The organism is Methylophilus sp. 3sh_L, assembly GCF_046766015.1.
Classification (GTDB): domain Bacteria; phylum Pseudomonadota; class Gammaproteobacteria; order Burkholderiales; family Methylophilaceae; genus Methylophilus.
Genome location: NZ_JBKOUF010000001.1, coordinates 112590 through 170260 on the forward strand (window position 1 = coordinate 112590; position 57671 = coordinate 170260).

Annotated in this window: 50 protein-coding genes and 2 riboswitches (1 of these 52 only partly in view); of the genes, 24 read left to right on the forward strand and 26 right to left on the reverse strand. The window is 51.0% G+C overall.

All coding sequences use genetic code 11. The features are described from left to right. Window positions 1-315 precede the first annotated feature (315 nt). Window positions 316-1323: a S1 family peptidase gene (locus tag ACIDF8_RS00530; RefSeq protein WP_412008703.1), complete on the forward strand. Its 1008-nt coding sequence runs from the start codon at window positions 316-318 to the stop codon at window positions 1321-1323. A 125-nt stretch (window positions 1324-1448) separates the two neighbouring features. Here the strand turns inward: ACIDF8_RS00530 and ACIDF8_RS00535 are convergent, their stop codons facing one another. Continuing rightward, window positions 1449-1598, reverse strand: a complete 150-nt coding sequence (locus ACIDF8_RS00535; protein ID WP_194749138.1) for a hypothetical protein — start codon at window positions 1596-1598, stop codon at window positions 1449-1451. A 226-nt stretch (window positions 1599-1824) separates the two neighbouring features. After that, window positions 1825-1907, forward strand: a riboswitch (S-adenosyl-L-homocysteine riboswitch). Between the two features lie 93 nt (window positions 1908-2000). Between ACIDF8_RS00535 and ahcY the strand changes: the two genes are divergently transcribed. The 3 genes from ahcY to metF all read left to right on the forward strand — a co-directional run bounded on the left by ahcY (window position 2001) and on the right by metF (window position 4745). Then, complete coding sequence (ahcY, locus tag ACIDF8_RS00540; protein WP_412008704.1) at window positions 2001-3410, forward strand: adenosylhomocysteinase; 1410 nt, start codon at window positions 2001-2003, stop codon at window positions 3408-3410. Window positions 3411-3496: 86 nt separating this feature from the next. Next, window positions 3497-3847, forward strand: a complete 351-nt coding sequence (locus tag ACIDF8_RS00545) for a phage holin family protein (protein WP_412008705.1) — start codon at window positions 3497-3499, stop codon at window positions 3845-3847. Between the two features lie 70 nt (window positions 3848-3917). After that, complete coding sequence (gene metF / locus ACIDF8_RS00550) at window positions 3918-4745, forward strand: methylenetetrahydrofolate reductase [NAD(P)H] (RefSeq protein WP_412008706.1); 828 nt, start codon at window positions 3918-3920, stop codon at window positions 4743-4745. 69 nt (window positions 4746-4814) lie between these two features. On the opposite strand, the gene ACIDF8_RS00555 is transcribed toward metF, so the two are convergent. The 3 genes from ACIDF8_RS00555 to ACIDF8_RS00565 form a co-directional block, all read right to left on the reverse strand. After that, window positions 4815-5282, reverse strand: coding sequence for a DUF494 family protein (locus ACIDF8_RS00555; RefSeq protein ID WP_412008707.1), 468 nt, complete (start codon window positions 5280-5282; stop codon window positions 4815-4817). Window positions 5283-5347: 65 nt separating this feature from the next. Continuing rightward, window positions 5348-6460 carry a DNA-processing protein DprA gene (gene dprA / locus ACIDF8_RS00560; protein WP_412008708.1) on the reverse strand — a complete coding sequence of 371 codons (1113 nt, stop codon included), beginning with the start codon at window positions 6458-6460 and terminating at the stop codon, window positions 5348-5350. A gap of 11 nt (window positions 6461-6471) precedes the next feature. Then, on the reverse strand, window positions 6472-7509 hold the full coding sequence (locus ACIDF8_RS00565; RefSeq protein WP_412008709.1) for a LysM peptidoglycan-binding domain-containing protein: 1038 nt from the start codon (window positions 7507-7509) through the stop codon (window positions 6472-6474). Window positions 7510-7676: 167 nt separating this feature from the next. Here ACIDF8_RS00565 and def point away from each other — a divergent pair, with 167 nt between their 5' ends. From def to ACIDF8_RS00600, 7 genes are all read left to right on the forward strand, one after another. Next, the gene (def, locus tag ACIDF8_RS00570) at window positions 7677-8192 is read left to right on the forward strand and encodes a peptide deformylase (protein ID WP_412008710.1); all 516 of its coding nucleotides are present in this window, start codon (window positions 7677-7679) and stop codon (window positions 8190-8192) included. A 14-nt stretch (window positions 8193-8206) separates the two neighbouring features. Beyond that, window positions 8207-9127, forward strand: coding sequence for a methionyl-tRNA formyltransferase (gene fmt, locus ACIDF8_RS00575; RefSeq protein WP_412008711.1), 921 nt, complete (start codon window positions 8207-8209; stop codon window positions 9125-9127). Window positions 9128-9211: 84 nt separating this feature from the next. Continuing rightward, a complete protein-coding gene (htpX, locus tag ACIDF8_RS00580) occupies window positions 9212-10081 on the forward strand; it encodes a zinc metalloprotease HtpX (protein WP_412008712.1) in 870 nt (289 codons plus the stop codon). Between the two features lie 117 nt (window positions 10082-10198). Further along, complete coding sequence (gene rsmB / locus ACIDF8_RS00585; protein WP_412008713.1) at window positions 10199-11488, forward strand: 16S rRNA (cytosine(967)-C(5))-methyltransferase RsmB; 1290 nt, start codon at window positions 10199-10201, stop codon at window positions 11486-11488. Continuing rightward, complete coding sequence (locus ACIDF8_RS00590) at window positions 11466-12041, forward strand: DUF4390 domain-containing protein (RefSeq protein ID WP_412008714.1); 576 nt, start codon at window positions 11466-11468, stop codon at window positions 12039-12041. The genes rsmB and ACIDF8_RS00590 overlap by 23 nt, the downstream gene beginning before the upstream one ends. 4 nt (window positions 12042-12045) lie before the next feature. Then, window positions 12046-14208, forward strand: coding sequence for a sensor histidine kinase (locus ACIDF8_RS00595; RefSeq protein ID WP_412008715.1), 2163 nt, complete (start codon window positions 12046-12048; stop codon window positions 14206-14208). A gap of 9 nt (window positions 14209-14217) precedes the next feature. Then, complete coding sequence (locus tag ACIDF8_RS00600) at window positions 14218-15480, forward strand: sigma-54-dependent transcriptional regulator (protein WP_412008716.1); 1263 nt, start codon at window positions 14218-14220, stop codon at window positions 15478-15480. Window positions 15481-15524: 44 nt separating this feature from the next. Here the strand turns inward: ACIDF8_RS00600 and ACIDF8_RS00605 are convergent, their stop codons facing one another. Further along, window positions 15525-15905: a DoxX family membrane protein gene (locus ACIDF8_RS00605; RefSeq protein WP_412008717.1), complete on the reverse strand. Its 381-nt coding sequence runs from the start codon at window positions 15903-15905 to the stop codon at window positions 15525-15527. An 84-nt stretch (window positions 15906-15989) separates the two neighbouring features. Between ACIDF8_RS00605 and ACIDF8_RS00610 the strand changes: the two genes are divergently transcribed. From ACIDF8_RS00610 to ACIDF8_RS00620, 3 genes are all read left to right on the forward strand, one after another. Next, window positions 15990-16430, forward strand: a complete 441-nt coding sequence (locus ACIDF8_RS00610; protein WP_412008718.1) for a GNAT family N-acetyltransferase — start codon at window positions 15990-15992, stop codon at window positions 16428-16430. Between the two features lie 47 nt (window positions 16431-16477). Next, a complete protein-coding gene (fae, locus tag ACIDF8_RS00615; RefSeq protein WP_412008719.1) occupies window positions 16478-17020 on the forward strand; it encodes a formaldehyde-activating enzyme in 543 nt (180 codons plus the stop codon). Window positions 17021-17104: 84 nt separating this feature from the next. Next, on the forward strand, window positions 17105-17506 hold the full coding sequence (locus ACIDF8_RS00620) for an RDD family protein (RefSeq protein ID WP_412008720.1): 402 nt from the start codon (window positions 17105-17107) through the stop codon (window positions 17504-17506). Between the two features lie 34 nt (window positions 17507-17540). On the opposite strand, the gene lptG is transcribed toward ACIDF8_RS00620, so the two are convergent. Together lptG and lptF are read right to left on the reverse strand one after the other, a co-directional pair. Then, window positions 17541-18635, reverse strand: coding sequence for an LPS export ABC transporter permease LptG (gene lptG / locus ACIDF8_RS00625; protein WP_412008721.1), 1095 nt, complete (start codon window positions 18633-18635; stop codon window positions 17541-17543). Window positions 18636-18638: 3 nt separating this feature from the next. Then, window positions 18639-19742 carry an LPS export ABC transporter permease LptF gene (gene lptF, locus ACIDF8_RS00630; RefSeq protein ID WP_412008722.1) on the reverse strand — a complete coding sequence of 368 codons (1104 nt, stop codon included), beginning with the start codon at window positions 19740-19742 and terminating at the stop codon, window positions 18639-18641. Between the two features lie 88 nt (window positions 19743-19830). On the opposite strand from lptF, the gene ACIDF8_RS00635 reads away from it, so the two are divergent. The 3 genes from ACIDF8_RS00635 to ACIDF8_RS00645 are packed head-to-tail and all read left to right on the forward strand — an operon-like array spanning window position 19831 to window position 22712. Next, the gene (locus ACIDF8_RS00635; RefSeq protein WP_412008723.1) at window positions 19831-21312 is read left to right on the forward strand and encodes a leucyl aminopeptidase; all 1482 of its coding nucleotides are present in this window, start codon (window positions 19831-19833) and stop codon (window positions 21310-21312) included. 5 nt (window positions 21313-21317) lie between these two features. Beyond that, window positions 21318-21746 (forward strand): DNA polymerase III subunit chi, encoded by a 429-nt coding sequence (locus tag ACIDF8_RS00640; protein WP_412008724.1) that lies wholly within the window; start codon window positions 21318-21320, stop codon window positions 21744-21746. 12 nt (window positions 21747-21758) lie between these two features. Next, window positions 21759-22712: a hypothetical protein gene (locus ACIDF8_RS00645; protein WP_412008725.1), complete on the forward strand. Its 954-nt coding sequence runs from the start codon at window positions 21759-21761 to the stop codon at window positions 22710-22712. Here the strand turns inward: ACIDF8_RS00645 and xth are convergent. After that, window positions 22709-23485 carry an exodeoxyribonuclease III gene (gene xth / locus ACIDF8_RS00650; protein ID WP_412008726.1) on the reverse strand — a complete coding sequence of 259 codons (777 nt, stop codon included), beginning with the start codon at window positions 23483-23485 and terminating at the stop codon, window positions 22709-22711. The two genes, ACIDF8_RS00645 and xth, sit on opposite strands and share 4 nt — an antisense overlap. A 275-nt stretch (window positions 23486-23760) precedes the next feature. Between xth and ACIDF8_RS00655 the strand changes: the two genes are divergently transcribed. Beyond that, on the forward strand, window positions 23761-27453 hold the full coding sequence (locus ACIDF8_RS00655; protein ID WP_412008727.1) for an EAL domain-containing protein: 3693 nt from the start codon (window positions 23761-23763) through the stop codon (window positions 27451-27453). A gap of 164 nt (window positions 27454-27617) precedes the next feature. On the opposite strand, the gene ACIDF8_RS00660 is transcribed toward ACIDF8_RS00655, so the two are convergent. After that, window positions 27618-28502: a TorF family putative porin gene (locus tag ACIDF8_RS00660; protein ID WP_412008728.1), complete on the reverse strand. Its 885-nt coding sequence runs from the start codon at window positions 28500-28502 to the stop codon at window positions 27618-27620. Between the two features lie 385 nt (window positions 28503-28887). Here ACIDF8_RS00660 and ACIDF8_RS00665 point away from each other — a divergent pair, with 385 nt between their 5' ends. Beyond that, window positions 28888-29874 carry a helix-turn-helix domain-containing protein gene (locus tag ACIDF8_RS00665; protein WP_412008729.1) on the forward strand — a complete coding sequence of 329 codons (987 nt, stop codon included), beginning with the start codon at window positions 28888-28890 and terminating at the stop codon, window positions 29872-29874. Window positions 29875-29889: 15 nt separating this feature from the next. On the opposite strand, the gene eutC is transcribed toward ACIDF8_RS00665, so the two are convergent. From eutC to ACIDF8_RS00730, 13 genes are all read right to left on the reverse strand, one after another. Beyond that, window positions 29890-30690, reverse strand: coding sequence for an ethanolamine ammonia-lyase subunit EutC (gene eutC, locus ACIDF8_RS00670; RefSeq protein WP_412008730.1), 801 nt, complete (start codon window positions 30688-30690; stop codon window positions 29890-29892). A gap of 1 nt (window position 30691) precedes the next feature. After that, the gene (locus ACIDF8_RS00675) at window positions 30692-32089 is read right to left on the reverse strand and encodes an ethanolamine ammonia-lyase subunit EutB (RefSeq protein ID WP_412008731.1); all 1398 of its coding nucleotides are present in this window, start codon (window positions 32087-32089) and stop codon (window positions 30692-30694) included. A gap of 65 nt (window positions 32090-32154) precedes the next feature. Continuing rightward, window positions 32155-33501 (reverse strand): ethanolamine permease, encoded by a 1347-nt coding sequence (eat, locus tag ACIDF8_RS00680; RefSeq protein WP_412008732.1) that lies wholly within the window; start codon window positions 33499-33501, stop codon window positions 32155-32157. A 295-nt stretch (window positions 33502-33796) separates the two neighbouring features. Continuing rightward, on the reverse strand, window positions 33797-34114 hold the full coding sequence (locus ACIDF8_RS00685) for a DMT family transporter (protein WP_412008733.1): 318 nt from the start codon (window positions 34112-34114) through the stop codon (window positions 33797-33799). Window positions 34115-34273: 159 nt separating this feature from the next. After that, window positions 34274-35179 carry a TorF family putative porin gene (locus ACIDF8_RS00690; RefSeq protein WP_412008734.1) on the reverse strand — a complete coding sequence of 302 codons (906 nt, stop codon included), beginning with the start codon at window positions 35177-35179 and terminating at the stop codon, window positions 34274-34276. Window positions 35180-35296: 117 nt separating this feature from the next. Continuing rightward, on the reverse strand, window positions 35297-37099 hold the full coding sequence (gene atzF / locus ACIDF8_RS00695; protein ID WP_412008735.1) for an allophanate hydrolase: 1803 nt from the start codon (window positions 37097-37099) through the stop codon (window positions 35297-35299). Window positions 37100-37110: 11 nt separating this feature from the next. Beyond that, window positions 37111-40710 (reverse strand): urea carboxylase, encoded by a 3600-nt coding sequence (uca, locus tag ACIDF8_RS00700; RefSeq protein WP_412008736.1) that lies wholly within the window; start codon window positions 40708-40710, stop codon window positions 37111-37113. Between the two features lie 211 nt (window positions 40711-40921). Next, window positions 40922-41557 (reverse strand): urea amidolyase associated protein UAAP2, encoded by a 636-nt coding sequence (locus ACIDF8_RS00705; protein ID WP_412008737.1) that lies wholly within the window; start codon window positions 41555-41557, stop codon window positions 40922-40924. Window positions 41558-41570: 13 nt separating this feature from the next. Further along, on the reverse strand, window positions 41571-42299 hold the full coding sequence (locus ACIDF8_RS00710; RefSeq protein ID WP_412008738.1) for an urea amidolyase associated protein UAAP1: 729 nt from the start codon (window positions 42297-42299) through the stop codon (window positions 41571-41573). A gap of 11 nt (window positions 42300-42310) precedes the next feature. After that, window positions 42311-43093 carry an ABC transporter ATP-binding protein gene (locus tag ACIDF8_RS00715; protein ID WP_412008739.1) on the reverse strand — a complete coding sequence of 261 codons (783 nt, stop codon included), beginning with the start codon at window positions 43091-43093 and terminating at the stop codon, window positions 42311-42313. Continuing rightward, a complete protein-coding gene (locus ACIDF8_RS00720) occupies window positions 43090-43905 on the reverse strand; it encodes an ABC transporter permease (protein ID WP_412008740.1) in 816 nt (271 codons plus the stop codon). The genes ACIDF8_RS00715 and ACIDF8_RS00720 overlap by 4 nt, the downstream gene beginning before the upstream one ends. Window positions 43906-43916: 11 nt before the next feature. Further along, on the reverse strand, window positions 43917-44978 hold the full coding sequence (locus tag ACIDF8_RS00725) for a putative urea ABC transporter substrate-binding protein (RefSeq protein ID WP_412008741.1): 1062 nt from the start codon (window positions 44976-44978) through the stop codon (window positions 43917-43919). Window positions 44979-45035: 57 nt separating this feature from the next. After that, a riboswitch (guanidine-I (ykkC/yxkD leader) is annotated at window positions 45036-45133 on the reverse strand. Window positions 45134-45530: 397 nt separating this feature from the next. Beyond that, complete coding sequence (locus tag ACIDF8_RS00730; protein ID WP_412008742.1) at window positions 45531-46112, reverse strand: superoxide dismutase; 582 nt, start codon at window positions 46110-46112, stop codon at window positions 45531-45533. Window positions 46113-46553: 441 nt separating this feature from the next. On the opposite strand from ACIDF8_RS00730, the gene ACIDF8_RS00735 reads away from it, so the two are divergent. The 3 genes from ACIDF8_RS00735 to ACIDF8_RS00745 are packed head-to-tail and all read left to right on the forward strand — an operon-like array spanning window position 46554 to window position 50549. Then, entirely contained in the window at window positions 46554-48335 is a 1782-nt protein-coding gene (locus ACIDF8_RS00735) for an EAL domain-containing protein (RefSeq protein ID WP_412008743.1), read from the forward strand. Next, window positions 48322-48762 (forward strand): GAF domain-containing protein, encoded by a 441-nt coding sequence (locus ACIDF8_RS00740; RefSeq protein WP_412008744.1) that lies wholly within the window; start codon window positions 48322-48324, stop codon window positions 48760-48762. The genes ACIDF8_RS00735 and ACIDF8_RS00740 overlap by 14 nt, the downstream gene beginning before the upstream one ends. Before the next feature lie 11 nt (window positions 48763-48773). After that, window positions 48774-50549 (forward strand): diguanylate cyclase, encoded by a 1776-nt coding sequence (locus ACIDF8_RS00745; RefSeq protein ID WP_412008745.1) that lies wholly within the window; start codon window positions 48774-48776, stop codon window positions 50547-50549. A 70-nt stretch (window positions 50550-50619) separates the two neighbouring features. On the opposite strand, the gene xerC is transcribed toward ACIDF8_RS00745, so the two are convergent. The 3 genes from xerC to dapF form a co-directional block, all read right to left on the reverse strand. After that, window positions 50620-51501 carry a tyrosine recombinase XerC gene (gene xerC / locus ACIDF8_RS00750; RefSeq protein ID WP_412008746.1) on the reverse strand — a complete coding sequence of 294 codons (882 nt, stop codon included), beginning with the start codon at window positions 51499-51501 and terminating at the stop codon, window positions 50620-50622. Between the two features lie 200 nt (window positions 51502-51701). Beyond that, on the reverse strand, window positions 51702-52355 hold the full coding sequence (locus ACIDF8_RS00755) for a DUF484 family protein (protein ID WP_412008747.1): 654 nt from the start codon (window positions 52353-52355) through the stop codon (window positions 51702-51704). A 33-nt stretch (window positions 52356-52388) separates the two neighbouring features. Continuing rightward, window positions 52389-53219 (reverse strand): diaminopimelate epimerase, encoded by an 831-nt coding sequence (dapF, locus tag ACIDF8_RS00760; RefSeq protein ID WP_412008748.1) that lies wholly within the window; start codon window positions 53217-53219, stop codon window positions 52389-52391. A gap of 164 nt (window positions 53220-53383) precedes the next feature. Here dapF and metK point away from each other — a divergent pair, with 164 nt between their 5' ends. Together metK and ACIDF8_RS00770 are read left to right on the forward strand one after the other, a co-directional pair. Then, window positions 53384-54547, forward strand: coding sequence for a methionine adenosyltransferase (gene metK / locus ACIDF8_RS00765; protein ID WP_412008749.1), 1164 nt, complete (start codon window positions 53384-53386; stop codon window positions 54545-54547). A gap of 115 nt (window positions 54548-54662) precedes the next feature. Then, window positions 54663-55916, forward strand: coding sequence for an HD-GYP domain-containing protein (locus ACIDF8_RS00770; protein WP_412008750.1), 1254 nt, complete (start codon window positions 54663-54665; stop codon window positions 55914-55916). Between the two features lie 49 nt (window positions 55917-55965). On the opposite strand, the gene topA is transcribed toward ACIDF8_RS00770, so the two are convergent. After that, a protein-coding gene (gene topA, locus ACIDF8_RS00775) for a type I DNA topoisomerase (protein WP_412008751.1) crosses the window boundary here: on the reverse strand, window positions 55966-57671 show its 3' portion. The gene runs 847 nt beyond the window's last position; 1706 of the gene's 2553 nt are visible here — the last part of the coding sequence; its start codon lies beyond the right edge, outside the window — the gene reads right to left on this strand; it ends in the stop codon at window positions 55966-55968.

Below are 57671 nucleotides of genomic sequence, written 5' to 3' on the forward strand. Positions count from 1 at the left end.
TGCGTGCACCGTTTTTGTGCACTGATTTTGTGCGCCGGTTTGGCTTTGTACTGACTGGCGCCCGTCTCAGGGCCAGCGTTATTTAAGATGATATACCCGATTGAGGGTGGTTTTATATTTTTATCCCATTGATTTTAATTAACATTTTATTCTTTTGTTGATCGCAATTTTATTGTGGTCACGCTTTGCTTTGCGCACATGTTCTGGCTTTTTCTGGTTGGAATACGTTTTGCTATCTATGACTTAAGAAGCTTTCCAAAACGTATTACGGGTAGTGCAATCCTTGTGGCCTACCTTCGCAGATTGGAGCAAGACATGACAAAATGGTTAATTGGATGTTTGTTAGGTTGCCTGGTAATGCCTGTATTGGCGGAACCTTCTGCAGAGCTCATGCAGGCGTTAAACAGCCGTGTGCTGCGTGTACAAGTGGGCTTGAAAAACGGGCAATACGGACTCGGTTCTGGCGTCGTCGTCGCTGAAAACCAGGTGGTCACCAACTGTCATGTCGTGGCAAATGCCACCAGTATCAGCGTGGTTAGTGGCGGCGCGGCTTATCATGCCGTTGGCGTCAAACCAGATTGGAAGCATGATGTATGCATGCTGCAAATGGAAGACTTGCCCATTGGCCCGGTCAGCATGAAGTCCAGCCGCGAGCTCAAATACGAGCAAGCCGTATTCAATATCGGTTATCCCAGTTTTGTCGCCGCACCGGTAAGCAGTCAAGGGGTGGTCAAGGGTTTGTTTACCATGGATGACTCTGTGATTGTGCGCGCCACCAGCAGTTTTAGGCAGGGTGCCAGCGGTGGTGGCCTGTTTGATGAGACGGGTGCGCTGGTGGGTTTGATCACACTCAAGAGTCCTGGCAAAGATGCCTACTACTATTACATGTCCATCGACTGGGTCAAGGCCTTGATTGAGCAACCAGCGGGCCCCATCGTGGTGAAAAGCGAGTTGCCTTTCTGGGGTAAACCTGCGACAGAATGGCCTTATTTCATGAAAGTGGTCTTCCCTTACCTGCACAAAGACTGGAGCGGCCTGAAAGTGATTGCCGAGCAATGGACCACACAAGAGCCTCACAACACTGAAGCCTGGTTTTACCTGGCAGCCGCTGAGTATGAAACCAAAGACTTAACCATGGCTGAGCAACATTTACATCGCGTGGTCAGCATGAACGACCAGCATAGCCAAGCCTTTTACTACCTCGGCTTGATTGCAGAGTCTAACGGTAAACATATTGAGGCACTGGCCAATGTGAATACACTGACCCAGTTGGATGCCGAAAAGGCAGAAGAGCTTAAAGTGGCAATGAAAAGCCTGCCTTAGGCAGGTAGTTCTCGCCCATCTTAATCACCTTCAACAAAAAAGCGCCAGGAATGGCGCTTTTGGTTTTTAGCAACGTCAGAGCCGCTGACAACATTGATGCTGGCTAATTTAATCGCTACTGATGCTTATGCAACCGCCAGATCGAGTTCTTCGACATGGTAGTAGTGTTCATCATCCCACAGGGTAAAATCTTGTGCGGTATACATGGCTTCCTGAAAATGATGAAAGGTTGCGATGCAATGGTTTTCTTCATCCATCACTTGATACATTGTCATACGAACCACCTTTCTATGCGAAATAGGATTATTTGAGAACGTGATGTCATCATCGCATAGCCAGATGAAGCTGATTTTACAGAGTAACCACATCTAATCGGTTCAATTTAATGAATCAGTTTCAACCCCTGGTTTAGCTGAATATCTGCACTTGTTTTTGCCTGCTATTCTGCAGATGCACAAGATTAGTTTTTTGTAAAATGCCTGGGTTGGCGTATAATTCGCAACTTCTGAGGAACGCTGCGAGAGTCATCCGACTCCCAGGCTCAGAGCATTTGCTGCAAAGCATCTCAACGGCGTTCACTTTTCACTGTGCGAGCACGGAAAAAAGGTGAACAAAGTTGCCACCGGTTCTTATCGAACTTTTCCTGCTCAGTTTTCATTTTTTTAAGGATTTGAAACATGAATACTGTAGCTGATATCAAAGATTACGTTGTTGCTGATATGTCACTGGCTGACTGGGGTCGCAAAGAGATTGCGATTGCCGAGACTGAAATGCCTGGCTTGATGGCAATTCGTGAGGAATATGCTGCTCAACAACCGCTCAAAGGCGCCCGTATCACCGGTTCCTTGCATATGACGATTCAGACCGCTGTGCTGATTGAAACCCTGAAGGACTTGGGTGCTGAAGTACGCTGGGCTTCCTGTAATATTTTTTCTACCCAAGACCATGCGGCAGCAGCGATTGCAGCCACCGGGACTGCCGTGTTCGCCGTCAAAGGCGAAACGCTGGAAGACTATTGGGATTACACTCACCGCATTTTTGAGTGGACTGACGGTGGCTACTCCAACATGATCCTGGATGATGGCGGCGATGCCACTTTGCTGCTGCATTTGGGTAGCCGTGCAGAAAAAGATCTGTCTGTGGTTGCCAACCCGACTTCAGAAGAAGAAATCTGCTTGTTTAATGCCATCAAGGCCAAACTGAAAACAGATCCGACCTGGTACTCCGTACGTTTGGCCGCGATTAAAGGCGTAACTGAAGAAACCACCACTGGTGTCCACCGTTTGTACCAAATGCACAAAGAAGGCAAATTGGCTTTCCCTGCTATTAACGTCAATGATTCTGTGACCAAGTCCAAGTTTGACAACTTATATGGCTGCCGTGAATCATTGGTAGACGGCATCAAACGCGCGACCGACGTGATGATTGCCGGCAAAATCGCCGTGGTCGCCGGTTACGGTGACGTGGGTAAGGGCTCTGCACAAGCATTGCGTGCCTTGTCTGCCCAAGTGTGGGTGACTGAAATTGACCCGATTTGTGCCTTGCAGGCCGCCATGGAAGGCTACCGCGTGGTGACCATGGATTACGCCGCTGAGCATGCGGATATTTTTGTCACGGCGACTGGTAACTACCATGTGATTACGCATGAACACATGGCCAAAATGAAAGACCAGGCCATCGTGTGTAACATCGGCCACTTCGACAATGAGATTGATGTTGCCAGCATCGAAAAATACCAGTGGGAAGAGATCAAACCACAAGTGGATCATGTGATTTTCCCTGACGGCAAACGTATCATCCTGCTGGCAAAAGGCCGCCTGGTCAACCTGGGTTGCGGTACTGGCCACCCAAGCTATGTGATGAGCTCCAGCTTTGCTAACCAGACCATTGCGCAGATTGAATTGTTTACCCAGACCGGCAAGTATCCAGTCGGTGTATACACACTGCCTAAACATCTGGATGAAAAAGTGGCGATTTTGCAGCTGAAGAAACTCAATGCACAATTGACGACCTTGACCGATGCACAAGCAGCCTATATTGGCGTGAGCAAAACGGGTCCATTTAAGCCAGACCATTACAGATACTAAGCGGTGATTACCTCTGAAACTCCCGCCAGATGTCCTGGCAGGAGTTTCGGTGTACACTCTCCTCACAACCATCCTGAGGAGTGAGCATGTTTAAGTTGCTGGTAGTCTGGGTTTTGAATGCTGTGGCGCTGATGGCAGTGACCTACCTGGTGCCAGGTATTCATGTGGCGAATTTTAAGGCGGCATTGGTGGCTGCCTTGGTCATTGGCCTGGTCAATGTGCTGATCAAGCCTTTGCTGGTCCTCCTCACCTTACCCATCACCTTGCTAACGTTGGGTCTGTTTATACTGGTCATTAACGGATTACTGTTTTGGGCAGTCGGCAATTATCTACAAGGCTTTTCGGTGAGCTCGATACTGATTGGCGTGATTGGTGCGCTGGCCTACAGCGTGATCTCCGGTGTGCTGAGTGCCATTGTGGTGGATGGTAAAGATTAAGCCACCACTGTGCCTGTAAGCCCTTACTGCGTCCGGTCGTCGCGAACAGAATAGATTAAAGATAAAACAAGTGAACAATCATATTTCTTACAGTTTTGAATTCTTTCCGCCCAAAACGGCGGAAGGCATGGCTAACCTGCGCAATGTACGCAAAGAGTTGGCGGCATTTTCCCCAGAATTTTTCTCAGTGACCTTTGGTGCCGGGGGCTCCACCCGTGACCGTACCATGGAGAGCGTGCTCGAAATCCAGGCCGAAGGCCATGGGGCAGCGCCGCATATTTCCTGTATTTCTTCCAGCAAAGAAGAAATCCGTGAGTTACTACATGCCTATCAAGCCAAAGGTATCAAGCGCCTGGTCACTTTGCGCGGGGATATTCCTTCAGGCGAGGTCAGTGCAGGCGACTTTAAATATGCCAATGAGCTAGTAAGTTTTATCCGCGCCGAGACAGGCGACTGGTTTCATCTGGAGGTTGCGGCTTACCCTGAGTTTCATCCGGAAGCCGGCTCGGCACAAAAAGACCTGGAAAGTTTCAAGCGTAAAATTGATGCGGGCGCAGATTCGGCCATTACACAGTATTTTTACAATGTGGATGCCTATTTCAGGTTTGTTGAGGCTGCGCAAAAGCTCGGCGTCACTGCACCGATTATTCCCGGCATTATGCCGATTTATAACTATACCCAACTGGCGCGTTTCTCTAGTGTGTGTGGGGCTGAGATTCCACGCTGGTTGCGCATGCGCCTGGAAGCGTATGGAGATGATATCGCTTCATTGCGCGCATTTGGGGTGGATGTCGTCACCGATATCTGTGCCAAGCTGATTGCGGCAGGGGTGGATAAAATGCACTTTTACACGCTGAATCAGGCAGGCATTATTGGGCAGATTATCCGGCAACTGTAGTTTTAGCAGTTCTAGTAAATAAAAAAGCGCGGTCTGAGTCAGCCGCGCTTTTTTGTACCTATGGGCGTTTTATTGCAGGGATAAGCCTTGTGGGTTAAACAAGGCATCTTCAACAAACAGGTAATCCTGTTTGCGTGTTTCATCCCACAGCACCATCATGGTGATCCAGCGGATGTCTTCCATGCTCAGGGTTTCTTGGGGCAAGACCATGGCACGGTCAATAATCAGGTCGCGTTCATAAGCGGTAATAATGTCGCTTCTTTGTAGCAAGCCTAAAAAATTCAGGCTATCGTCACTGATCTTGGTGCGCTCCATCTCGCAAAATACGCGAATGGCAAAGGGATCCTGCTGGTATTGCGGTTGTTGCACCGAGCGGCGCAAGTCTTTGACCCAGCCGACCGCGTGCAAAATATCCTGGTGGTTGAATCCGGCTTGGGATAACTCGTAAGCCATGATGGTTTCGTCTGTTTCTTTCAGCTCAAACGCATCATGTTTGTCCCAATAATTTTGATAAATAAATATCAGCACTTCCAACATGTCTAAATTCTCCTCAAACACACTGCTTTTAGGACAGCGTTGTTGGGGTGCGTCTAAGCCAGGCGTTAAACCAATCTTTGGAATTGGCCGTTGGCGAGATGGCTGACCACACCTTCTAATTCAAGTAGTGTTAGCATGGTGGAAACTTGCTCAGGCGTCAACCCGGCACGGGCGGCGATGAGCTCTGCAAAGATGGGGTCAAACCCCATGCAAGCCAGGACAGGACTGGCTTCGGCGGGTAGATTAGTCCAATCGGGTAGTGACCCGTTCGGGCTAATCGAAAATGCGGGGTGAGGTAGCCGGACATGCTTTAATTCGCTGACAATGTCTTCGGTCGACTCCACCAGTTTTGCCCCTTGTTTGATCAGCGCATGACAGCCTTTGGAGACCGGAGAGTGGATTGAGCCGGGAATGGCGAACACTTCCCGGCCTTGCTCGATCGCTTGCCGGGCGGTGATCAATGATCCGCTATCAATATTGGCTTCCACCACCAGACAACCTTCAGATAAGCCACTGATAATGCGGTTACGCCTGGGGAAGTTATGCGTCAAGGATGGTGTGCCTAAGGGATATTCCGACAGTAGCAAGCCATATTGCACAATCTGGTGGGCCAGGCCTTTGTGCCGGGCCGGGTAGACAATGTCTAATCCAGTGCCGACCACGGCAATGGTCGCACCATCGGCTTTGAGTGCGCCCCTGTGGGCCGCGCCGTCTATCCCTAATGCCAGTCCGCTCACTACTGCAAATCCGGCGCGACACAAACTTTCGGCAAATTGTTCTGCGGTGGATTCGCCTTGCGGCGTGGCATGGCGGCTGCCGACAATGGCCAGGCCAGGCCGCTTGAGCATTTGCAGGTTGCCTTTGGCATACAGCACGGGCGGTGGCTGGTCTATGCTCAGCAGGCGTTGCGGATAGTAGGCATCTGCCAGCGTGATTAGGTGATTATCCGTCTGAGAGAGCCAGTCCAGCGTCTTGGCGATGTGCGGGTCTTCCGGTGCTTTCTGGATCCCCTCCGCAACTGATTTGCTGACCAACTCGCACAAGCTGCTATAAGACGCAGCCAGAATCGCCTGCGGGGTTTTAAACTGCAGCAAGAGTTGGCAATAGGTGACGCTGCCAAGGCCTTCAACCAGGCTTAGGGCAATCCAGGCGGCACTTTCTTCAGGATCTGTGACCATCAGCGCGGAGTTCAGGGAGTACGCACCACGTCTTCTACATGGATCGGTTGCGAGGCTTGCATCACCAGCGCGTATGACAGCTTGGGAAAGGTTTTGAATACCATCACCAGGCCCACAGGCTCATCTGGCAGCTGAATCGTCACCGGATGTTTAGGGTCTGCGGATTCGGGGTCTATCATGCTGGTGCCTTTGCGTAGCACTGAAAGCACATGGCCGCGTTCCAGGCCTTGCGCTTCGCCACGATTGAGTACGACCACGCGGCCATAGCCGGTTTCATTAATCCCTTCACTGACGCGCGCAATCTGGCCATCAATCAGGCGGTCGGGCGCATGCGGGACATAAGGCGGACTGAGTTCATCGGCTAGCGCAATCAATTTGTCTTTGATGGCAATTTCTTCTTTGGCTTGGCTCACCGTCAAGGTGGCAGGTTGGCCTGCACGCAACAGTTTGGCTTCTCCCAGGTAATGGGCTTCCGTGCCCAGCAGCTCACCATTTTCCGGATTCTTGATTGCTTCCCCTTCGCGGTAGATGGCCCAGGCGTTGCGTGGGGATTCTGGCAGGCCCTGCACGTAAATACGTGTCCCTGGGCTTAGAATCTCGCGTTCCTCTTGGGCCGCAATAATCCTGGGGGCCGACTTGAGTTCGTCCGGTGCAATCAGCATGGGTTTGGTCAAAAAAGGCTGGATAATATTGGGTTGTATGGCTGGAATGGCATCGCCCTTAATCGGCGTGACGATCATGCCTGGCTCCAGCGTGACGGACTCTCGGACCAGTTTAAGCACCGGTTTGCCGCTACTGGTGTCAAGCACAATGACATCCCCTGGGTAAATCCAGTGCGGATTTTTAATGTTGGACCGGTTCAATTGCCAAATTTGTGGCCATTGCCATGGATTCTTAAGAAACTTGGCCGAAATATCCCACAAGGTATCGCCTTTGACGACAACATGCCGGTCAGGATGCTGCGGCCGCAATTGAATTTCTTCTGCCTGTAGCAATAAGCTGCTACAAGCCAGCGCAAGCGAGGTTATAATTTGAACAATTTTGGTCATGTGGCGTCTCTGTTTTATGCGACACAAAGGGATAGGCTGTACCCGCGCACAGCCACTGCGCAATATCAAGCAATCTAGCATGGCTTTAAAGTTCTGATCAAGGTGAAAAAGCAGGCGTTTTGCCCTGTTTTTGCACAAACCTATTTGAATGGAAAGATTTGTAGAGCATGGCACTACTTCCAATTTTGCAATATCCGGATCCACGCCTGCATACGGTGGCAAAACCGGTGCAAGTATTTGATGAGGCATTACAGCAACTGGTCAGCGATATGGCTGAGACCATGTATGACGCGCCTGGCATCGGCCTGGCAGCCACCCAGGTTGACCAGCATATCCAGTTGATTGTGATTGACCTGAGCAAGGAAAAAGACGATTTGTTGGTCTTGATCAATCCTAAAATCATTGCCCAGTCGGGTAGCCAGGATTACGAAGAGGGCTGCTTGTCCGTGCCGGGGGTATACGAAAGTGTTACCCGCGCTGAATTCATTACCGTAGAAGCACAAGATGTGCATGGCAAAACATTCAGGTTGGATGCCGATGGCCTGCTGAGCGTTTGCATTCAGCATGAGATGGATCATTTGCTGGGCAAAGTGTTTGTAGAGTATCTATCTACACTGAAGCGTAACCGCATCCGCACCAGAATGGTTAAGCACGCGCGCGAAATCGAGCGCAACAGTTATTAAGTCAGGAAGTTTGCATGCGTATCATTTATGCCGGGACCCCGGAGTTTGCTGTACCGGCCTTGCAAGGACTCATAGACGCGGGTCATGAAATTGTCATGGTGTTGACGCAACCAGACCGTCCCGCTGGGCGTGGTATGCAATTAAAAGCGAGTCCGGTGAAGCAACTGGCCTTGCAACACAAGTTGCGTGTTTTTCAGCCTGAAAGCCTGAAGCCAGCAGACGTGCAGGCCGAGCTGGCTGCCGTCCACGCAGACGTGCTGATCGTTGCCGCTTATGGGTTGATTATCCCGACGGCGGTGTTGAATCTGCCTGCGCTAGGCTGTTACAACATTCATGGCTCCTTGTTGCCACGCTGGCGCGGTGCTGCGCCTATCCATAGAGCGATCCTTGCCGGGGATGCCGAGACTGGCGTCACCATTATGGAAGTCGTGCCCAAGCTGGATGCTGGCAATATGATCAGTAAGTGGTCAGTGGCGATTACTGAGAAAGATACCACGCAGACCTTGCACGACGCGATCAGCCGCGAGGGTGCGTGTTTGATGGTGGAGGCTATGCAGACCCTGCAAAGGACTGGCCGCCTGGCTTCTGAAGTTCAGGACGAGTCGCTGGTGACTTATGCACACAAGCTGGAAAAAGCCGAGTCTGCCATTGATTGGACACAGTCCGCGCAGCAGCTGTCACGCCAGGTACGTGCCTTTAATCCTTTCCCGGTGGCCACTGCCAAGTTTAATGACCAGATTTGCAAACTATGGTTTGCCCAGGCGGTGTCAGGTAAAGGTGAGCCAGGCGTCGTGGTGCAGACGCACCCACTGCAAGTCGCCTGTGGTGACGGTGCCTTGGAGCTGCATGAGTTACAAATGCCTGGCGGCAAACGCCAAACGGCTCAGCAGTTTGTGCAGGGCCAGCATGTGCAAGTCGGCGACCGTTTTTTCTAATCCATCTTATGCAGGCATTGAAAAATGCCTGTCATCCCCGCATATTAAAGTCGACGTTATTCACCGTATTGTTAAGGAGTCACTATGTTAGGCAACTGGACCAAAACCTTTGTGTTGATGGCCGCGATTACCGCCCTGTTTGTTGCGGTGGGCGGTGCGCTGGGTGGCCAGGGCGGCATGTTAATGGCGCTGTTGCTGGCAGGCGGCATGAACTTTTATGCGTATTGGTTTAGCGACCAAGCAGTGCTGAAAATGTATGGCGCCGTGGAGATCAATGCTGAAAATAATTTTGGTAATGGGCAGTTCCGCAACTATTACAACATGGTCAAGGAGCTTGCCGAGCGGGCGCAACTGCCCATGCCGCGTGTGTTTGTGATCAATGAAAGCCAGCCTAACGCCTTTGCAACTGGTCGCAACCCTGAAAATGCGGCTGTGGCAGCCACCACCGGCATCATGCAGATTTTGAGTGAGCGCGAATTGCGTGGGGTGATGGCACATGAGCTGGCGCATGTGAAACACCGCGACACCCTGATTTCTACCATTTCTGCCACCGTGGCCGGGGCGATTTCATCGATTGCGCAATTTGGCCTGATGTTTGGCGGGCATCGAGAGGGCGAAGACCGGCCCAACCCCATCATTGGTATCCTGATCATGGTGCTGGCGCCGTTAGCTGCGTCACTGATCCAGATGGCGATTTCACGGTCGCGCGAATACGAAGCAGACCGTATGGGCGCTGAGATTAGCCGCGATCCGAAAGCGCTGGCTGCCGCACTGGAAAAAATTCACAATTATGCGCACCAGATTCCGAATATGACCGCCGAGCAACATCCTGAGACCGGGCAGATGATGATTATTAACCCTTTGTCAGGGGCAGATTTGGCTGGATTGTTCAGCACACATCCGCAGACGGAGGAGCGCATTCGCCGCTTGCTGGCCCTGGCGAACCTGTACTAAGCGCAATTTCACGTGCAGACAAGGCTTTCGTAAGAAAGCCTTTTTTATTATGTGGGTTTGACTGTGTATTGGCGGCGCATCAAGTAAAATAATCTTTTTTTAAACCAGAGTATTGTTTTGCACATTGCCCAGCTCATAGCCGCATCTGCGGTGGCCGAAGTGTTGGCCGGACATAACCTGACTGTCTCCATGCCCAAGGCCTTGCGCAAGGTGAAGGCTGCAACGCCACAGCAGCAGGCGGCCGCGCAGGATTACAGTTACCTCACCCTACGCAGGTACGCCGAAGCCGCCGCTTATTTGCAGGCATTAACGGCCAAACCGGTGACAGATGCACGCGTCCATGCGCTGTTATTGGTGGCCTTGTCGCAGTTGCTGCATGGTAGCGAAGATGACTTCACCGTGGTCAACCAGGCGGTGGAAGCGGCGGGCAAGACCGGCCAGCGCTGGGCAAAGGGCCTAGTGAACGCCGTCTTGCGTAATTTCTTGCGGCAACGGACAACTTTGCAAGCGCAAGTCGGACAGTCCGAAACGGTGCTATACAACTATCCGCAATGGTGGATTGATACGCTTAAGCAGCAATATCCCGATCATTGGCAGGCGATACTACAGGTGGGTAACAGCCATCCGCCCATGACGTTGCGCATTAACCTGCGCAAGACCGATGTTGACAGTTACATGCAGATACTCGCTGACAATGGTATTGCGGCGCAAGCGCTGGGAGGCACGGCAATTCAGTTACAGCAACCCTTGCCGGTTCACAAGCTGCCGCATTTTGAGCAAGGCTGGCTCAGTGTGCAGGATGCAGGCGCGCAGTGGGCCGCCCCTTTGCTAGATGTGCAAACCGGCATGCGTGTGCTGGATGCTTGCAGCGCCCCCGGAGGTAAAACCTGCCATCTGCTAGAAGCCAGTGACATCCACTTGCTGGCACTCGATGTAGAGGCTGAGCGTCTGCGCCGGGTGCAAGATAACCTGCAGCGACTGGGCTTACAGGCCCGGATTCAAGCCGGTGATGCCGCTCAGTCTGACTGGTTTGATGGCCAGTTATTTGACCGCATTCTGGCAGATGTGCCCTGTAGTGCTTCGGGCATTGTGCGCCGCCATGTGGATATGAAATGGTTGCGTCGGCCGCAGGATTTAACGGTCTTTGCCCGGACGCAGCAGCAAATATTATCGAATTTGTGGCATATGCTGGCAAAAGGCGGTAAATTGCTGTACGTCACCTGTTCGATTTTTCAACAAGAAAACGAAATGCAGATTCAACAGTTTTTAACCATGCATGCAGATGCAGTCAGGTTACCGGTGCAGTTTGATGCCTCGGGCCTGCCTTGCCAGCAATTTATTGGCGGGCAATTGTTGCCCTCTGCAGCGCATGATGGATTGTTCTATGCGCTTTTACAAAAACATTAAATATTACTGGGCGCTATTTTTTCTGCTGACCCTGACCGCCTGGGCGGCGGGCGCCAATAACAATCATGCGCACGTTAAAAGTGCTGAGCTGGTGCTGCGTGACGATACCTGGACGCTGGATGCAGACCTGGATGTGCATTTTGGCCGCGCGCTCGAAGAGGCGTTAAGCAAAGGTATTACGCTGACTTTTTTGTATGAATGCCAGATTATAAAGCCCATGAAATACTGGTTTGATGATGAGGTCGTGACTGAGCGCCGCGCTGTCACGCTCAACTATCATGCGCTGACCAAGCAATACCTGCTCAACTATCCGCAACAGCAAAAGGGATTCGACAGTCTGGCTGAAGCCCGGCGCGAGTTGGGCTTAATCCGTGACTGGCGCTTGACCCCACATGCCACCCTAGAAAAAAATCAGCCCTATCAGGCTGCACTTAAAATGCATCTGGACACCAGCAAACTGCCCAAAGCTTTGCAACTGGATGCGCTGGGTGAGAGTGACTGGGAGCTAGTCACTCCGACGTTTAGCTGGTGGGTAAAGGACACCCTGCGTTAGCCTTATGCGGTATGTCCTGATTTTGTCCATTGTACTGGCGGCAGCCCTACTTTACCTGCTGTCCCTTGCCAGTGCCAATACCGCCATCAGTGGCGATTATTACCTGATCCTTCTGACGATTAATGCTGGCCTGGCCGTGCTATTGCTGGGAGTGATTGCCTATCAGTTGCGGCACCTTTACCAGACCACCAAAACCAAACAGGTGGGCAGCAAGCTCAATTTCCGGCTACTGGTCTCTTTTGCCTTGATGGCCTTGATCCCCGGCATGATCGTTTATCTGGTTTCCGTGAATTTTCTGTCACGCTCGATTGAGTCATGGTTTAACGTCAAGGTCGAGTCAGCGCTTGATGGCGGTTTGAACCTGGGGCAGCGGGCGCTGGATATCATGCTGCAAGACGTTAAGGAAAAAGCGCAAAGCATGGCCGTCTCGCTGTCGCTGCAAACGGCCCGTTCGCATTACGGGCAATTGAATGATCTGCGGGAAAAAGCCGGTATTCAGGATGCGGCGTTGCTCAGCCCACAGGGGGCGATTCTGGCTGTCAGCAGTTCTGACCCCAGCAGTTTTTTACCCGAGCTACCTTCTGTGCCACAGTTGCGCCAGGCCCGTAGCCGTATCTACGGCAAAATTGAGCCTATCCCTGGCAAAGGCCTGTATATGCGGGTGCTGATCCCGGTGGAAACCCTGGGTATCACCGGCGAAATGCGGATTCTGCAATTGATGCAACCAGTGCCCAAGGCGCTGTCGAATACGGCTGAGTCTGTGCAGGATGTCTACCGCGAGTATCAGACCCTGTCATATAGCCGTCAGTCACTCAAAGATATTTTCATGCTGACGCTGACCATGATCCTGCTACTGTCCATGCTGGGTGCGTTGGCAATTGCGTTTGCCCTCAGCCGGCGCATGGCGCAACCTTTGACGGTGTTGGCGGAGGGTACGCGGTTGATTGCCAGCGGCGACTACTCGCAGCAGTTGCCTTCGTTCGGCAAGGATGAGCTGAGCGTGCTGGTCAAGTCATTCAACAGCATGACGCGCCAGTTACAAGAAGCCAAGAATGCGTCAGAGCAAAGCCGCCAGCATGTCGAGTCGGCGCGTGCCTACCTGGAGGCCATTTTGTCGCACCTGAGTTCCGGGGTGATGACGATTAATGAACAAGCCGAACTACGGGTGTACAACCTTGCGGCAACCAGTATCCTTGGCTTGTCGCTGGTCGGTTTTAAAAATAAGGTATTTAGCGAGATTGCGACTGAAAACCCTTATTTAAGCCCCTTTACCGAATTGGTCATGAAGCACTTTGAAGAAACCTTGCAGTTTGATCATCATGAGCGGCATTTAAGCAGCCAGATTGAAATTGAAGGCGTACACGGTAAGCAGGTGCTTATGCTGCGCGTGACGCGGCTGCCGGAAGGTGCCGGTCACGGCCTGGTGGTGGTGTTTGATGATGTCACTGCCATGGCACAGGCACAGCGGGATGCCGCCTGGGCAGAGGTGGCGAGACGCCTGGCGCACGAAATCAAAAACCCACTGACCCCTATCCAGCTTTCTGCTGAGCGGTTGCAGTTTAAACTGCAAGATAAACTGGAAGAAAAAGACGCGGAGATGTTGTTTAAAGCCACCGACACCATAGTCAATCAGGTGCAGGCGATGAAAAACATGGTAAATGAATTCAGTGAATATGCCAGAACGCCTGCGGCACACCTTGTTAAACTGGATTTGAATGCCTTAATACGGGATGTGAGCCGTTTGTATAACGCCTCTGCAGTGAAGCTGGTGCTGACGTTGCATGAGCAACTGCCAGAAATTTATGCCGATGCCACCATGATGCGCCAAATCCTGCACAACCTGCTACAAAATGCGCAGGATGCGCTGGTGCAAAGCGAACAACCGCAAATTGTGGTCTTGACCGATTATGATGGCGAGCGTATAAAATTGTCAGTGACGGATAACGGCAGTGGTTTTCCCACCGAAGTGATGGCAAGGGTATTTGAACCTTACGTCACCACCAAATCGCACGGGACCGGCTTGGGATTGGCCATTGTCAAAAAAATGATAGAAGAGCAGCGTGGACAGATACGCATCGATAATCTGCCACAAGGGGGCGCCAGCGTCACCATCAGCTTGCCGGTCGATAAACAACAACAACGTCGGCGCGTTGAGCGCATCGTGTAAGGAAGTACCATGGCTTCACGTAATATTTTGGTGGTCGATGACGAAATCGGCATCAGGGAGTTATTAAGCGATATCTTGCGGGATGAGGGGCACGTCGTGCGCCTGGCAGAAAATGCACAAGTGGCTAGGGATGAGCGGCTGAAACAACGGCCCGACCTGGTATTGCTGGATATCTGGATGCCCGATTGTGATGGCATTAGTTTGCTCAAGGAATGGGCCAATGCCGGCTTGCTGACCATGCCGGTCATCATGATGTCCGGCCATGGCACCATAGACACCGCTGTCGAAGCGACCCGTCTGGGAGCGTTCGACTTCCTGGAAAAGCCAATTGCTTTGCAAAAGCTGCTCAAAACTGTCGGTGCCGCCATCAAACATACCGAGCATCTTGCGCATACTGAGATCAACCTCTCCAGTTTTGGTAAAAGTGCCGTTATCCAGGAGCTCAAGCAGCGTCTGGAGCAGCTGGCGCGGCATAAAAATACCTTGTTCCTGATTGGTAAAAAAGGGGGCAGCGTGCCCCTGTGCGCCAAGTTTTTGCGGCCACAAAATACCCCTTGGGTTGCCTTGACGGAGTATGAAAAGCTGGTCACTGCGCCCATGGAAATCCTGGAGCAGGCGCGTGAAGGCGTGGTGTTTGTCGATGAGGTCACCAAGCTGGGCAAGACTGAGCAAAAAGGCCTGCACCTGCTGATCAATAAATCCGAGAAGTATGGGGTGCGCGTGATTTGCGCCAGTGAGCATGGTTTGCCGCAACTGATTGAAAAAGCCATGCTGGAGCAGGCCTTGCTACAAACGCTGGCCGGGGCAGCGGTTAAAGTGCCTTGCCTGGATGAGCACAAAGAGGATATTCCCGATCTGGTGAATGCGATGGCGACGCTCATGGTAGAAGCCAGCAAGATCGACTATAAGGCCTTTGATGTGGCCGCGCTCAATGCGCTACGCAATGCAGATTGGCCAGGCGACCTGGATGAGCTGGAATCTGTGGTGCAAAACCTGCTGATGACCAGCTTGGGGGAGAGCATCACCCAGACGGATGTGCAGCGCGTCCTGGCGAATTTTCAAGGGCAGCGCAGCGAGTCGCCTGAGCAACACATGCCGCTCAATCTTGACCAGCCTTTGCGCGAAGCACGGGATGATTTTGAGCGTTTTTACTTCCAGTACCATATGCGGCTGGTCAAAAATAACATGAGCCGCCTGTCAGAAATTTCGGGATTGGAGCGTACCCATTTGTATCGCAAGCTCAAACAGTTAGGCATCAAGATCAAGGGATAAAAAAAAGCCGGGCTCAACCCGGCTTTTTTTATCACGGAAGTGCTTTATTTATTGCGGTTATCCAGGCTGCATGCGGTTTGCGGATAAATGCTTAACAACCACATGCCGCCAGCGATGCCCAAGTAGGCAAAAAACGCGTCTAGTGAGGCTTGGCCCAGCACCAGCGCCATAAATACCGCTAACCCGCCTAACACGCGTGCGGACAATTGTGTTTTGTAGCCAACAATCAGCAATAAACCAAATACAAACTGAATGAATATCAGCAGTGGCGCAAATACGGCAGGCAGGCCAAACTGCCCCAACATCATCTGGTATTGCAGATAGCCATCAGGCGTATTTAAAATGGTCATCAGCTTTAAAATCACCACCCCGAAAAATACCAACCCCAGTAAAATCCTGGCCGCCGCGGTTTGAAAACGACACATAACTTTTCCTCAAATCCTGTTTTAATAAAGGACGTATGATGCCTGTGGGCAGTCACAATTGCAATATTTCATCAGGAGTCTGCCATGTCTGTGCAGCGTATAGAACTCAGGGTTAGCACGCTGAGTAAACACCATCCTTTATGGGCGGATTGCTGCCGTATCAGGCAACAGGTGTTCATAGAGGAACAACAGGTTCCGGAGTCGCTGGAGTGGGATGATGCAGATGAGACTGCCGTTCATTTGTTAGCGCATGATGCACATCTGCCTGTGGCTTGTGCCCGCGTGTTGCCAGGCGGTTTTATTGGCCGGATGGCAGTGTTGCCGGAGTGGCGTGGACGCGGCATCGGTGAGGCTTTGTTATTACAAGCCATTCAAGTATGCCGTGAATGGGGGCTCACGCATGTGCGCTTGTCGGCGCAGACACATGCGATTGGTTTTTACCAACAAGCTGGTTTTGAGGTCTGTAGCGAGCCATATTTGGATGCCAATATCCTGCATGTCGATATGCAGCTTGAACTGCTATAATTACGGCTTAGATTTTCTCCAACATCCAGACATACAAAGGAATTCTCATGTCAAAAATCGTATTTAAAGCGGGTGAAGCTACCGTGTTTTCCGAAGGCAAGGACGTGACCGCCGCGATGCCAGAAATCGTGATCGGTTCCGTGGACGGCCCAGTGGGTACGGCTTTCGCGAACATGATGGCGCAAACCAAAGGCCACACAGCCATGTTTGCTGTGCGTGATATCAACCAGATGGTGCGCCCAGCGACCATGATGGTGCCAAAAGTCACTTTGAAAGATTCCTTGAATATCGAATTGTTCGGTGGTGTGGTACAAGCCGGTGTGGCAGATGGTATTACCGATGCTGTGATTGAAGGCATTATTCCTAAAGAGCTGGTGAATGACCTGTGCATTATTGCCTTGTTATGGATTGATCCGGGCTGTGCCAAAGAAGCAAACTTGGACAAAGCCGATATGTACAAAAACAACTACGAAGCGATCAAGCTGGCCTTGAAGCGTGCGTTGAACGACGAGCCTAGCATCGATGAGTTGATTGCTAACCGCCACAAAATCAAACACTGCATGTGGGAAGACAGCTGGGATCAGAAATAAGTCAGGATCCCCTGTTTATCCTGTGTGAAACCGGCCCCGCATGTGCGGGGCTTTTGTTATCTGGCGAAAGTGGGCAAGTGCACCGTGAAAGATTTAATCAAACGATATCTGGCAGTACTGTATGAAACTTTGTTGATGCTGGCACTAGCGCTGACGCTGACTGCCGCCTATGTATTGTTGGTGGGCGATGCCAGTCATGGCTGGCGGCGCTTAGGCTTGCAGATGCTGTTGTGGCTGTCGATAGGCGCATACTTTGTGCGTTGTTGGGTGGTGACCGGGCAAACGCTGGCTAGCCAGACCTGGAAGTTGAAAGTGGTCGATGCAGAAGGGGGCTTGTTGGATTGGCGCCTGGCCTTGTTGCGCTATGGGATGGCGACACTGTTGTTGCTACCGGCCGGCCTGACCTTATGGTGGGCTATTGCTGACCGTGAGCAGCAATTTTTGCATGACCGCTTGCTTGGGACGCGGATCATCCGCATCACGTAAGTCCGCCCAATGTTAAGCGCATTAAATGCCCGTGTTAACGCCGCTCTACGTAATAAAGCATGCCCAGACCGACCAGCAAAAACAGCAAGGTCGGGCTGATGGCACTGACCAGCGGTGGCCAGTCATTGAGTACGCCCAGGTGTACAAAGACGCGGTTCATGATCTGGTAGACCACGCCTAAAAAAATCCCGGCAAAAATTTTGGCGCTGATGCCACCGGCGCGCTGTTGCAAAAAGCCAAACGGCAAGGCCAGCACCACCATGACCAGGCAGGCCAGTGGATAAACCAGCTTTGCCCAGAGTGCGACCTGGTAACGCGTGCTGCGCTGCCCATTTTGATGCAGATATTGAATAAAGCTATACAGGTTCCAGGCCGACATCTTTTCTGGCAACACCAGCAGCACATTTAACAATTCTGGCCGGATCAGCGATTCCCAGCGCGTCTGCTTGAAAAACTGCGAAGTGACCGAGTTGTCCTGGATCTGTTTGCTGTGGTTGATATTGGTCTGGGTGACGTTAGACAGCACCCAGTGGTCATCTTGAAAGTAGCCTTTCTCGGCATGGCTGATGTGTTTTAGCTTGAATTGGGGATCGAAATCATAAATACGGATATCCACCAGGCTGGTATCAGGCATCACGGTGCTGACGTTGACAAAGCTGCTGCCGTCTTTAATCCACAAGCCGGATTGAAAATCCTGAGCAACGACGGAGTCCGTGGCCTGTATGCGGATGCGTTGGGCCAGCTTTTCACTGATGGGCGCAATGATTTCACCAATCAGAAATGTCACCAATGCAAATACCAAGCCGATTTTAAGCAGAATCTTGGCAATTGATTGCAATGAAATACCGCTGGTACGCATCACAATCAGCTCCGAGTTACCCGCCATGGCGCCTAACGTATAGACGATGCCGAGCAGCACGGCGACCGGCGCCACTTCATAGATATGCCCAGGAATACTCAGGGCCACATAGATCAGCATGCTATTGATGCCATAGTGACCGCGTCCTAAGCTATCGAGCTCCTGCAGCAGGTCAAAGAAAGAAAACATAGCCAGCAGGCCAAGCAACACCAGCATGATGCTGAAGCTGATCTCTTTCCAGAAGTAACGGTTTAAGCGGGTCAGTGTCATGGCTTAGCTGCGTTTTTGTTTGCGTTTGAGCCAGCTGGGCATCAACGGTTTTAAGTGTTTGCGTCTGTGGTACATATACCAGCCAAGCAACACAAACCCTGCATGTACTGGCCACAATCCAACCCACATTGAGATTTTACCTTGCGTAATCCAGGCTTGGAAAATGCTGAGCAAGTTGTTATAGATAATAAAGATCAGGATCGCAAACATGATGTTGAGCGAACGGCCTGCACGCGGATCGACAAAGCTGAGCGGGATGGCAAGCAAGACCATGACGATGGTGGAGATTGGAATCGCCATACGCCAATGTAATTCTGCGTGATCCGCAGAACTGGCGTCGGTCAGCAGGGATTGCGTAGATTTGATCTGGGCAGTGGTCGTGGTGGGGGCGGTCTCTTTGGTTTCCACCCGGATGTCATAGCGCTCAAACTCGGTGGTCATGACTTCTAGCGTGTTGGGTGTGGTTTCGTAGCGCCGTCCATGCTCCAGCCGTAAAAAGTTATCGCCATTGCTGGCTTTGTAACGTGTGCCCCGATTCGCCGTAATAATGCCAATTTTGCCGTTTTGTTTGGATTGGACAAACACGTTTTTGACTTCGTAGCCGAGTTTGTCAAAGCTTTCAATAAAATAAATGCGGTCGCCGGTACCTGATTCTTTGAATGTGCCTGGGCTGATGGATGACAGCTCGTCACGTTTTTTCAATTGTTCGCGGTAGCTGTCGGCTTTGCCGTTGGCCCAGGGCATAATAAATAGGCTGAATAGGCTGATGATGAGCACGATGGGTGCCAGAAAGCGCATGATAGGCAAAGCCCATTGCCTTAAGCTGAGCCCTGCATTCATCCAGATCACCATTTCCGAATCCCGGTGCCAGCGCGTCAGGGTCAATAATACGGCCAGAAAAACGGCCAGCGACAACATCATGGGCATGAGTTGTACCAGGCTAAAGGTCAGGATGGTGCCAATCGCATCGTTGGGTAAAATACCTCTGGAGACTTGACGCACGATGTTGCCCGCGCGTTGTGCAACGACGATACCGAGAATAATCAGGAAGATGGCAGAAGCTGAAGACATCAGCTCTGCAGACAATGCACGTTTGAAAATTTTCAATTTAAATGCACCGCTTTGAAATCAGCATAAAACACTAGATAATACAACCATCACTTAAGCTAGTTGCATGGAACCAAAAAGGATAAAGATGGAATTTAGCATAAAAAGCACTTCCCCGGAAAAATTGCGTACAGATTGCTTGCTGGTTGGCATTTTTGAAGGCCGCAAACTCAGCGAATTAGCCAAGCTGCTGGATGCCGTGACTGAAAAGGCCATTTCGGCTGCAGTCAAATCTGGCGATATGGAGGGCAAGGCTGGGACCACCCTGATGTTGCGCCAGTTGGCAGGCGTCGCGGCCCCCAGGGTATTGCTGGTCGGCTTGGGAAAAGCCGATGAACTGACCCTCAAAGGCTTGCGCGCCAGTTTCCGCTCAGCGGTGAAAGCGTTGCCAGCGGGGGTAGAAAATATCGCGACTGACTTTGCCGCGCTTGCATTGAAAAAAGTCAGTGTGCAGCAAAAAGCGGCGGCCTTAGCTGAAGTCGTGTTTGATGCCACTTACAAAGTCAATGCGGTGAAAGAAAAGTCGGTAGAACCGCATGCGCTGCAATCCGTCAACCTATTGCTTGAGAAATCCGCACAGGCCGAGGCCGAGTTGGGGTTGGAGCAAGGCCAGGGTGTTGGCCAAGGGGTGGTGCTGGCCAAAGACTTGGGCAATTTGCCACCGAATATCTGCACCCCCAGCTATTTGGGTAAGCAGGCTGAAAAGCTGGCTAAGGACTATGGTTTTAAAGTTGAGGTGCTGGATCAGGCCGCGATTGAAAAGCTGAATATGGGGTCTTTCCTGGGGGTGACCCGCGGCAGCGAAGAGCCGCCACGTTTTATTGTCATGCAGCACCTGCAAGGCAAAAAATCGCAAAAACCGGTGGTGCTGGTCGGTAAAGGCATCACCTTTGATACCGGCGGTATTTCGCTCAAGCCAGGGGCGGACATGGATGAAATGAAATATGACATGTGCGGTGCAGCCTCCGTATTTGGCGTGTTCAAGGCTTTAGGTGAGTTGAAATTGCCCCTGAATGTGATCGGTTTGATCCCTACTTGCGAAAACATGCCCAGTGGCCGTGCTACCAAGCCTGGGGATATCCTGACCAGCATGTCCGGCCAAACCATAGAGGTATTGAATACCGACGCGGAAGGCCGCTTGATCCTGTGTGATGCGCTGACATATGCCGAGCGTTTTGAGCCCGCCGCTGTGATTGATATCGCTACCTTGACCGGTGCCTGTGTGATTGCCCTTGGTCACCACGTTAGCGGTTTGTTTGCCAATAATGATCAGCTGGCCAAAGCGTTGCTAGAGGCAGGTGAGCAAGCGGGTGACCGTGCTTGGCAGATGCCGTTGTGGGATGACTATCAAGCACAACTGGACAGCAATTTTGCCGACATGGCCAATATCGGCGGACGTGCCGCGGGCAGTATTACGGCTGCCTGTTTCCTGTCGCGCTTTGCCAAAAAGTATGACTGGGCGCATCTGGATATCGCAGGCACTGCCTGGAAATCCGGTAAGGATAAAGGCGGCACTGGCCGACCAGTGCCATTGCTCATGAGCTACCTGTTGGCGCAAGCTGCGCAATAAAAGGCATGACCAAAATTCGTTTTTATACGGATGTGCCTGATACGCCTGCATTGATGCAGCATTTGATCTTGCAGGCGGTGGCCAGGCAGCGCAGTGTGACCGTCTATTTGCCAGATCGGCAGCAGGCGGAACAATTGAGTGCCACCCTCTGGCAGCAGCCGGTGGAAGGATTTTTGCCGCATGTGCTGGCAGATGCTGACCATGCGCCGCTCACGCCTGTGCATCTTGCCTGGGCGCCGGAACAAATCTTGCAGGATGATTTATTATTTAACTGCCAAACAGCATTGCCCAAATTTTTTAGCCGGTTCCGGCATGTGTTTGAGGTGATTGGGCAAGACGAAACTGAAAAAGCGGCTGGCCGCCAACGCTGGGCGTTTTACCGTGATCGTGGCTATGAGATTCAGCATATCAAGTCCATGCAATCACAAGCATAAGGGGGAGGGTGTGTGGAAACTTCAGAAATTCCGGTATTAACCAAGGTCGTTCAAAAATCTGCGGCGCCAGTAGCAGAGGCTGTGATGCCAGACATGAACGAGCTGGTAGTGTTGCTCAAACAGGCTTTATTGCCAGAGATCACGCAATTGGTGACTGCACAGTTGCGTGAGCAATCCAATACCGCACTGGAGCAACAGCAGCAAGCGCTGACCCAGCATGCCCACACTTTGCAACAAACCGTCCTCTCGCAGGCGCAAACCCAAATTGGCGAAAGCATACAATCGATAGAGCAGGCTTTCCGTGAAGCGATGGGGAATGTCAGCAAGCAACAAGTAGACGGCCTGGAAGCACAACTGACGCAGATGGCAGAAAGTCAGTTAGACCAAGTGCAACAACGTGAACTCGCTTTTACGCAAGGGCTGGAAAATAAGGCAGCACAGCAATTGCAGGCGATGGAAGATAAGCTGGTCCAGCTTAACGATGCCCAGCAGGCGACTTTGGCCGCGACTGAGCAAACACTACTTGAGCGGCTGGAACAAAACAGCCAGCAATGGCTGGATGAGCGGCTGGCCAATGTCATGGAGCAACAGCAAGCTGAACTCGAAAGCCGGGTATTAGCCTTGCGTAGCCAGCTGGAAGCCGATTTGGAAACGCATCTGCAACAATTGCAAGAGCAAGCCAAATCCCGCTTATCTGCCAGTCATGAGCTGTCGGCGGCGACGCTGGCTGCAGACTATAAACAGTCATTGCAGCAGGTATTTAACGAGTTGACTGCACAGCAACTGGAGGCGTTCAAACAGGGCCTGCAGGCGGAAGTTTCAGCCCATGCGCCTGGTTTGCAAGAAAAAGTCGCTGCCCTGGTGGCTGCCCAACTGCAAGAGATGGAAGGCGACATGAACAAGCGCCTCAAGGCACGGATTCTTGAGGTGTTGCAGGGCATCAAGTTTGTGATGCCTACTGTTTAAACCGTTGGATTGGTGAGCGTTAATACCACAGGCGTGTGATCACTGGGGCGTTCCAGCTTACGGGGCGTTTTGTCTATAACGCAACTTTCGCATAGTGGTTTGAGGGCGTTGCTGACTAGAATGTGATCAATCCGCATGCCCATATTACGGCGGAATGCAGCCATGCGGTAATCCCACCAGCTAAACTGGCCAGCCTGTTCATTAAACAGCCGGAAACTATCATGCAAGCCTAAATCCAGCAGTTGCTGGAAAGCGGCCCGCTCAGCCGGGCTTACCAGGACCTGTCCTTGCCAGGCCACAGGGTCGTGGCAGTCACGGTCATCTGGCGCGATATTGTAATCCCCCAACAGTACCAGTCTTTCATGCGTACCCAACTCAGTACGCAGCCAGTTTTGCAGCACATTCAGCCACTCAAGCTTGTATTGGTATTTATCCGAATCCAGCGCCTGGCCATTGACGATATAGGCGCAAATTACCCGGACACCTTGTATGGTGGCTGCAATAATGCGCTTTTGTGTGTCGGCATAGTCAGGTAAGTCTAGATGCACAGACTCAATCGGATGCGGGCTCAGGATCGCCACGCCGTTATAGGTTTTCTGTCCATTATGCACAGCATTGTAGCCAGCCTCTTTTAGTGCTGCGTACGGAAATTTGCTATCTTCCTGTTTGGTTTCCTGCAGGCATAGCACATCCGGTTGATTCGCACTGAGCCAGTCCAGCACATGCGGTAAGCGCACGGTCAGCGAGTTAACATTCCAAGTAGCGAGTTTCAACCTTTTCCCCTTAAATTCACCGCAATAAGCCGCGCCATCGTTGATTTGCCGCTATTTTACACGAGCAGCAAAGATCACAGGCATTGCCTGGATGCTGTGCAGTGCTGGGCCGGAAATCTTAGCCACGATGTGTGTGAAATCAATTCTGAGGATACCCCATGGATTCAGTGTCTATTTCGCTAATCCGTTTGGGTTTCTCTGCCGTATAAATACACTTGGGCCTGACAGAGCGCTTTTTATCCAGTCAGGATGTCTTTCATGTTGTCTGGATACGCATGACACGCCGATGGATTGTTTTATTGTGCACCTCGCTACTGGCCATGGTTTGGCCAGCGTTTGCCTATCCGTCATCCACGCCTGAACACGTCCGCTTACAACTCAAATGGCATCACCAGTTTCAATTTGCTGGCTATTATGCGGCCCTGCAACAGGGTTATTACCGCGATGAGGGCCTGGATGTCGAGATTATTGAGGGTGGGCAGTCTATCGATCCTTTGCAACAGGTATTAAACGGCAAGGCCGATTACGCGATTGGGGATTCGGAAATCCTCATTTCACGGTTATCGGGTAAGCCGGTTGTCGCGCTGGCGGCCATTTTCCAGCACTCCCCTTACGTCTTACTCAGCTTGCAAAAAAGCGGTATTAAACGGCCTGAAGATTTAATCGGCAAAAGAATTATGCTTTCTGGCGAGCATGGGCGCCTGCAATTTCAGGCCATGTTGCTTCAACATCATCTGGATATCCAGAAAATGACCATTCTGCCCTACCAATCCGGTCTGGATGATTTGATTGAGGGCAGGGTGGATGCCGTAATGGCTTATGCCACAGACGAACCCATGCAGTTGCGGCAACGAGGCTATATCCCCGCGATCCTCAGCAACCAGGCCTATGGTGCAGACTTCTATGGCGATGTGCTATTCACGACTGAGCAGGTGTTATCGCAACATCCGGCACAAGCTGAGGCTTTTTTACGCGCGACCAAAAAAGGCTGGAAATATGCCTTTAACCACCAGGATGCCATGGCGCACTCCATTGCGAAGATGCCTGGCGTGGTCCAGCGTGACATACAGGCGCAAACCTTATTGCAAGAAGCCCAGCTCATGGCGCCTTATGTATTGTCTGAGATCGTGCCCTGGGGACATATGAACGAGGAGCGCTGGCAGGGGATTGCCCAGACCTATGCTGCGCTCGGTCTGGTCCCGGCTGACTTCCAGCTCAAAGGTTTTGTCTACCACGATGATGTTTCGATAGAGCGCCCTTATGTGAACTGGCTCATACGTGGGGTGTTTTCCTTGGTGCTGGTGGTGACCTTCACCATGTTGTGGAATCTGCAAATGCGCAGGCAGGTCGCTGAACGGACGCGGGCTTTGCAGGATGAAATTGATCAGCGGCGCCAGACGGAATATTTACTGAAAGTAGCTGGCAATGTGGCGAAAATCGGCGGCTGGGTCATCGATCTGCCCTCCCAACGCATGCGCTGGTCCGATGAAGTGGCTGCTTTACATGAACTGCCGCCCGGATCTTCCCCCAGCCTGGAAGAGGGCATGCAACTGTTTATGCCTGCCTACCGCGAACTGATGACCACGGCGCTGCAAAAATGCATGCAAGAAGGCATTCCGTATGATCTGGAGCTGGAAAAGCGCACAGTGAACGGACGACGGTTTTGGGTCCGTGCAATGGGACAAGCGGTGCGTGATCCGCAAGGCCAGATTATCCAGGTGCAGGGGTCGTTACAGGATATTACTGCGCAAAAACAGCTTGAGGCCATCAAGCAGGGACAAGAGAAAATACAGGCCATGCTACTGGCCGATGTGCCTTTGCAAGCCATTTTGCATGCAGCGGTGCAGTTAATTGAAGCGCATTTTTCCGAGGTGTTTTGCGTGATTTTGCAGATGGATCAGGATGGCCGCCATCTGCATCATGCTGCTTCACACCGCTTACCTGACAGCTATGCAAAAGCGATGAATCATCTGCCTGTGGCCGGGCATGGCATGCTGAGTTTGACACAGCACCGGGTGATTGCCGAAGAGATCAGTAGCCATCCGCTATGGGCAGATTATGCGGCCCTGGCGCTTAAACACGGCCTGCGCGCCTGCTGGAGCATGCCGATTGTGTCGCGTAGTCATCGGGTATTGGGCATGCTGGCCATGTACCGCCAGTTGCCACATGTGCCGCAGCCTGCCGAGCTGGATTTGGTTGAGAGTTATGCCCATATCCTGGGGTTGGCGATAGAGCGTGAGCAGTCTGATGAACAATTAAAGTTGCTGCAAAACGGCGTGTCGCGACTCAACGATGTGGTGATGATCACAGAAGCGCCGGTGCAGACGCCCTTGCAACAAAAAATTGTTTTTTTGAACGAAGCGTTTACACGGATCACTGGCTTAGCTGTGGAGCCATTCAATCATCTTTCCCCGTTTGAGCTGTTTAAAAACAGTACGCCAGCCAGTGATTTGCAACGTATCAAGCAAGCCTGGCAGCAGCAATTACCGATCAAAACAGAAGTCGTGACCGTAGACCAGCACGGGAATGGCCTCTCGTTAGAAATGGATGCGCTACCTTTACATGACAAAAGTGGCCGCGTCACGCATTGGGTGGCTGTTCTCAGGGATGTCAGTGAGCGCAAGCGTGCCGACGCACAAATTCGCCAGTTGGCCTATTACGATACCATGACCGGCCTGCCTAACCGGCTGCTGCTGCAAGACAGGCTGGTTGCGCACATCCGTAAAGCGCAACAGAAAAAAACCGGTGGGGCGTTGATGTTTATTGATATTGATAACTTCAAAACACTCAACGATACGCATGGGCATGCGGTCGGCGATGCATTGCTGATTGAAGTCGCCAAACGCATCAAACAATCGGTGCGGCGCCAGGATACGGTGAGCCGCCTTGGGGGTGACGAGTTTGTGGTGGTACTGGATAGTTTGGCCGCGGACGTCGAGCATGCGGAAAAACAGGCGCGAAATATCTGCGAAAAAATCGTCAATGCCTTTAAAAAGCCCTTCAAGCTGGATCACTACCAGCACTATACGACGCCGAGTATAGGCATCGTGTTGTTTGATGCGGCCTATGCCAGCCAAACCGATGAGTTGCTCAGGCGGGCAGATATGGCGATGTATAAAGCCAAAGAGGCGGGTAGAAATGGCTACCAGTTTTTTGATACGCAGATGGAAACCGAGCTCCGCCAGCGCGTTGCACTGGAGGCAGAGCTGCATGAAGCGATGCAAAAACAGGAGTTCATCCTGCATTTGCAACCCCAATACAACCAGCAGCATCAGGTAGTTGGCGCAGAGGCATTATTGCGCTGGCAACACCCGGAACGTGGCCTGATCATGCCTGGTGAGTTTATTGCGATTGCCGAGTCTACCGGCCAAATTGTCGCCTTGGGACGCTGGGTGTTACAGCAAGCCTGCGCCTTGTTACAACAGTGGGCATTCCATCCACAACTCAGTCAAATGGTGCTGGCGGTGAATGTGAGCCCCAAGCAATACCTGCAATCAGGGTTTGTGGCTGAGGTACAACAGTTAGTGGCCCAAGCCAATATCGCCCCGGGCCGTTTAAAACTCGAATTGACCGAAAGTATGCTGATAGACAATGTGGAAGATATCATTGCGAAAATGAATGTGCTCAAAGCCGCGGGCATTTGTTTTTCGCTAGATGATTTTGGCACCGGCTATTCCTCGTTATCCTATTTGAAGCGCTTCCCGTTTGATCAGCTCAAAATTGACCAGTCATTTGTGCGTGATATGTTGCAGGGGCAAGATCATCAAAGTATCGTCAATGCCATTATTTCACTGGGGATCAGCCTGCAACTCGACGTATTGGCCGAAGGGGTGGAGACGGAGGCGCAGCTCGACCTTCTCACCCGTTTGGGATGTAATACGTTCCAAGGCTATTACTTCTCCGTTCCGCAGCGTACGCAGGATTTTGAACGATTGGTCGCAACCGGACGGTCTGTCATGACCGGCTGATGCTTGGTAGGGCCAGCCTCTGACGCACCTTACATAAAAAAACTCCCGGTCAACCGGGAGTATGAGAGAGGACTGTGTTTGGTCGCTAACGGCCAGAAGTGGCGCTCCAGCCTACGACAGTCGCATCAGACTGACGCGCGACCACGGATCAAACGCGGCGTTGATCAGAAGGTAGAGCTCAGCGTGATTATCCAGCGATTATCTGTCAGGTCTTTGGACCGGCTTCCGCCATTAAAACTGGAGCCACCGTAACCTTGGGGACTCCAGTAGCCAGTGTCATTCGCCCCCACATAGTACAGGCCAAGGTTCAGCCCAGTTGTATTCGCTACTGCCAGCGTTTTACTCAATCCAATTTTGTAGTCAGTGTTGTCTGGATTCCCTTTACCAGCAGAGTAAGCACCGTAGGATAGTGGCGTTACCTTCGCCGCTACATCAAGCATCCCAACGTGTCCCACCAGAATCAGGTCATAAAACGGCAGCGGATAGTTGGCATTTAACTCGATGTAAGTGGAGCCACGGCTATCACTGTCAAAACCGGTACTCTTATTGGCGCCAAACCAGTCTGTGAGCGTGACAGAGGCTTTTGCACTAATCCAGTCATAACTGAGGGCAACATTTGCTTCATAAGTGTCAAAGCGCTGGCTACCCACTCTGGTTGCTCCGTCGCTACGTTTACAGTCACATTTGTTCCAATTGCCGCCTGGATAGAGGTAGCCAATTAGCCCGGCTGACCAGGCGAGCTTTTCAACGGCAGCGAAACTGCCATTGTAGCCCGTGTAAATGTCAATCTCGGTGGTACTGTCGACATAGGTTTGTGGCGTGATACTAGACCCCCAAATGCCTGCATAAAAGCCGCTATCATGGGCAAGATCCATCCCGGCCTGCACGGCAGGCTTGTGCCATGACTGAGAGATGCCGCGGGAGTAGTAGTCCGACACAAAGGCCACATTTCTGGATAAGGTCCAGGCCGATTTTTCTTCTGCCTGGCTAAGCGTGGAGACGAAACTTGCGGAGACGAGTGCAAGAGCAAAAAGGATAGATTTACGCATAAATAGGGTCCCTGTTAATAAATAATGTGAGCTCATTCTGCGGATTGCAGTGCCCTGCGGCTATCCCAAATCGGCAAAGATGCCGATAAAAATGGTGATGAGAGGTTTGAGGATTAGATGAGTAACCTGATGCGCAGGCAGCGTTTTTTGCGCCCATGCAATGCACTAAAAATAGGCGCAGCATGCCTAATTGCACCTGGATTGATAACTTTGTGATGGGGGTAACCACTGCTACGAAATAAAAGCGCGCAGGAAATGCTTTGTAAACCTGCATGGCAAGCTGAATGCAGGGTGGTGTGCTCAAGCAGAAGAGTTGGAATGTTATTTGCTAACTCAGCACTACAGTTAGCTCACACAATAATAAAGCAAACTCAGGGATACCATCATGTTAGAACACTGCGCGCGCGCTGCGGCATTATTGACGCTGCCACAGTCAACCTATTTGCATAGGGAAAGTCAGGATTTTGATGAGCAATCTCAGTTCCTGCAAGGCTGGCATCAGGATTATTCACAGCTCTCGGCCGGGCACTTTAATGGCTTTGTGACCCACGTGCACTTGCCTGAGGTGTCACTATTCCTTGAGTTTACTAATCAGCAACTCCATCAACAAGGTTACCTGAATGAGGAGACAATCTCTATCGGGGTGCCGATGAATAGCATCCAAAAGGGCATGTTTTGTGGCAGCCTCTGCGAGCAGCAGGCAGTGCATATTTTTTCTGGCAGAAACGGTTTTGAGTTTGTTTCGCCCGCAAACCTGACCATCGGCTTGATGGTGATTTCGAGAAAGTTTCTGATGCAGTATTTGTCCGATGACGATCAGGAGCGACTGGATCAGCAGTGCCAGCACGCCAAGATTTTATATTTGAGTCAAACAAAATATCAGAACCTGGTCCGATTTGTGCGCTCTGTCTTTACGACGCTCAAGGCCCTGCCCGGCTTTATTCAATACCCTACGCTGGTGCAAGAAACACAAATGATGGCTTTACAAATGGTGGCCGATACCTTGCTCTGTGACGATTCGGCGCCGAGGACGGTTTATTATCAGCATCAATCCTGGCAAGTGGTCACCAAAACCCGAAAAATCGTGCGTGAACGCCAGGATGATCCTATCAGTGTCGTCGAGTTGTGCGAGTCTTTGGCCATGAGTCACCGCACCTTGCAATACCATTTTCAACGGACTCTGGAGAAAAGTCCGGTCGTCTACCTGCGCACTGAGCGGCTGAATGGTGTCCGCCAAATGCTGAGGCACGCCAACTCCGTGACGGAGGCAGCCACGTCATGGGGGTTCTGGCATTTTGGACATTTTTCGCAGGAATATAAAAAGATGTTTGGGGAAGCGCCCTCTACAACCTTCAAGCGCTTTCATGAGTGATGCAGTGATTTAGCGTTATTGGCCAGAAGACGCGTCTTGAACCATGACGACATCGCTTTCATCTTTGAGCGCCACGCCGGACAATTTTAAACGGTTGGCTTCTTTTGCCAGCCATAACAATTTTTTTGCGGCGGCGGCATAACCCAGGCCATCTGGCCTGACATTGGAAATACAGTTCCTGTCCGCATCACTCCGGCCATGCCGTGGCTGATGCGTCAAATAAATCCCCAGACTATCCGGCGAGCTGAGTCCAGGCCGTTCACCAATCAGCATGGCCACCATGTTTGCGCCTAGCATTTCGCCCACTTCATCGGCCAGTGCAACCCTGGCCTGGGAGGCAATCACCACCGGCCCCAGATGCCATTCAGCAGGGGCTTGCGCATGAATTTCCTGCAATAACGGCAGCGCGTGATTTTTGATCGCCAGTGAAGACAAGCCATCCGCCACCACCAGTAATAAATCAATCGCTTGTTTTGGTTTGGCTGCTTTGAGGTGTAGCACGCTGTCTTCACTCAGTTGACGGCCCCAATCGGGCCTTAATAAATAAGAGGCCCGGTCTGTTGCCTTGCTCTGAACCTGATGGACCTCGACTGACAATGTCGCCTGAATTTGCGCCATCAACGCCTGAGTATCCAGGCCAAGATGAACCGCATCCCTGGCCAATGCATGGCTCAAGCTGAAGTCCAAAACCTCTTGCGTAGGCAGGCTGCTGCCTACCCGGCCGAGGGCAATCCGCGCTTGCGTGAAACTTTTAAGCTGTGACCAGGGATCTTCACTGACGATGCCTGTGCTAGGGTCTGCGGGAGGTTGATGCATATTAAGAGGCATTTATTAATTGCTTGGGTTTATTTTGTAACAAGGCATGGCTATTGTCTACCGGACGGATCATGCCGGTGTGATCCATCAGGTTCATGCGTTGTAGCCACTGCTCAAATTCCGGTGCTGGCTTCAGGTTGAGCGTTTTGCGCAAATAGAGGGCGTCGTGAAAGGAGGTGGTCTGATAATTGAGCATGATGTCATCCGCCCCTGGAATGCCCATGATGAAGGTAATGCCAGCCACAGACAGCAAGGTCATCAAGGTGTCCATGTCGTCTTGATCTGCCTCGGCATGGTTGGTGTAGCAGACATCACACCCCAGCGGCAGGCCCAGCAACTTACCGCAGAAATGGTCTTCCAATCCGGCACGGATAATTTGTTTGCCATCGTACAGGTATTCAGGCCCGATAAAGCCCACCACCGTATTAGTGAGTAAGGGCGAAAAATGGCGGGCGACGGCATAGGCACGTGCCTCACAGGTTTGCTGGTCCATGCCAAAATTGGCGTTGGCTGAGAGTGCCGAGCCCTGGCCGGTTTCAAAATACATGACGTTTTGGCCTACCGTGCCGCGTTGTAGCGATAAGGCTGCAGAATAAGCTTCATCCAGAATGGAAAGATTAATACCAAACGTTTTATTGGCTTGTTCGGTGCCGGCAATCGACTGAAACACCAAATCAATCGGCGCGCCTTTTTCAATCAGTTGAATCTGGTTGGTGACATGGGTCAGGATGCACGACTGGGTGGGAATCTCATATTGGTTAATGACTTCATCGACCAGGTAATATAAGTTCATCAAGCCAGGAATGCTATCGGTGGCCGGGTTGATGCCGATCACGGCATCCCCCGAGCCATACAATAATCCGTCTAGTAGAGAAGCGGCAATGCCGCGGGCATCGTCGGTCGGGTGGTTGGGCTGCAAACGCACAGACAGACGGCCCGGCAGGCCGATGGTATTACGAAATGCGGTTGTCACTTGGCATTTTTTGGCCACCAGGATCAAGTCCTGATTGCGCATCAGCTTGCTGACCGCAGCCGCCATTTCCGGCGTGATACCTTTGGCCACGCGTGTCAGTGTGGCGGTATCTGTGGTATCCAGCAACAGCCAGTCTCGAAAGTCGCCTACGGTGAGATGGCTGATTTCACTAAATGCCTGCGCATCATGCGTATCAATGATTAAGCGCGTCACCTCGTCTTGTTCGTAAGGCAGCAGCAACTCTTCTAAAAAGCGTTTGAGCGGCACACTGGCAAGGCACATCCTGGCGGCCATGCGCTCAACATAAGTCTCAGCAGCCACGCCTGCGAGAAAGTCGCCGGAGCGCGGCGGTGAGGCCTTCGCCATCACTTCTTTCAAGTCTTTGAATGGGTACTGATGTACGCCAACGCGATAACTGTAAGCCATCTTTTTCTCACTCTCCAATGAATCAACAGGATACCGTTTGCGTACCCTGCATGGGTTGCCTGCGGTTAACGGTCAGTCGCGGTGTCGCGTTGCCTTTTTGTCAGGCTGAAGTAAATATAGCCCACTGCCATCAGTACGGCAAACACCAGCGCCAATGCCTGATTGTAGTAGATCATGGTCAGCAAACTGATCACGGCAAGGCTTAAGGCAATTGCCGGAAACAGCGGATAACCCATGGTTCGGAACGGGCGTTCAAGCTTAGGCTCATTTTTTCTCAGCGCAAAAAAGCTCAGCATCGAAACGATATACATGACAATGGCCCCGAATACTGCCATCGTGATCAGGTTTGCCGTGAGCGTCATGCCATTAAATTGTAAGTCATCGCTCAAAATAGCCGCCAGGCCGACCACTGCCCCTGCAATCAAGGCGCGATGAGGTGTTTTAAAACGCGCATGCGTGGCTTCAAAGTATTTCGGCATAAATCCGGCGCGTGCCAGGGCAAAAATCTGCCGCGAGCAACCAAGCAAAATTCCATGAAAAGAGGCAATCAATCCTAGCAAGCCAATCCAAACCAGCATATGTAACCAGCCACTGTTCTCGCCCACCACCACTTTCATTGCCTGTGGAATAGGATCGTTAACATTAGCCAGGGTTCTCCAGTCGCCCACGCCGCCTGCATATAACATCACGCCGATGGCCAGAAACACCAGCGTCAGAATCCCGGCAATATAAGCTTTGGGGATCGTTCTTCTCGGATCTTTGGCTTCTTCTGCCGCCATGGCCACGCCTTCAATGGCGAGAAAAAACCAAATGGCGAATGGAATCGCCGCCACCATGCCAGGAATCGCTGCGCTACTGAAAACGTCATTACCTGCCCAGCCATGTGCGACAAAGTTTGACATCGAGAAACCGGGGGCGACTACGCCCATAAACACCAATAACTCAATAATCGCGAGCAGGGTGACCAGCAGTTCAAAGGTGGCAGCGATATGCACCCCAATAATATTCAAACTGACAAAGACAATATAAGCCCCCACGGCAAAAAGCTTGGGGTCTATGCCTGGATATTGCACATTCAGATAGGCGCCAATCGCCATCGCAATGGCTGGTGGTGCGAACAAAAACTCAATCAAGGTGGCATACCCGGCCATATAAGCCGTCTTAGGACCAAACGCCCGTCTGGCGTAAGCAAACGGCCCACCAGCATGTGGAATAGAAGTAGTTAGTTCGGTAAAACTGAAAATAAAGGTGGTGTACATCAGCGCGATAAAGAGCGTGGTCACCAAAAAACCCAAGGTTCCCGCTTTATCCCAGCCATAACTCCAGCCAAAATATTCGCCAGAAATCACCAGCCCGACGGCCAGTCCCCACAAATGCCAACCATTCAGCGTTGGCTTTAACGATAAGCTCATGACAGCTTCCCTTAGCAGTTAAGAATCATGGCTGTATCATGCGAGTTTCACGGGATTTCAACTATCCCATTTTCGCAATGATGGGCTGCGCCCAGCATAGATTACCTAACAAACCATCGATTGCCTAAGGTGAGCCTTGAATCGTTCAGGCTTGGGCAATGGCAACGGAGTAAGCCAGATCAGAGAGTCTGCTTCATCACAGACTCGCTGTTAAAAGAATAAATGCTGAGTTTCACGCAAGATTAGCGTTTAGTGAATGATCCCTTTAGGACGTGTGCTGTTGCCATTTCATGGTTTATGACCCGCCAACTTTCATGAGTATCAGCCCAGAAATGATTAAGGTTGCCGCAAGCAATCGCAATGCGGTGATGGGTTCAGAGAGCACCGTGATGCCAACGATAAATGCACCAACGCCACCAATCCCCGTCCAAACAGTGTAAGCCGTGCCCATGGGGATGGTGCGCATCGCTGAAGACAGCAACCAAAAGCTTCCTATGACGGTAAGCAGCGTCATGAGTGATGGTAGCAGTTTAGAAAAACCATCCGACTCTTTGATCGCGTAAGCGAAGATGATTTCCAGAATGCCAGCGGCGAAAAGTTGTAACCAAGCCATAAACTGTCCTAAAGTGAAGCCAAGCCGTCCTGTGAAAACGCAATGGTGGGGGCGCCGCCACTACGCATGATTACTGCAAATACATTGCCAAGGCGATTGAGTACCCAGGGGTGAGCCTGGGTACTTTTTCTAATCTTGAATACAGTGTCTGGGGCTTTTTCAGAATGATCTGCTCAAAGCGAAAACCATTCGGCTGTCATTCAAGTTCTTTACCTCTAAAGACCCATCGCTGTTTGTGCTGCCGTTAAAGCTCGAACCGCCGTAGCCTCCCCAATAGCCATTATTGCTGGCACCTACCCAATACGCACTAGCCGACCATCCCTCTGAGGTCCCGATCTTGAAGGCTTTGCTTACCCCTACTTTCCAATCGGTATAGTCTGGATTGCGTTTGTAAGTGCCTGGCGTGCCATTCGCATTAGGAAAACCATCGGGTTCAAGCTTTGCGGATACATTCATGTGCCCCAAATGCGCAATGAGCGTCAAGTCCCACCACGGCAAAGGGTAGGCGGCATTCAATTCAAGATATACCGATCCTTTCGTACTGCTATCCCATCCGGTCGCTTTTTCTGCGCCAAACCAATTGGTCAGCGTATAAGAAGCTTTGGTACTGATCCAGTCGTAGGATAAACCGAAGTTAATCTCAGAGGTGGTAAACCGGTCGCCAGAGGGTTTGCCTTGGTCTGTGGTCAATGCCTTGTACTTTCTCCAGCTGCCACCTGGGTAAAAGTAATTGTAAACTCCTACGCTATATCCCAATTTTTCAATCGCAGGCATGCTGCCATTAAACCCTGCGTAGGCATCTATTTCAGTGTTCGCATCGACATAGGTATTGGGGGTCACCCCTGATCCCCAAACCCCTGCATAGAATCCGCTGGCGTGAGAAATATCAATCCCGCCTTGAACAGTCGGTTTATGCCAGCTTTGAGAAATGCCGCGTGAATAATAGTCTGTCACAAAACTGATATTGCTGGTGGCTGTCCATGCAGATTCTTGAACCTCCGCTGCAAAGCTTGGTGCAGAAGAGAGGGCGATTAGCCCCGCAAGAAATAAGTTGGATTGATGCATTTTTTAGATCCTCTCGTTAAAAAATAGTCATTTTTGGGCGCAACTTCCCTATCAAAAGCAAAAAATTTTTGAATTTATCCGGGAAATTGCAGCGGGCCGCTAGCAGGCCCGGCAAAGTTATTGGTGTTGCAAGTAATCTCGCCATCCAGAAAACTGAGAGATTTCATCTGCAGTTTCCAGGGCGTAATCCTCACAAATAAAGCCGGTGACCCAAGAGCCATCTATCAGTTCAACCTTGCCCAGTCCTAATGGCGCCGGAATATCATTTAGAAAGGCGCCTAGCTCTTGGGTGGGGATTTCCCAGATTTCCACCTCAAATGACCGGCCACCGGTTACAACTCTTCTTAAGCCTGGTCGTTTTGGCGGGGAGCCCGCCAAGGCATAAAACTGGTAAGCAGGGGAGGTCTGTGTTTTCTTGAGCAATTGCCCGCCTTTGTCTTTTAATTGCCAATTCAAGGGCAAACCGTCTAAATGTGCGCCACACACCAGCAGCTGTGAGCGATCATTTTTTGCCAGTGTTGTCGGGGGCGCGGCCGTGAATTCGAATTGACCAATCAGCGGTAGTTTTGAGATGCGCTGAAAACTGTCCGCAATACTTAAAAGATACTGGTCACAGAATGCCCGCCCAAAAAAAGTCACCCCGGAAGGCAGGCCATTCCGCATGAATCCAGCCGGAACCGCTACCGCTGCATAGTCGAGCAGATTCATGAAGTTGGTGTAAGTCCCCAAATCAGAGTTACGTTTCACAGGCTCTGCCGCTAGCTCGGCCAAGGTGACCGGGCGCGGATAGGTTGGCGTGATAATGAAATCCAGGTTGGCAAGAATGGCATCCGTCTTGACTTTTAGCGCTTGTAATTTGTATTGCGCTCTAAACGCTTGCACCGCCGTGGCAGTCGGTGCTTTCTGCAACACATCTCTAATCACAGGCAGCACCGCTTCTGGATTGCTCTCAATCAACTCGCCAACGACGCTGTATCTCTCAGCGACCCAAGGGCCTTCGTAAAGAAGCTTCGCCGCCTCCAGAAAGGCACTGAAGTCTATTTCAATGGCAATGCCTCCCATGTTTTCAAGAGTAGAGACTGAACGCTCAAACAGGGCCTGACTTTCAGCGCAACCTAGGAACTCTAATTGTTTAGGGACGCCAAACTTAAATCCGCTGGCGGGGGTGCCAAACGATCTGCCCGTGTTCCAGCCTACATTGGCACGACTGTACTCGTCTTCTGGGTCCTTGCGCGCAGTGAGTGCGAGCAGCTTGCTTGCTTCCAATGCGGTCGCGGTAAAAAAGGTCGTGCAATCCAGCGTGCGACAAGCGGGCACCACGCCAGCCGTTGAAATTAAGCCCTTGGTGGCTTTTAATCCAATCAGGTTATTGAGCGCTGCCGGAACACGCCCGCTGCCTGCGGTATCCGTGCCTAGTGCAAACGATGCCAGTCCCAACGCCACTGCCAGTGCGGAGCCTGCACTGGAACCGCCACTTGGGTATTCAGCAAGGACGCTATTGCGGCAGAGTCCATAGGGGGAGCGGGTACCGTTCAGGCCAGTCGCGAACTGATCAAGATTCGTTTTACCGATGGGGATCGCGCCTAGTGCGATCAACTGCGCAACAATGGTGGCATTTTTTGCCGGGGTGTAACTAAACGCAGGACATGCCGCCGTGGTCGGGACACCGGCCAGGTCGATGTTATCCTTGACCGCAAACGGGACGCCATACAACGGTAAGCTTTCCGGCCCGGTTGCCTCTAGATTTGCCAGATAAGGCGCTAATTCTTCTTCGGTCAGAATGTGAATGAAGAGCTTGTATTCTGGATTTAACTGGAGCGCTCTTTCGCGCAATGCTTGAATGAGTTCACGGGGTGAGAACGCATGGTTGGCATACGCATTTTTAAGGGCATCCAATTGCAGGTTATATGGGTGTTTCATTTCAATGTCCTTTAAGCTTCGTTAATCACGACCACACACTGCCCGGCTTTGACTGGTGAGCCAGGGGAGACGCGTATCTCTGCCACGACACCATCGACAGGTGCTTGGATTTCAATTTCCATTTTCATGGATTCAAGAATGACTAAAGATTCGCCAGCGGTCACTTGTTGCCCAATCTGCACAACGACTTGCCATAAATTGCCGGCAATATGACTTTCCACGCCAATCTGCCCCTCGGCTAAGGTGGATTCTTCCGTGTCACTGGCTAAATTTTCATCTATTTCAAAATGGGCCTGGCCAGTGTCAATCCAGCGCTGACGCTCTGCATCGAATGCGGTTTGTTGATGGGTCCTGAAGGCTTGAATTGATGTCGCCTCTGTTGCCAAGAAGGACTGATATTGCGAAAGGTTAAGGCTGGTCTCTTCTATCTTTAATGGATAGCGACCGAGTGGAAAATCGCGCCGGATGACGAGTAATTCTTCGGCCGACACCGGGTAAAAGCGAATCTGGTCAAAGAAGTTCAGTAACCATGGCTTTCCTTCAAACGCAGCTACCTGTTTATAGCGACTCCACATTTGCAGGGTGCGGCCCACAAACTGGTAACCCCCTGGGCCCTCCATACCGTAAACGCACATGTAAGCGCCGCCAATGCCGACGGAGTTCTCGGCCGTCCAGGTTCTGGCAGGGTTGTATTTGGTAGTGACTAATCTGTGCCGTGGATCCAAGGGGGTGGCGACTGGCGCGCCAAGGTAAACATCCCCCAGGCCCATGACCAGGTAACTGGCGTCAAAAACGATTTCCTGCACTTTTTGAATATCCGGCAATTCATTAATGCGGCGGATGAACTCCAGGTTACTTGGGCACCAAGGCGCATCTTTACGCACGGTGGTCATATATTTTTCGATCGCCAATTGGCACGCAGGGTCGTCCCAGGACAATGGCAAATGCACTACCCTGGATGGCACGGTAATGTCTTGCGTTGAACTGACCTTGCCCCAAATTTCCTGGATCAACGCCAATAATGTTTTTAATGGTAGCTGTTCAGGCTGGTAATGCACTTGCAAGGAGCGTATGCCAGGGGTGAGGTCAATAATGCCTGCAGGATTACTTTGTTCGATGGCTTGCATCAATGCATGCGCTTTGAATCGTAAGACAAGGTCCAGCTCAGGCGCGCCGATCTCAATCAACAAGTGCGTATCGCCAGATAGTCTTGCGACGAGCTTGGACGCCTTTTCCCCAATTTCCAGCACGATGGGCGACTGCAGTTCTGCCGCCTGCCAGGATGCAGTGATTGGACTCGGGCCTGCGATTTGTTGCTGTTGTTCTTTAAACGCCTGTCTGGCGGTGGCGATGGTCACCGGGATAAAGCGAACTTTGTCTCCTGCCTTGAGTTGTCCCAGGTGCCATAAATCTGCTTCAATCATCGTCACCGGGCAGACAAAGCCGCCCAGGCTGGGTCCATCAGGCCCGAGAATCACCGGCATGTCACCGGTGAAATCAACCGCACCAATCGCATAAGGATTGTCGTGAATATTGGATGGGTGTAAACCCGCTTCACCGCCGCTCTCTCTGACCCACTCAGGTTTAGGTCCAATCAGGCGAACACCGGTCCTGCTGGAGTTGAAATGCACTTCCCAATCTGTGTTTAAAAACTGATCAATGTAGCGCTGGGTGAAATATTCCGGGGCGCCATGCGGGCCATAAATGACTCGGATCTGTCTGGTCTCAGCAAGGGGGGGGTAGAGGTCTGGCGGTAATGCGATGCCCGCAGCAGCATCCTCTAATGCTGGCAGGTGGATGACATCCCCGGCTCTTAAAGCGCGCCCGGCATGTCCGCCAAATTGGCCTAACGTAAACGTACTTTTACTGCCCAAATATTCAGGAATCTCCAGGCCGCCCCTGAAAAGCAGATAGCTGCGGGCGCCTGTTTCGGCAATCTTGCCTAAGCTTAACGTTGACCCTCGCTTGATGTGGAGAGAGACATTGTGTGGCACCTGCTCGCCATCTACTTTTACCGGGATGGTTGCACCCGTAATGGCGACAACGGCATCCGTATTGAAGCGTAAGGTTGGGCCACTCATGGTGATTTCCAATCCGGCGGCACGTTCTTCGTTCCCCAGCAAACGATTCCCCAAACGGAAAGCCAGGCTATCCATTGGGCCTGAGGGCGGAACACCGACGGCCCAATATCCCTGGCGACCAGGGTAATCCTGAATGGTGGTTTGCGTGCCCGGAACAAGGACTTCAAACGTGTGAGATTGATAGGCTAAACCCTCAAGGCAGCGCGTCCAGGGATGACCTTCTGAAAATGGCTGGTCGGATAATATTTGTCTGAGGTAGTCACGGTTGGTCTCTACGCCGTATAGCACGGTCTCTGCGAGCGCGTCATCCAGACGCTGTCTGGCTTCTTCCCTGGTGGCTGACCAGCTAATCACTTTTGCAATCATAGGGTCAAAATAGGGCGGCACTTCGCAGCCTGCCTCAACCCATGTGTCTACACGCAATGCTTTTCCATCCGCGTGTGGAAACGCTACATTGGTTAACAAACCAGGGCTGGGTTGAAAGTCTTTCCCTGGATCTTCCGCATACAGGCGTGCTTGTATTGAATGGCCTTGGGGGTACAGTGTTTGGCGAATGTCTGACAAAGGCGGTAAATCGCCAGCCGCCAATTCAATCATCCAGCGCACCAGATCAACGCCCCATACTTGCTCGGTAACACCGTGCTCTACCTGTAAGCGGGTATTCACTTCGAGGAAATAAAATTGCTCGGCAAGGCTGTCATATACAAATTCTACGGTGCCCGCGCTGCGGTAATTGACCGCTTTGGCTAATTTAATCGCCGCTTCACATAGCGCCTGCGCCATGCCGTCTGGCAAGTTGGGCGCCGGGGTTTCTTCTAATACTTTTTGGTTTCTGCGCTGCACTGAGCAATCACGCACCCCCAAAGCAATGACCTCGCCTTTGCCATCCCCAAACACCTGCACCTCTAAATGTCTGGCGCGTTCGATGTATTTTTCAATAAACACGCCAGAGTCACTAAAGTTGTTCTGTCCCAAGCGCCTCACGGCTTCAAATGCTTCGACAAGGTCGCGTTCGTTCCAGCACACGCGCATGCCTATGCCACCCCCCCCTGCGGTACTTTTCAGCATGACAGGGTAACCTACCTGCTTGGCTGCAGCGGTCGCCTCGTGCACGCTCTCCAACAACTCAGTGCCCTCCAGCATGGGCACCTGATGGGCTTTTGCAATAGCCCTTGCCGTGTGCTTAAGCCCGAAAACGCGTAATTGTTCCGGGGTAGGGCCAATAAAGGCAATGCCCGCTTGTTCACAAGCTTCTGCGAACGCTGCATTCTCAGATAAAAAACCATACCCAGGATGAATGGCAGTCGCGCCGGTGGTTTTTGCGATTTCAAGTATCCGCGCCACATTGAGATACGTATTTGCAGCGGGGCCTTCACCTAAGCTAATCGCTTCGTCGGCCTGCTGAATATGTAAACTGGCAATGTCAGATTCTGAATAAACCGCCACCCCTTTCACGTTCAGGGCTTTTAGGGTGCGGAGGATGCGGCAAGCAATCGCCCCTCGATTTGCAATCAGTAGTTTATTGAACATACAAATGATCTTCTGAGGGCGGGTCGTCCCGCATATACGAAACCACGCTGAGGTCGTCCACAGCGGGATCCACTGGCTAGGTGAGTATTTGGATAGCCGTTAAGTGACTGACTAAATCATGTCTATTTAGAGAAGTCTGCTCTTGCTGACATGCCTTGATACAAGGCATCAAGCACTTTTCGAAAGACGCGTATCATCTTCTTTTTGAATGTTAGTTCCATACAAACACCTCCGCTTGGGTTGGGTTCCATCCATTACATGGGTTGTTCAGTTGTGGGCAATTCGAGATCAACACAATTAAATCCTGGTGCGCTTTTAATTCCACATATTTGCCTGGCGCTGAAATGCCATCTGCAAAGGTCAAGCCGCCCTCCGGAGTGACCGGAACGTTCATGAAGAAGTTAATGTTTGCGCCAATGTCCCGCTTGTTCAGTCTGCCATCATGCAAACATGCGCACATGAAATTGTCTCTGCAACTATGCATGTAGCGCTTGTCGAGTGAATAACGTACGGTATTACTTTCCTGAGCGCATGCGCCTCCCAGCGTGTCGTGGCGACCGCAGGTATCTGCCACAATCGTGGCTAATGGATTGCCCAGGTTTGAGTACAGCGTGGTACCGGTCGTCAGGTAAACCTTGTTCTGATTACGCATGGTCCGTTGCGCGTCATAACGCTCTCTTGGATTGCCCGCGCTATAAAAAAGGGTATCCACGGCCTGGTTACCTTCAGTGTCTAACAGCCTGAATGTCTGTCCTGCTTTGACTTCAAACAAATAAGGTTCGCCTGCCGGAATGACATGGTGAAAAAAGGCTTTTTCAGCAACTAATGGGCTTGAGATGATGTTCATATTGATTCTTTCCTCACAGGTAGAAGCGTTCAGTGTTATGGAAAGCACGACCGTTTTCCGGCCGTGACTGTCGACACACTTCACTGATACTTTCACTCTCTGCGTTGCGCCATGACAGTTGCACGGGGCGGGGGTGATACTCAGGATTGGGATCCAATGGATGTTGAATGGCGGTCAGAATCACCAAGGTGTCCATTGGGGTATACAACTCCACGTAATCACCTGCACAAGAATGGTTGGGCTCAAAGAACAGGGATCCCTCGTCATCCACGGTCACTTTGCTAAAAAAGTTGACGACCATGAGCAAGTCTTGAAGATCAAGGTTCCATTTACCCATCTCAACCAAAAGATTATCCGTGCCATTACGATAGAAATTATTTCTGAGTTCCTGATAGCGGCCAACGCCATATTTCGCTAGGACTTCTTGAGCGTTTAACACCCCGCCCAAACTGTCATGCCAACCGCATGTATCCTCTGTGATGGCGGCGAGTACTCTCCCCATGTCCGAGTAAAAGCAATGTCCTTTTGTGAGCTTGGCCGTGTGTTGCGCTTTTAAGGTGTCTGGTAAGTTCAGCCGCTCGCTGTGTTGATGTGCATTCAACATCATGAGGCTGACATTGGCGTGACCTTCGACGTCTGTCATGCGCAAAACCTGGTCTTTTTTCAGGATGAAGGAGGTGTGACCTCCGCCTGGAACAAGCTCCTCAAAGAGGATGCTAGATGTATTTGTATCGTTGTTCATCGGTAAACCTTTTAATTCGTTTGATTAAGCACATGGGTGGGCAAGGTCGCCACTTGCGCTTGTTGCTGGCGTCTGTCCTGATTGAGCTTGATGTCGTAGGTGATGCGCGCACCGTAGGCTTTGGGTGCATGTGGATCGACTCTGACCTTATCAAATACCATCAATCGGGTGCCCAAATGAAAGCCCTCAGACAAGTCATGGGTGACCATGAAGACTGTCAATTTTGTTTCTTTGCATAGCTCTAACATGAGTGCATGCATATCTTTGCGAATGCCAGGATCCAGCGCGCCAAAGGGTTCATCCAGCAACAGGATGCGCGGTTGAGCGATCAATGCCTGTGCGATGGCGAGGCGTTGCTGCATGCCGCCAGATAGCGCAGACGGGTATTGATACAAATGGTGATCCAGCCCGACACGGCTGAGAATTTGCGTAGCCTTGCGTCTTGCTTCTTTCTTTTTAGCACCCCACAGGCGCCCCCAAAAAGACGATGCTGAAAACTCCATGCCTATGACCACATTCTCCAGAACCGTCAGGTGCGGGAACACCGAGTACTTTTGGAATACCACCCCACGGGAGGGGTCTGGCTCTGCCGGGAGTTTTTGCCCATCCAAAAGAATCTCACCTTTGGTTGGGGTTTCCTGGCCCAGCAGCATGCGCAGAAATGTGGATTTTCCGCAGCCGGAAGCGCCTACCAGCGTGCAAAATTCACCTTCCTCAACCTTCAGATTCAGGCCTTCTAAAACCACATGGTCTCCGTAGCTTCGCCACACATTCTTAAATTCTATAAAACTCATGCGTCCGCTCCTTCCGCCCAAGGAAAGCAGACTTGATGCAGTTTTTTGAGGGCATAATCTGTCAGCCAAGCCAGCAAGGTGATCCACAAAACATAGGGTAAGATCACATCCATCGCGAGATATCTACGCACGAGAAAGATGCGATATCCCAGGCCTTCTGTCGAGGAGATGGCTTCCGCGGAAATCAGAAACAACCAGGCTGAACCCATCAGTAAGCGCAGGGACGTGATCAGTCTAGCCAGCAACTGCGGCAGTACCACCCGTATCATTAACGTCCATGAGTTAGCGCCTAAGGTCTGCGCTTTAATGATGATTTCCTTGGGCAACTCTCTTGCCCGTTGTTCCAGGTCGCGCGCCAGCATGGGCGTGAGTCCGATCACAATCAGCATGATCTTAGAGAGCTCATCCAGGCCAAACACGATAAACAGGATGGGAAGAATCGCCAGCGGCGGCACCATGGAGATGATCGCGACCAAAGGGGAAAGGGATGCCCGTAACAACGGGATCGACCCTAATAAAATACCGAGCGTCAACCCAAGCGATGCAACCATGGCTAAGCTGATCCCTAGTCGCTTCAAACTGGACAAGGTGTCGTCCAGCATCAGAAAGGTCCCCGTGGACGGGTCTTCTGTAAAGGCCATCAGTTTCAGGGCTTCCCACATTTGAGAAACACTAGGCAGGAGCTTATCCTCTGGATTTTCAACCAGGCGAAGATGTGAGTTCACCAAATACACCACAACGATCAAGATCATTGGGATTGCGGCAAGCATCCATCTTGTTCCCCGGCTGGGGTGTTGATTAATTAATCTCATGATTGACCTGTTTAGAGCTTGCCATCCACAGCCATTTGCAGATAGGTGTCAGTGAATCTGAGTTTGATATTTTTGCTGTTACCGGTGACAACGCCGTTGGGATATTCAATGCCAATGGCGTTTGCGGATTTTGCTGCTGGCCCCAGCAATCCATTCTCGAAAGAAAAACTAGAGACCTTTTGCATCACCGTTGGCAGTTTTGCGTCCTTGACAAAAGCCAGTGAGGCGGCAGGTTCATAAAACAGGGCGGTGGTGGAAATTTGCTGCATGTATGAATCCAGAGTTGTGCCAGAGTGCTTGGCCATGTATTGCAACGCCTCTTTATCTTTTGCTTTCATGAGCGCCATCACTTCAAACCATGCACCCGTTAAAGCTTTCCCTAGCGATGGGTTTTTTCGTAAAGTGTCTGTATTGACGACCATCAAGTCGATGATTTCGCCAGGAATCTGGCTGGAGGTGAATGCCTTTGAAGTATTTGGCAGCGCGGCCAACTCAGAGAGTTGAGGGTTCCAAGTTGCCATGGCTTTGACAGACGGCGTGCTAAAGGCGGCGACAACATCTGCATCTGAGACATTGACTAACTTCAAGTCCTTCTGGGTGAGTCCGGCCTGTTCCAGAGCCCTTGCCAGTAAATAATGCGATACAGAATATTGAACCAAGTGTACGCTTTGCCCCTTGAGGTCCTTGATCTGTTTATTCGCGCCCTTAATGACAATGCCATCGTTACCATTTGAATAGTCGCCGACAATTAATGCGGTGGAGTCAACGCCACCCGCCGCTGGCACAACCAATGCATCCAGATTGGCCATACTGCAACCATCAAATTGCCCCGCGGTGTATTGATTAATGGATTCAGCATAATCGTTCAACTGCGTGACTTTAATCGTGATGCCGTATTTCTTTGCCCATTTGGCGACGATGCCTTTAGCTTGCGCATAATCCCATGGCATCCATCCAGCATAAATGGTCCAGCAAATATTGAATTGTTTTTTTGAGTCAGCAGCGAATGCAGTGGTATTAAACAGAGAAAAGCAAAGCAGCGTCAGTGCGAGTGTAAAGCGTCGAACTAGCATAGGAGAACTCCAAGTAAATTATTCGGCAAGGGAGCAGCTAACATTCAAAATGTTGCTATCTCCCGGGCTTTTATCCCGCCGTGTAACCTCTTGGAGGTCGTCAGCTCTCGGACCAGCACTCACTCACGTAAGCCGGAACCCTAGCCAACCATTAGGTAATGCAGCGTTCATACCTGCTGCCCCACATGACTAAAGTAGCAACTAATATGCCAGTCGGTAAGCTATTGTTTTAAATGGAATTCCTATAAAAGTGATCACTATTTATGCACTTTGATAGTGCGTTAAGCCCAAGTTTGGGCGTGATTAAAGTCGCGTAATACGATAAAAAAGTAATCATTCATCTTTAAATGAAATAGAAAATACTTTCAGAGAGTCTGCCTAATCTCACAAAGGCATGCTTACTAAGCGTCTCTATTCCAACTGATCAACCAGGAAAAAATAAAGCCCCAGAAGGTCCGGGGCTTTAACGCAGATGTTTGGTATCACCAAACAACGCTTTAGTAATACAGGTTAATGTTTGCGGCTTTTAGAAGCCGCCATCGACTCTGCGAATTAAGCAAAGTTTTTCGCTGCGAATTCCCAGTTAACCAAGTGATTCAGGAAGGTTTCCACAAATTTTGGACGGGCATTGCGGTGGTCGATGTAATAAGCGTGTTCCCATACGTCGATGGTCAGCAACGCTTTGTCGCCAGTGGTCAATGGGGTGCCAGCTGCGCCCATGTTGACGATGTCTACAGAGCCGTCGGCTTTTTTCACTAACCAGGTCCAGCCAGAACCGAAGTTGCCAACCGCAGAAGTCTGGAAGGCTTTTTTGAATTCTTCATAAGAACCCCATTTGGCGTTGATCGCTGCCGCCAATGCGCCTGAGGGCTCACCACCACCGTTTGGAGACAGGCAGTTCCAGAAGAAGGTGTGGTTCCAGATTTGGGCAGAGTTGTTGTAGATGCCACCAGAAGATTTTTTGACGATCTCTTCCAGGCTGGCGTTTTCAAACTCGGTGCCTTTGATCAGGTTGTTGAGGTTAGTCACGTAGGCTTGATGGTGTTTGCCATAGTGGTAGTCAAACGTCTCTTCAGACATATGGGGCGCCAGTGCATTTTTGGCAAACGGCAATGGTGGTAAGGTGTGTTCCATGGATTTTCCTTTATTGCTAGGTTGTTTTCATGCGGTTACTTCAAGGCATGTAAGAAATGACGTGACCGTCAGTTTATCTGGCAAATTGTTTACCAATTTACTAAGGTTATTTTGCCATATTTTATGAGACTTAAAAACCGTGGTTTTGGTTTAGATTATTTTTATATGATTGAGTTGATCAGGCTTGCAGAAGTTGGGCAAGGTATCTAGTAGTGCTGACAAATAACAGTATGCTGGCAGTAATTTTTAAGATGTTCTAGAGTTTTTTTGCTTAAAATCAATCGCTTATCAATATTTTATGGCTATAATTTCTCTGCATTGGTTGTCATCAGTTATTTAACCCACACCGTTAATTTATCTACATAAGATGCCGTTAAATAACAAGATGGGGATGGCTCAAGTGCTGTTTCATATTAAAAAATACATAGGTGAATACGCGCGATGACTGATGGACCGGGGTTGCCATTTAATGAGGGTGAGAGGCTCAAGCTATTGGGCGAGCTCTGCCTGCTGGACTCGCCAGCAGATAACATTCTGGATTCCATCACCAAGGTATGCGCAACTGTTTTCAAGGTGCCAATAGCCTTGGTCTCATTGATTGATGAACATCGGCAGTGGTTTAAATCCAAATACGGACTTGCCGTTTCTGAAACACCGAGGGACCAGGCTTTTTGTGCCTATGCCATTCATGAACAGGAACCGATGGTGGTCTTGAACGCGCTGGAAGATCCCCGCTTTTTTGACAATCCGCTGGTTACTTCGGCGCCGAATATCCGCTTTTATGCAGGCGCCCCGATTGTGATTGATGGCGGTAAGTGTATTGGTACGCTGTGTATTATTGACAGCGTCCCGCGACCGGCATTCAACCCTGAAGAGATACAACTGCTGGTTGATATTTGCGCCATCGTGAAGGAACGCCTCAAGTTGCTTTCCACAGTGGGCTATTTTGATGCATTAACGCAGTTGCCTAACCGCGCGCGTTTTATTGATGACATTGAGGCATTCTTACATGATCCCATCCATTCCCAACCATTGCTCGGCTTGGCAATTGATGTGTGTGGTGAGGAGTATTACTGCAGCGTGGTCAAAGCGCTGGGCTGGGAATATGCCGAGTTAATGCTGATTGCTGCCAAAGAAAAACTCAAACACATATTAAGTGCTTACACCCTTTACCGTATTTCTAGCACTTTGTTTGCCGTGAATATGGAGGCGGGCAAGACGGCGATGGTCGTCCAGGAGCTGATCACGACTTTTGCCAACACGGTAGAGCATCAGGGGATTCCTTATCGGTTTGATATCACTATTTCTACGGTGTCGCCTGACCAATGCCAGGATTCTAAAGAGGTGGTCAGGGCACTGATTACCTCTGTGGATCTGGCACGCCAGCGCAATATTGAGTTTTTGCCTTATGAAAGGTCACTTGAAAATTCGACTAGGCAAGCATTCAATATCATGATGGCGATCCCTAACGCGCTGATTTCGCAGACGGAGTTAACTCTGCACTATCAGCCCAAAGTAGATCTCGTAACGGGCGCTGTGGTTGGGGTAGAGGCATTGATACGATGGCAGCACCCTGAAATGGGAAACATTGCGCCCAACGTGTTTATTCCCCTGGCCGAAAAAACCGCCTTAATGCGCCGCATCACCCATTGGGTCATGGATAAAGGTCTGCGTCAGGCCGCTGAGTGGCAGGCTTTGGGGCATACGTTTTCGCTGGCATTGAACGTGTCGGCCGTGGACCTCGATTCAGACCAGTTTCTTTTCCGCTTAAAAGCGCTGATAGAGACCTACAATGTAAACCCCGGGGGCATCGAGATCGAGTTTACCGAAAGTGCGTTGATGACGAACCCGATGACCACCTTGCAACGCCTGCAGGTATTGCGCGATATGGGTGTCAGCTTGTCTATTGATGATTTTGGAACAGGCTATAATAATTTATACTTTTTCAAAATGCTGCCGGCAACAGCGTTGAAAATTGATCAATCATTCATCCATGATTTACAGCATGACCCGAAAAACCTCATTATCGTGAAGTCATTGATTGCTATGGCCCAGGCATTCGGCTTCAGGGTCGTTGCAGAAGGGATAGAGTCTGAAGAGGTTTGCAGCACGCTGAAGGCATTAGGGTGCGATGACGGGCAGGGCTATTGGATTGCGAGACCGATGCCACTCGCGCAATTTGAAACGTGGTTGCATAGTAGAGAGGGTCATGTTAGAGCCTGATTTTCCTGATACAGAAGCTGGGCGTGTGCAGGCAGTTTGTGGTTTGCGTATTCTAGATACACTGCCTGAGGACCGTTTTGACCGCATCACGCGTCTCGCTGCCAATTTTTTCTCTGTTCCGACGGCGGCTTTCACTATTGTCGATGTCAACAGGCAGTGGTTCAAGTCACGTTATGGTCTCGAGATGTCAGAAACTCCACGCCGGATTTCCTTTTGTGGGCATGTCATCAACATGCAAGACACGTTGGTCGTGAAGGATGCATTGACTGATGCCCGCTTCTATGACAACCCGCTGGTGACAGCTGGCCCCAAAATTAGATTTTATGCGGGACATCCTGTTTATAGTGCTGATGGTTTTGCCATTGGTAGTTTGTGTTTGATTGATACCGAGCCCAGGTTTTTCAGTCAGATGTCAGGAGTCTGGTAGATTTTGCTAAGTTGCTTGAAATCGAACTACAAAACCGTAGCATGGAACTGGCCGCAGTGTCGCAATCCAAAGTGCTGGATAGCACCGTGCAAAAACTGGTCAAGCACATTGATAATTCCCCACTGGCCGTGTTGGAGTGGGACAGGTTTCTACGGGTATCAAAATGGTCCCGTCAAGCGGAGGATATTTTTGGCTGGCATGCAGATGAAGTGATAGGCAAGACTTTACTTGAATGGCAGTTCATACATGAGGACGATGTCGCACGCGTGACTTCTTCATTGGATGCCATGATTCAGTCCAAAGAGCCTAGCGTCATTATCCATAATAAAAACTATAAGAAAGATGGCAGTGTTGCCGATTGCTTTTGGTACAACTCCATACTCTTTGACGAAAACGGCGAGATATTATCGGTATTGTCACTGGTGCAGGATGAGACCGCGAGGGTCACAGCAGAAAGCCAATTGCTACAGGCCAACCAGGTGCTAGAGCTTCGCGTCAAACAGAGAACGGCTGAGCTTGAACAAAAGCAGGCGATGTTAAATGTGATTCTTGATACAATCAATGTCGGCATTGTCGCCGCAGATGCCAGTGGAAAATTGACGCTGTTTAACCGGGCCACCAAAAAGCTCCATGGTATTGATAATCTCAATGTGTCACAAGATGAGTGGGCAAAGTATTACAAACTTCTGGAGCTGGATGGGAGCAAGGTGCTGAATACCAGTGATGTTCCCTTGTCTCGCGCATTGCGTGGTGAGCTGGTGGATCATCAGCAGTTTGTGATTGAGTCGGTGAATGGTTTGCAGCGAATCATCAGTGCCAGTGGGCAGTCTTTTAGTGATAGCCACGGCAATCCGCTGGGGGCCGTTGTCGCCATGCACGACATCACTGACGAAAAGAAAATTGAGCTTGAACTTATTGCAAAGCAAGCTTTGCCACGTTCAATTACTGATTCTATTCCCGTCGGCGTGGCCTATGTCGACAAACATCAGCGCTATCAATATTGTAATCCGCAATATCACCGTATTTATAACCGTGATATCACTGCCATTGTTGGCAACACCAAGCGCGAAGTTTTTGGGGAGGCAATATACAAGACGCTAGAGTCTTTTATACAGGCCGCCCTGATGGGGGAAATGGTCGCCATTGAACGGCAGCAAACTATCAATGACCATGTGATTTATCTTGATGTGCGGTTTATTCCGGATAAATCTGTGACTGGCGAAGTCATCGGCTTTTATGTCATGGTATGGGATGTCACTGATCAGAAAAGGCGGGAGATGGAGTTCCAGCGCCAAGCATCGATAGACCCTTTAACCGGTGTGTATAACAAGAGTTTTATCACAGAATTGCTCAAGCAGGAAATCAAAAAACAACAGGAGACACGCAAGAATATCGCCATCATGTTCTTGGACATTGATTACTTTAAGAAAATTAATGATCAATATGGTCATTTGATTGGTGATGAGGTAATCAAGTTTTTTGCTGCGCAAGTGCGGGCCAGTATCCGAAAAATAGACTATATTGGCAGATTCGGCGGGGATGAGTTTTTGCTGGTGATTTCCGACATCAATTCGTTGGCTTCGGCAGAGAGAATTGCCGGTAAAATTCTTGCCTCAGTGGCTACTCCATTTAAAGTCGGTGCCTTGACTTTGCAGTTATCCACCAGTGTCGGAATTGCCTTCAGTAAAAATAGCGCAAGCGGTAACCTGGTTAAACTGGCCGATGAAGCGCTGTATGAGGCGAAAGCGGCTGGCCGCGGAAATTTCAAGTCAAAAGAATTGAGCTAGGGTCTGAAAGGCTTGACAGCAACGTCCAGTTTCTAATACCTGTGTCCAGGTATTGCTACCTATTTGTGTCTTATTTTTTTCGCGCCCTGGGGTGTGCTGCATCGTAAATCTTGCTGAGGTGCTGAAAATCCAGATGGGTATACACCTGGGTGGTGCTGATATTGGCGTGCCCGAGCATTTCTTGGACGGCCCGTAAATCGCCACTACTTTGCAGCACATGACTGGCAAAACTGTGGCGCAGCATATGAGGGTGCACATGGCTATGCAGACCCTGTTTAATGGCCCAGTCACTGATCCGTTTTTGTACGCTGCGACCATTGAGGCGGCGGCCTTGCTGGCTAATGAATACCGCAGGTTGTTGCGGGTGCTTGAGTAGCCACATCGGCCGCTGGGCTAGCCAGTCTTTCAGCGCTGCAATCGCTTTGCTCCCCAGTGGGACCATCCGTGTTTTATTGCCTTTGCCGATGACAGTGACCACGCCTTCGTTTAAATCCAACCGGTCCAGATTGAGGCCTACCAGCTCGCTCAGTCGCAAGCCTGAGGAGTAGAAGAGTTCCAGCATGGCACGGTCGCGCATCACGATGGCGGTGTCGCCCTCAATTTCGACCAGTTTGATGGTTTGCTCGATGGATAACGCGTGTGGCAGCGTTTTGGCGGCTTTGGGTGCACGCAAGCCGACGACTGGATTGGACGGGAACTGGTGACGCAAGACCAGATAGCGGAAAAAGCCGCGCCAGCTGGACAGCATGCGTGCGATGCTGCGGCCACTCAGGCCTTGGCTATGCAGGGTGGCGATGCTTCGACGGATCTGTTGTGGGGTGATCGCTTGCAGCGTTTGTCCATGTTGGGACAGCAGTTGTTCGATGTCACGCTGGTAGTTGTTGCGCGTATGTTCGCTAAGGCCACGCTCAAAATGCAGAAAGTCGAGATACTCATCCAGCAATTCATGCATGCCAAAATCCCCGGTACTTTAAACAGGAGTGAGAAGCAGTCAGTGCGAGGTGCAAAGCACCAAGAAGCTCAAATGTACTCGCGTGTGGATAGTTATTGCCATGCCCATGCAACGCGTTCATCTTGGCGCCTTGCATGGTTGATTCACGCTGACAGTTGCCGCAAGAAGATCCCTCTTGGCGGAAACCTCAGCGGGGGCTTTCATACGATATAGCGCGCCAGCGATGCACTGACCAGTTCACCAATGCGGTTAAGGAACAAGGTGCCCATGCCGGCATAAAAGCGGCTGCGTTGTTCACTGGGAATGGCCATCAGGCCAAATGTCACGTCCTGGTAGCGCATCGGAATCACGGCCAGGGAGGCCGGTGTTTCATTAAACCAGCCAGCAATATCCATGGTGGGGAGTGTGCCACAGTAAGGCTGGCTGAGATCTTTAGCCCAGTTTTTCAGCGAGTCTTCTGCTGCAATAAACAAGCTGTCCGGTGCATGGCTGTCGTTGGCCCAGAGTTTAAGTTGCGTATTCGGTAACTGGAACTGGCTGGACAAAAACTCCACCAGATGTGCATGCAAGGCAGGCACGTCTTTGGCATAAAGCAACCCTAATGTCAGCTCGTGTACCTTGTTGGCGGTGGTTTCGTTTTCTTCAGCAGTCAGGATCAGCTCGGTAAATCTGGATTCCAGGACGCGGATTTTGTCACGTTGTGCAATTTGCTGGCGTTCTGCCAGTGAAATGGTGCCTTTGCCATGAGGGCTGGGCAGGAACAGCTCTGCCAGTAAGTGGGCATGACGCTCAAAGAAATCAGGGTGTGCTTTGAGGTAATGCTTGATGTCGTTTTCGTTGATGCTTTCTTCCATGATACTGCTGTTCTTTATCTTAAGTGCTTTGTTTTAAATTTCAATTTCGCCGTCAAAGACAATTTCTGCCGGCCCGGTCATCAAGACGGGCGACTCTCCGCCCGCCCATTGAATAGTGAGGATGCCACCACGGGTATGGACTTTGACCGGGCTTTGTAGCGTACCCAGTTGGATGCCGCTGACGGCTGCCGCGCAGGCCCCAGTTCCGCAAGCCAGCGTTTCACCACTGCCGCGTTCATAAACGCGCAAATTGATCTCATGCTCGTTCAGGACCTGCATAAAACCCGCATTCACGCGTTGCGGAAATTGAGGATGTGATTCTATTTGCGGGCCCAGTGTGGCGACTTCGGCCGTATGCACATTGTCTACCAGCATGACTGCATGCGGGTTGCCGATGGAAACTGCGCTGACTGTGATGGTTTCGCTCGCCAATGGCAACTCATAAGTGGTTGCTTGCTGCTCAGCCTCAAAAGGGATCTGCGCGGGTGTAAAACGAGGCGCGCCCATATTCACGGTAACTTGCCCATCTTCTTGTAGCTTGAGGGTGATCACGCCACTGGCGGTTTCGACCTTGATTTCGTGTTTGTTAGTCAATCCTTTGTCCACGACAAATCGGACAAAACATCTGGCGCCATTGCCACATTGCTCGACTTCACCACCATCTGCATTAAAAATGCGGTAACGGAAGTCTACCCCTGGCGTCGTTGTCGATTCGACCATCAATAACTGGTCACAACCGACCCCGAAATAGCGGTTGGCGATGTGCTGGATTTGGCTATGGGAAAGGTGGATGGGTGCGCGGGTCGCATCAATGACGACAAAGTCATTGCCGGCGCCCTGCATTTTGGTAAATCGTAATTTCATAGCTCAAGATAATACCTTATCGCGCCGTTGAAGGCATCTATGGGCAGTATATTTATTCCTTGTTGTCACTAAACTCGGGTAGAATCTTCGTTCCCAATTTTGCGGTTAGCTTCAGCCTTTAGTTAGCTGCGTTTATTAACTTTATACTTTTCAAGGCGTCAAACATGAGTGAATATCTTTTTACTTCGGAATCCGTTTCCGAAGGTCATCCAGACAAGCTGGCCGATCAAGTTTCAGATAGCATCCTCGATGCAATTCTCGCCCAAGATCCGACCGCACGTGTGGCTGCGGAAACCCTGGCAAATACTGGTTTGATTGTGTTGGCTGGTGAGATTACAACCACAGCGAATGTGGATTACATCAAAGTGGCCCGGGATGCGGTCAAACGTATCGGCTACGACAACACCGATTACGGCATTGATTACAAGGGTTGTGCTGTGCTTGTCGCTTATGACAAACAATCCCCTGACATTGCCCAAGGCGTGGATAATGCGAATGATGATCCGCTGGATCAGGGTGCCGGTGACCAGGGCCTGATGTTCGGCTATGCTGTGAACGAAACGCCACAATTAATGCCGTTGCCGATCTGGCTAAGCCACCGCGTGATGGAGCGTCAGTCACAATTACGTAAGGATGGCCGCTTGCCATGGTTGCGCCCAGACGCCAAATCACAAGTCACGATTCAGTATGTGGATGGCAAGCCGCACAAGATTGATACGGTGCTGGTGTCTACCCAACATGCGCCAGATATGACACTAGACGCAATCCGTGAAGCAGTCATTGAAGAAATTATCAAGCCAACTTTACCTGCAGAGCTGATCAAAGGCGAGATCAAGTATCTTGTGAACCCGACTGGCCGTTTTGTGATTGGTGGCCCGCAAGGTGATTGTGGTCTGACCGGCCGTAAAATTATTGTGGACACCTATGGTGGTGCTGCACCCCATGGCGGCGGTGCTTTCTCTGGCAAAGACCCTTCCAAAGTTGACCGCTCAGCGGCTTATGCGGGTCGTTATGTCGCCAAAAATATTGTGGCTGCAGGCTTGGCAGATAAGTGTCTGGTACAGGTCAGCTATGCGATTGGCGTGGCGCAACCGACCTCCATCATGGTCGAGACTTATGGCACTGGCAAGGTATCAGATGAACGTTTGACACAATTGGTGCGCGAGCATTTTGACTTGCGTCCAAAAGGCATTGTTAAAATGTTGGACCTGTTGCGGCCCATTTACAGCAAAACAGCAGCCTATGGTCACTTTGGCCGTGATGAACCTGAGTTCAGCTGGGAAAATACAGACAAGGCAGCCGCACTGCGTGCGGCGGCAGGCTTGTAAAAAAACATTCACGTAAAAGTAATTTTGAAGAGGGCATTATGCCCTCTTTTTTTATGGCTTTTTGACCTGGATCAATTGTAAAATTGTTAGCAGTTGTATGGGGGTTGTAAACGGGATGCTTAAAACAATTACAGTAAAGGACGTGCGCCTAGGCATGTACATTCATGAGCTCAAGGGGCCGTGGATGGATCATCCATTTTGGCGCAGCAAGTTTGTGCTCAAGGACCCCGAAGACTTGCAAAAACTCCTTGCCAGCCGCATCCAAGAGGTGGTGATTGATGTCAGCCAAGGCTTGGATGTTGCCAAGCCCAGAAAAACCTTGTCCGAACCTGCTCCTCAGCCAGCCTTGTCTGATAAGGAGCTGGTCATGCTTGAGTTGGATGGGCCTGCACCCTCTCCGCCGCCAGCTTCCCCGGATCCGAATAGACACAAGCCGACCACGATTGAGGCTGAGCGAGAGCAAGCGGTTAAGATCATTGCGTCTTCGCGCAAAGCCATTAACTCAATGTTTCAGGACTTACGCCTGGGTAAAGCGATAGAGGCGGAAGCAGTGATGCCCATCGTGGAGGAGATTTCTGATTCTGTCACACGTAATTCGCATGCGCTGATTAGTCTGGTGCGGCTAAAAACAGTCGATGATTATACGTATATGCACTCGGTGGCGGTATGCGCACTGATGGCGGCCCTGGCAAAAGAGCTCAAGCTTTCTGATGCAGAAATCCGTAAAGCCGGATTGGCCGGATTGATGCATGATATGGGCAAGGCCGCGATTCCCTTGGATATTTTGAATAAACCTGGTGCGCTCTCTGACCAGGAGTTTGATATCGTCCGCCAGCATCCGCAGTTGGGCTATGATATGTTGCTTAAAGCCAATGTTGCCGATGAAGTCACGCTAGATGTTTGTTTGCATCATCATGAAAAAGTGGATGGCAGTGGCTATCCCAAACGATTGTCTGGCGACAGTATCAGTATTTTTGCCAAGATGGGCGCTATTTGTGATGTGTATGACGCTGTCACCTCAACCCGCTCCTATAAACCGGCTTGGGAACCAGGCATGGCACTTAAGCGTATGGCCAGCTGGGCGGGGCATTTTGATCCGGTGATTTTTAAGGCCTTTGTTAAGAGTTTGGGCATTTATCCGGTGGGGACGGTGGTGATGTTGAAGTCCGGTCGCTTGGCCGTTGTGGTCAGGCAATCGCCTGAGAGTTTACTCAAGCCGGTCGTGAAGGTATTTTTTTCCACAAAATCCAAAACGCGTATTCCCGTGGTTGAGTTGGATTTATCCAAGGGAATGGATGAGATTGTCGGGAACGAATCCGCGGCAGCCTGGGGCGTAGACAACATTGATCATTTATGGGCTAATCATTAGTTGTATCCATCGCAGCAACAATAAATAAAGGGAGCTAAGCTCCCTTTATTTATTCTGCGTCGGTCTTTTTAGTGCGTCTACTGGTCGTTGCCTTGGCCGTGGTCTTTTTGGCGGGCGCTTTTTTAGCAGTCGTTTTTTTGCCGGTTTTGGTACCGCCGTCTTTTGCTGCCTTTTCGGCCAATAACTCTAGTGCTTGTTCAACGGTTAACTCTTCGGGCGTCACGCTCTTGGGCAACGTGGCGCGTACACCATTGTGCTGTACGTAGGGCCCATAACGTCCTGAGAAGACTTCAATGCGGCCCTCTCCCGAAGGATGTGCACCCAAATCAGCTAGCGGGGCTGGGCCACTGGCCGCAGCCAATAGCGCAACGGCGCCTTCCAGTGAGATGCTGAATACACTTTCGGTCTTTGGGATGGATTTGAATTTGCCATCGTGATTCACATATGGCCCAAAGCGCCCAATGTTGGCGACGATTTTTTTACCGGTTTCCGGATGCGTACCTAAGTCGCGAGGCAGGCTGAGCAGCATGTGCGCCGTATCAATATTGATCTGGCTCAGTGGGATTTCTTTAGGGATGCTGACGCGTTTTGGTTTTTTCTTTTCGCCTTCCACAGGCTGACCTACCTGCAAATAGGGGCCATAAGGGCCGTTCATCAGGTAAATGTCTTTTTGGGTTTCCGTGTCCTGACCGATGACGACGGGTTCGGCGGCGGCATTGGTTTCACCATCCAGGCTGCGCTTATAATCACACTTGGGGGTCGCGTTATAACCGGTACAGCCGATAAAGCTGCCATAGCGGCTCAGTTGTTTCTGCAATTGGCGGCCACATTTAGGGCATTGCTCATCTATCAGTTCATTGCCGGGACGCTCGACATCCGCCTTGACCTGAATCTGTTGGTTGAAGCCCTGCCAGAATTTGTCCATGACCGGCACCCAGTCCAGGTTGCCCTCGGCGATTTCATCGAGCTCGTTTTCGAGTTTGGCGGTAAAGTCATAATCCACATACTGGGTAAAGTGTTCGGTCAAAAACTTGTTGACCACCCGGCCCACGTCAGTCGGGGTGAAGCGCTTTTTATCCAGCACGACATATTCGCGGTCTTGCAGCGTGGAGATAATGCTGGCGTAGGTGGAAGGGCGGCCGATGCCATATTCTTCGAGAGCCTTCACCAGGCTCGCCTCTGAATAGCGTGGTGGCGGTTCGGTAAAGTGTTGTTCGCCATAAATACGCTCTACGTTGAGCACTTCACCAGTTTCCAGGTGCGGCAACTTGGCTTCCGCATCTTCGTCGTCTTTGTCGTCGTCCTTGCCTTCCATATACACGGCAATAAAGCCAGGGAAGACCAGCGTTTGCCCACTGGCTCGGAACAGGTTGGCCTCGGAGCCGACTGCCAGATCAACGCTGACTGCGTCATACTTGGCTTGGGTCATTTGGCAAGCCAGGGTGCGCTTCCAAATCATTTCATACAGTTTAAACTGTTCGTCATTCAGGTATTGACGCACACTGGCTGGCGTCCGTGTAATATCGGTTGGGCGGATGGCCTCGTGCGCTTCTTGCGCATTTTTGGCCTTGGTTTTGTACATGATGGGCGCTTTGGGCAGGTAGTCTGCATCAAAGTGCTTTTTCACGTAGTCACGGATCTGCATCACCGCTTCCGTGGCTAAACTAAACGAGTCAGTACGCATGTAGGTAATCAAACCGACCGTGCCGCTACCGACGTCTATCCCTTCATACAGTTGTTGCGCAATCCGCATGG

Excerpts from the sequence above, each read along its gene's own strand:
- ACIDF8_RS00530 (WP_412008703.1), top strand. The coding sequence starts at position 316 with ATGACAAAATGGTTAATTGGATGTTTGTTAGGTTGCCTGGTAATGCCT.
- ACIDF8_RS00535 (WP_194749138.1), bottom strand. The coding sequence starts at position 1,598 with ATGACAATGTATCAAGTGATGGATGAAGAAAACCATTGCATCGCAACC.
- ahcY (WP_412008704.1), top strand. The coding sequence starts at position 2,001 with ATGAATACTGTAGCTGATATCAAAGATTACGTTGTTGCTGATATGTCA.
- ACIDF8_RS00545 (WP_412008705.1), top strand. The coding sequence starts at position 3,497 with ATGTTTAAGTTGCTGGTAGTCTGGGTTTTGAATGCTGTGGCGCTGATG.
- ACIDF8_RS00555 (WP_412008707.1), bottom strand. The coding sequence starts at position 5,282 with ATGTTGGAAGTGCTGATATTTATTTATCAAAATTATTGGGACAAACAT.
- dprA (WP_412008708.1), bottom strand. The coding sequence starts at position 6,460 with ATGGTCACAGATCCTGAAGAAAGTGCCGCCTGGATTGCCCTAAGCCTG.
- ACIDF8_RS00565 (WP_412008709.1), bottom strand. The coding sequence starts at position 7,509 with ATGACCAAAATTGTTCAAATTATAACCTCGCTTGCGCTGGCTTGTAGC.
- def (WP_412008710.1), top strand. The coding sequence starts at position 7,677 with ATGGCACTACTTCCAATTTTGCAATATCCGGATCCACGCCTGCATACG.
- fmt (WP_412008711.1), top strand. The coding sequence starts at position 8,207 with ATGCGTATCATTTATGCCGGGACCCCGGAGTTTGCTGTACCGGCCTTG.
- htpX (WP_412008712.1), top strand. The coding sequence starts at position 9,212 with ATGTTAGGCAACTGGACCAAAACCTTTGTGTTGATGGCCGCGATTACC.
- ACIDF8_RS00590 (WP_412008714.1), top strand. The coding sequence starts at position 11,466 with ATGCGCTTTTACAAAAACATTAAATATTACTGGGCGCTATTTTTTCTG.
- ACIDF8_RS00595 (WP_412008715.1), top strand. The coding sequence starts at position 12,046 with ATGCGGTATGTCCTGATTTTGTCCATTGTACTGGCGGCAGCCCTACTT.
- ACIDF8_RS00600 (WP_412008716.1), top strand. The coding sequence starts at position 14,218 with ATGGCTTCACGTAATATTTTGGTGGTCGATGACGAAATCGGCATCAGG.
- ACIDF8_RS00605 (WP_412008717.1), bottom strand. The coding sequence starts at position 15,905 with ATGTGTCGTTTTCAAACCGCGGCGGCCAGGATTTTACTGGGGTTGGTA.
- ACIDF8_RS00610 (WP_412008718.1), top strand. The coding sequence starts at position 15,990 with ATGTCTGTGCAGCGTATAGAACTCAGGGTTAGCACGCTGAGTAAACAC.
- fae (WP_412008719.1), top strand. The coding sequence starts at position 16,478 with ATGTCAAAAATCGTATTTAAAGCGGGTGAAGCTACCGTGTTTTCCGAA.
- lptG (WP_412008721.1), bottom strand. The coding sequence starts at position 18,635 with ATGACACTGACCCGCTTAAACCGTTACTTCTGGAAAGAGATCAGCTTC.
- ACIDF8_RS00635 (WP_412008723.1), top strand. The coding sequence starts at position 19,831 with ATGGAATTTAGCATAAAAAGCACTTCCCCGGAAAAATTGCGTACAGAT.
- ACIDF8_RS00640 (WP_412008724.1), top strand. The coding sequence starts at position 21,318 with ATGACCAAAATTCGTTTTTATACGGATGTGCCTGATACGCCTGCATTG.
- ACIDF8_RS00655 (WP_412008727.1), top strand. The coding sequence starts at position 23,761 with ATGACACGCCGATGGATTGTTTTATTGTGCACCTCGCTACTGGCCATG.
- ACIDF8_RS00660 (WP_412008728.1), bottom strand. The coding sequence starts at position 28,502 with ATGCGTAAATCTATCCTTTTTGCTCTTGCACTCGTCTCCGCAAGTTTC.
- ACIDF8_RS00665 (WP_412008729.1), top strand. The coding sequence starts at position 28,888 with ATGTTAGAACACTGCGCGCGCGCTGCGGCATTATTGACGCTGCCACAG.
- eutC (WP_412008730.1), bottom strand. The coding sequence starts at position 30,690 with ATGCATCAACCTCCCGCAGACCCTAGCACAGGCATCGTCAGTGAAGAT.
- ACIDF8_RS00675 (WP_412008731.1), bottom strand. The coding sequence starts at position 32,089 with ATGGCTTACAGTTATCGCGTTGGCGTACATCAGTACCCATTCAAAGAC.
- eat (WP_412008732.1), bottom strand. The coding sequence starts at position 33,501 with ATGAGCTTATCGTTAAAGCCAACGCTGAATGGTTGGCATTTGTGGGGA.
- ACIDF8_RS00685 (WP_412008733.1), bottom strand. The coding sequence starts at position 34,114 with ATGGCTTGGTTACAACTTTTCGCCGCTGGCATTCTGGAAATCATCTTC.
- ACIDF8_RS00690 (WP_412008734.1), bottom strand. The coding sequence starts at position 35,179 with ATGCATCAATCCAACTTATTTCTTGCGGGGCTAATCGCCCTCTCTTCT.
- atzF (WP_412008735.1), bottom strand. The coding sequence starts at position 37,099 with ATGAAACACCCATATAACCTGCAATTGGATGCCCTTAAAAATGCGTAT.
- uca (WP_412008736.1), bottom strand. The coding sequence starts at position 40,710 with ATGTTCAATAAACTACTGATTGCAAATCGAGGGGCGATTGCTTGCCGC.
- ACIDF8_RS00705 (WP_412008737.1), bottom strand. The coding sequence starts at position 41,557 with ATGAACATCATCTCAAGCCCATTAGTTGCTGAAAAAGCCTTTTTTCAC.
- ACIDF8_RS00710 (WP_412008738.1), bottom strand. The coding sequence starts at position 42,299 with ATGAACAACGATACAAATACATCTAGCATCCTCTTTGAGGAGCTTGTT.
- ACIDF8_RS00715 (WP_412008739.1), bottom strand. The coding sequence starts at position 43,093 with ATGAGTTTTATAGAATTTAAGAATGTGTGGCGAAGCTACGGAGACCAT.
- ACIDF8_RS00720 (WP_412008740.1), bottom strand. The coding sequence starts at position 43,905 with ATGAGATTAATTAATCAACACCCCAGCCGGGGAACAAGATGGATGCTT.
- ACIDF8_RS00725 (WP_412008741.1), bottom strand. The coding sequence starts at position 44,978 with ATGCTAGTTCGACGCTTTACACTCGCACTGACGCTGCTTTGCTTTTCT.
- ACIDF8_RS00730 (WP_412008742.1), bottom strand. The coding sequence starts at position 46,112 with ATGGAACACACCTTACCACCATTGCCGTTTGCCAAAAATGCACTGGCG.
- ACIDF8_RS00735 (WP_412008743.1), top strand. The coding sequence starts at position 46,554 with ATGACTGATGGACCGGGGTTGCCATTTAATGAGGGTGAGAGGCTCAAG.
- ACIDF8_RS00740 (WP_412008744.1), top strand. The coding sequence starts at position 48,322 with ATGTTAGAGCCTGATTTTCCTGATACAGAAGCTGGGCGTGTGCAGGCA.
- xerC (WP_412008746.1), bottom strand. The coding sequence starts at position 51,501 with ATGCATGAATTGCTGGATGAGTATCTCGACTTTCTGCATTTTGAGCGT.
- ACIDF8_RS00755 (WP_412008747.1), bottom strand. The coding sequence starts at position 52,355 with ATGGAAGAAAGCATCAACGAAAACGACATCAAGCATTACCTCAAAGCA.
- dapF (WP_412008748.1), bottom strand. The coding sequence starts at position 53,219 with ATGAAATTACGATTTACCAAAATGCAGGGCGCCGGCAATGACTTTGTC.
- metK (WP_412008749.1), top strand. The coding sequence starts at position 53,384 with ATGAGTGAATATCTTTTTACTTCGGAATCCGTTTCCGAAGGTCATCCA.
- ACIDF8_RS00770 (WP_412008750.1), top strand. The coding sequence starts at position 54,663 with ATGCTTAAAACAATTACAGTAAAGGACGTGCGCCTAGGCATGTACATT.